Source organism: Pantoea sp. A4 (assembly GCF_000295955.2).
Taxonomy (GTDB): Bacteria; Pseudomonadota; Gammaproteobacteria; order Enterobacterales; family Enterobacteriaceae; genus Pantoea; species Pantoea multigeneris.
The window spans coordinates 57488-115158 of record NZ_ALXE01000026.1 but is presented as its reverse complement, the minus strand read 5'-3'; the positions used below and the strand labels follow the sequence as shown (position 1 = coordinate 115158).

Annotated in this window: 44 protein-coding genes and 1 pseudogene (2 of these 45 running past the window's edge); 30 read left to right on the top strand and 15 right to left on the bottom strand. The window is 53.2% G+C overall.

The window, feature by feature from the left end; genetic code table 11:
- The 11 genes from pbpC to B880_RS0112555 all read left to right on the top strand — a co-directional run.
- A protein-coding gene (pbpC, locus tag B880_RS0112605) for a peptidoglycan glycosyltransferase PbpC (RefSeq protein ID WP_017347780.1) crosses the window boundary here: on the top strand, nucleotides 1-1500 show its 3' portion. 825 nt of this gene lie to the left of the window's left edge; only the last 1500 of its 2325 coding nucleotides appear in the window; its start codon lies beyond the left edge, outside the window; the stop codon is at nucleotides 1498-1500.
- A gap of 169 nt (nucleotides 1501-1669) precedes the next feature.
- Nucleotides 1670-2101, top strand: a complete 432-nt coding sequence (gene ndk, locus B880_RS0112600) for a nucleoside-diphosphate kinase (protein WP_017347779.1) — start codon at nucleotides 1670-1672, stop codon at nucleotides 2099-2101.
- A 168-nt stretch (nucleotides 2102-2269) separates the two neighbouring features.
- Entirely contained in the window at nucleotides 2270-3439 is a 1170-nt protein-coding gene (locus B880_RS0112595) for a bifunctional tRNA (adenosine(37)-C2)-methyltransferase TrmG/ribosomal RNA large subunit methyltransferase RlmN (protein WP_017347778.1), read from the top strand.
- A gap of 83 nt (nucleotides 3440-3522) precedes the next feature.
- Nucleotides 3523-4185, top strand: coding sequence for a type IV pilus biogenesis/stability protein PilW (gene pilW / locus B880_RS25010; protein WP_017347777.1), 663 nt, complete (start codon nucleotides 3523-3525; stop codon nucleotides 4183-4185).
- A gap of 56 nt (nucleotides 4186-4241) precedes the next feature.
- The gene (gene rodZ / locus B880_RS0112585; protein WP_017347776.1) at nucleotides 4242-5225 is read left to right on the top strand and encodes a cytoskeleton protein RodZ; all 984 of its coding nucleotides are present in this window, start codon (nucleotides 4242-4244) and stop codon (nucleotides 5223-5225) included.
- 38 nt (nucleotides 5226-5263) lie between these two features.
- The gene (gene ispG, locus B880_RS0112580) at nucleotides 5264-6385 is read left to right on the top strand and encodes a flavodoxin-dependent (E)-4-hydroxy-3-methylbut-2-enyl-diphosphate synthase (RefSeq protein WP_017347775.1); all 1122 of its coding nucleotides are present in this window, start codon (nucleotides 5264-5266) and stop codon (nucleotides 6383-6385) included.
- A gap of 106 nt (nucleotides 6386-6491) precedes the next feature.
- Entirely contained in the window at nucleotides 6492-7772 is a 1281-nt protein-coding gene (gene hisS / locus B880_RS0112575) for a histidine--tRNA ligase (protein WP_026042616.1), read from the top strand.
- A 33-nt stretch (nucleotides 7773-7805) separates the two neighbouring features.
- Nucleotides 7806-8423 carry a YfgM family protein gene (locus B880_RS0112570; protein WP_017347773.1) on the top strand — a complete coding sequence of 206 codons (618 nt, stop codon included), beginning with the start codon at nucleotides 7806-7808 and terminating at the stop codon, nucleotides 8421-8423.
- 20 nt (nucleotides 8424-8443) lie between these two features.
- Nucleotides 8444-9625, top strand: a complete 1182-nt coding sequence (gene bamB, locus B880_RS0112565) for an outer membrane protein assembly factor BamB (protein ID WP_017347772.1) — start codon at nucleotides 8444-8446, stop codon at nucleotides 9623-9625.
- A 156-nt stretch (nucleotides 9626-9781) separates the two neighbouring features.
- Entirely contained in the window at nucleotides 9782-11269 is a 1488-nt protein-coding gene (der, locus tag B880_RS0112560; protein WP_017347771.1) for a ribosome biogenesis GTPase Der, read from the top strand.
- A 438-nt stretch (nucleotides 11270-11707) separates the two neighbouring features.
- Nucleotides 11708-14152 (top strand): glucose/quinate/shikimate family membrane-bound PQQ-dependent dehydrogenase, encoded by a 2445-nt coding sequence (locus B880_RS0112555; protein ID WP_017347770.1) that lies wholly within the window; start codon nucleotides 11708-11710, stop codon nucleotides 14150-14152.
- A 462-nt stretch (nucleotides 14153-14614) separates the two neighbouring features.
- On the opposite strand, the gene xseA is transcribed toward B880_RS0112555, so the two are convergent.
- Nucleotides 14615-15982: an exodeoxyribonuclease VII large subunit gene (gene xseA, locus B880_RS0112550; protein ID WP_026042615.1), complete on the bottom strand. Its 1368-nt coding sequence runs from the start codon at nucleotides 15980-15982 to the stop codon at nucleotides 14615-14617.
- A gap of 170 nt (nucleotides 15983-16152) precedes the next feature.
- Between xseA and guaB the strand changes: the two genes are divergently transcribed.
- The 3 genes from guaB (at nucleotide 16153) to B880_RS0112535 (ending at nucleotide 20776) form a co-directional block, all read left to right on the top strand.
- The gene (gene guaB, locus B880_RS0112545; protein WP_017347768.1) at nucleotides 16153-17619 is read left to right on the top strand and encodes an IMP dehydrogenase; all 1467 of its coding nucleotides are present in this window, start codon (nucleotides 16153-16155) and stop codon (nucleotides 17617-17619) included.
- 70 nt (nucleotides 17620-17689) lie between these two features.
- The gene (guaA, locus tag B880_RS0112540; protein WP_017347767.1) at nucleotides 17690-19270 is read left to right on the top strand and encodes a glutamine-hydrolyzing GMP synthase; all 1581 of its coding nucleotides are present in this window, start codon (nucleotides 17690-17692) and stop codon (nucleotides 19268-19270) included.
- Nucleotides 19271-19576: 306 nt separating this feature from the next.
- The gene (locus tag B880_RS0112535) at nucleotides 19577-20776 is read left to right on the top strand and encodes a tyrosine-type recombinase/integrase (RefSeq protein WP_026042614.1); all 1200 of its coding nucleotides are present in this window, start codon (nucleotides 19577-19579) and stop codon (nucleotides 20774-20776) included.
- Between the two features lie 22 nt (nucleotides 20777-20798).
- Here B880_RS0112535 and B880_RS0112530 read toward each other — a convergent pair whose 3' ends face one another.
- Nucleotides 20799-21833, bottom strand: a complete 1035-nt coding sequence (locus tag B880_RS0112530) for a LuxR family transcriptional regulator (protein WP_202813420.1) — start codon at nucleotides 21831-21833, stop codon at nucleotides 20799-20801.
- Nucleotides 21834-21925: 92 nt separating this feature from the next.
- Here B880_RS0112530 and B880_RS0112525 point away from each other — a divergent pair, with 92 nt between their 5' ends.
- Nucleotides 21926-22147 carry a helix-turn-helix transcriptional regulator gene (locus B880_RS0112525; RefSeq protein ID WP_017347764.1) on the top strand — a complete coding sequence of 74 codons (222 nt, stop codon included), beginning with the start codon at nucleotides 21926-21928 and terminating at the stop codon, nucleotides 22145-22147.
- Between the two features lie 114 nt (nucleotides 22148-22261).
- Nucleotides 22262-23566, top strand: a complete 1305-nt coding sequence (locus B880_RS0112520) for a hypothetical protein (RefSeq protein ID WP_051005702.1) — start codon at nucleotides 22262-22264, stop codon at nucleotides 23564-23566.
- Nucleotides 23567-23926: 360 nt separating this feature from the next.
- Here the strand turns inward: B880_RS0112520 and B880_RS0112515 are convergent, their stop codons facing one another.
- On the bottom strand, nucleotides 23927-24295 hold the full coding sequence (locus B880_RS0112515; protein ID WP_017347762.1) for a hypothetical protein: 369 nt from the start codon (nucleotides 24293-24295) through the stop codon (nucleotides 23927-23929).
- A 342-nt stretch (nucleotides 24296-24637) separates the two neighbouring features.
- Between B880_RS0112515 and B880_RS0112510 the strand changes: the two genes are divergently transcribed.
- From B880_RS0112510 to B880_RS0112470, 9 genes are all read left to right on the top strand, one after another.
- Nucleotides 24638-25018 carry a plasmid mobilization protein gene (locus B880_RS0112510; protein WP_017347761.1) on the top strand — a complete coding sequence of 127 codons (381 nt, stop codon included), beginning with the start codon at nucleotides 24638-24640 and terminating at the stop codon, nucleotides 25016-25018.
- 368 nt (nucleotides 25019-25386) lie between these two features.
- Nucleotides 25387-25956: a recombinase family protein gene (locus tag B880_RS0112505; RefSeq protein ID WP_017347760.1), complete on the top strand. Its 570-nt coding sequence runs from the start codon at nucleotides 25387-25389 to the stop codon at nucleotides 25954-25956.
- Between the two features lie 9 nt (nucleotides 25957-25965).
- Nucleotides 25966-27435: an Eco57I restriction-modification methylase domain-containing protein gene (locus B880_RS0112500; protein ID WP_017347759.1), complete on the top strand. Its 1470-nt coding sequence runs from the start codon at nucleotides 25966-25968 to the stop codon at nucleotides 27433-27435.
- Complete coding sequence (locus B880_RS0112495; RefSeq protein WP_017347758.1) at nucleotides 27432-28388, top strand: BsuBI/PstI family type II restriction endonuclease; 957 nt, start codon at nucleotides 27432-27434, stop codon at nucleotides 28386-28388. Before B880_RS0112500 ends, B880_RS0112495 begins: the two co-directional genes overlap by 4 nt.
- Before the next feature lie 4 nt (nucleotides 28389-28392).
- Nucleotides 28393-28959, top strand: a complete 567-nt coding sequence (locus B880_RS25005; protein ID WP_017347757.1) for a hypothetical protein — start codon at nucleotides 28393-28395, stop codon at nucleotides 28957-28959.
- 76 nt (nucleotides 28960-29035) lie between these two features.
- A complete protein-coding gene (locus tag B880_RS0112485; protein ID WP_017347756.1) occupies nucleotides 29036-29779 on the top strand; it encodes an abortive infection family protein in 744 nt (247 codons plus the stop codon).
- A gap of 590 nt (nucleotides 29780-30369) precedes the next feature.
- Nucleotides 30370-32448, top strand: coding sequence for an ATP-dependent nuclease (locus B880_RS0112480; protein WP_017347755.1), 2079 nt, complete (start codon nucleotides 30370-30372; stop codon nucleotides 32446-32448).
- Entirely contained in the window at nucleotides 32441-34195 is a 1755-nt protein-coding gene (locus B880_RS0112475; RefSeq protein WP_017347754.1) for a UvrD-helicase domain-containing protein, read from the top strand. Before B880_RS0112480 ends, B880_RS0112475 begins: the two co-directional genes overlap by 8 nt.
- 699 nt (nucleotides 34196-34894) lie before the next feature.
- Nucleotides 34895-37948, top strand: coding sequence for a DEAD/DEAH box helicase (locus B880_RS0112470; RefSeq protein ID WP_017347753.1), 3054 nt, complete (start codon nucleotides 34895-34897; stop codon nucleotides 37946-37948).
- 523 nt (nucleotides 37949-38471) lie between these two features.
- Here B880_RS0112470 and B880_RS0112465 read toward each other — a convergent pair.
- Together B880_RS0112465 and B880_RS0112460 are read right to left on the bottom strand one after the other, a co-directional pair.
- Nucleotides 38472-38867, bottom strand: a complete 396-nt coding sequence (locus tag B880_RS0112465) for a HipA domain-containing protein (protein ID WP_017347752.1) — start codon at nucleotides 38865-38867, stop codon at nucleotides 38472-38474.
- A gap of 65 nt (nucleotides 38868-38932) precedes the next feature.
- Nucleotides 38933-39259 carry a helix-turn-helix domain-containing protein gene (locus B880_RS0112460; RefSeq protein WP_017347751.1) on the bottom strand — a complete coding sequence of 109 codons (327 nt, stop codon included), beginning with the start codon at nucleotides 39257-39259 and terminating at the stop codon, nucleotides 38933-38935.
- A 639-nt stretch (nucleotides 39260-39898) separates the two neighbouring features.
- Between B880_RS0112460 and B880_RS0112455 the strand changes: the two genes are divergently transcribed.
- Nucleotides 39899-42298, top strand: a complete 2400-nt coding sequence (locus B880_RS0112455) for a membrane-bound PQQ-dependent dehydrogenase, glucose/quinate/shikimate family (protein WP_017347750.1) — start codon at nucleotides 39899-39901, stop codon at nucleotides 42296-42298.
- Nucleotides 42299-42349: 51 nt separating this feature from the next.
- Here the strand turns inward: B880_RS0112455 and B880_RS0112450 are convergent, their stop codons facing one another.
- The 5 genes and pseudogenes from B880_RS0112450 to idnD all read right to left on the bottom strand — a co-directional run bounded on the left by B880_RS0112450 (nucleotide 42350) and on the right by idnD (nucleotide 46961).
- Nucleotides 42350-42757, bottom strand: coding sequence for a DUF2000 domain-containing protein (locus B880_RS0112450; RefSeq protein WP_017347749.1), 408 nt, complete (start codon nucleotides 42755-42757; stop codon nucleotides 42350-42352).
- A gap of 33 nt (nucleotides 42758-42790) precedes the next feature.
- Nucleotides 42791-43665: pseudogene (locus tag B880_RS25000) on the bottom strand (helix-turn-helix domain-containing protein).
- A gap of 101 nt (nucleotides 43666-43766) precedes the next feature.
- Nucleotides 43767-45086 carry a gluconate:H+ symporter gene (locus tag B880_RS0112440; RefSeq protein ID WP_017347748.1) on the bottom strand — a complete coding sequence of 440 codons (1320 nt, stop codon included), beginning with the start codon at nucleotides 45084-45086 and terminating at the stop codon, nucleotides 43767-43769.
- Between the two features lie 66 nt (nucleotides 45087-45152).
- Nucleotides 45153-45917, bottom strand: coding sequence for a gluconate 5-dehydrogenase (gene idnO, locus B880_RS0112435; protein WP_017347747.1), 765 nt, complete (start codon nucleotides 45915-45917; stop codon nucleotides 45153-45155).
- A gap of 12 nt (nucleotides 45918-45929) precedes the next feature.
- Nucleotides 45930-46961, bottom strand: a complete 1032-nt coding sequence (gene idnD, locus B880_RS0112430) for an L-idonate 5-dehydrogenase (protein WP_017347746.1) — start codon at nucleotides 46959-46961, stop codon at nucleotides 45930-45932.
- A 309-nt stretch (nucleotides 46962-47270) separates the two neighbouring features.
- Here idnD and B880_RS0112420 point away from each other — a divergent pair, with 309 nt between their 5' ends.
- Nucleotides 47271-47786, top strand: coding sequence for a helix-turn-helix transcriptional regulator (locus tag B880_RS0112420; RefSeq protein WP_017347744.1), 516 nt, complete (start codon nucleotides 47271-47273; stop codon nucleotides 47784-47786).
- A gap of 125 nt (nucleotides 47787-47911) precedes the next feature.
- On the opposite strand, the gene B880_RS27100 is transcribed toward B880_RS0112420, so the two are convergent.
- The 4 genes from B880_RS27100 to ppk1 all read right to left on the bottom strand — a co-directional run bounded on the left by B880_RS27100 (nucleotide 47912) and on the right by ppk1 (nucleotide 52410).
- Nucleotides 47912-48097, bottom strand: a complete 186-nt coding sequence (locus B880_RS27100; RefSeq protein ID WP_017347743.1) for a YfgG family protein — start codon at nucleotides 48095-48097, stop codon at nucleotides 47912-47914.
- A gap of 124 nt (nucleotides 48098-48221) precedes the next feature.
- A complete protein-coding gene (gene tehB / locus B880_RS0112410) occupies nucleotides 48222-48815 on the bottom strand; it encodes a tellurite resistance methyltransferase TehB (protein ID WP_017347742.1) in 594 nt (197 codons plus the stop codon).
- Nucleotides 48812-50344 carry an exopolyphosphatase gene (gene ppx / locus B880_RS0112405; RefSeq protein ID WP_017347741.1) on the bottom strand — a complete coding sequence of 511 codons (1533 nt, stop codon included), beginning with the start codon at nucleotides 50342-50344 and terminating at the stop codon, nucleotides 48812-48814. The genes tehB and ppx overlap by 4 nt, the downstream gene beginning before the upstream one ends.
- A gap of 5 nt (nucleotides 50345-50349) precedes the next feature.
- On the bottom strand, nucleotides 50350-52410 hold the full coding sequence (gene ppk1 / locus B880_RS0112400; protein ID WP_017347740.1) for a polyphosphate kinase 1: 2061 nt from the start codon (nucleotides 52408-52410) through the stop codon (nucleotides 50350-50352).
- Nucleotides 52411-52625: 215 nt separating this feature from the next.
- Here ppk1 and B880_RS0112395 point away from each other — a divergent pair, with 215 nt between their 5' ends.
- Genes B880_RS0112395 through pstB form a run of 3 tightly spaced genes read left to right on the top strand, consistent with a single transcriptional unit; the run spans nucleotide 52626 to nucleotide 57096 of the window.
- A complete protein-coding gene (locus B880_RS0112395; RefSeq protein ID WP_026042609.1) occupies nucleotides 52626-54710 on the top strand; it encodes an ABC transporter permease subunit in 2085 nt (694 codons plus the stop codon).
- A complete protein-coding gene (gene pstA, locus B880_RS0112390; RefSeq protein ID WP_017347738.1) occupies nucleotides 54707-56317 on the top strand; it encodes a phosphate ABC transporter permease PstA in 1611 nt (536 codons plus the stop codon). Before B880_RS0112395 ends, pstA begins: the two co-directional genes overlap by 4 nt.
- A gap of 11 nt (nucleotides 56318-56328) precedes the next feature.
- Nucleotides 56329-57096 (top strand): phosphate ABC transporter ATP-binding protein PstB, encoded by a 768-nt coding sequence (gene pstB, locus B880_RS0112385; protein ID WP_017347737.1) that lies wholly within the window; start codon nucleotides 56329-56331, stop codon nucleotides 57094-57096.
- An 81-nt stretch (nucleotides 57097-57177) separates the two neighbouring features.
- Here pstB and purN read toward each other — a convergent pair whose 3' ends face one another.
- On the bottom strand, nucleotides 57178-57671 hold the 3' portion of the coding sequence (gene purN / locus B880_RS0112380) for a phosphoribosylglycinamide formyltransferase (RefSeq protein WP_017347736.1). It continues 145 nt past the right edge of the window; 494 of the gene's 639 nt are visible here — the last part of the coding sequence; its start codon lies off the right edge, out of view; its stop codon occupies nucleotides 57178-57180.

The window sequence follows — 57671 nt, the reverse complement described above, 5'->3', positions numbered from 1 at the left end:
ATTGATCCCGAGCTTCAGCGCCAGCTAGAAGGCCTGGCCAGCAATCTTAAACCCCAACTTCCGCCACGCACTTCACTGGCGATTCTGGTGGTTGATCACACCACCATGAAAGTGCGTGGCTATGTCGGATCAGTGGATTTCAACGATCAAAGCCGCTTCGGCCAGGTGGATATGATCGCCAGCGTCCGGTCTCCTGGCTCAGTGTTGAAACCTTTTGTTTATGGCATGGCGCTGGATGACGGGCTGATCCATGCGGAATCACTGCTGCAAGATGTGCCGCGCCGCTTTGGTGACTATCGCCCCGGTAACTTCGACACGGGATTCCACGGCCCGGTGAGTGCCAGCGATGCCTTAGTGCGGTCGCTTAACCTGCCTGCGGTACAGGTGCTGGAGGCGGTAGGGCCAAAAAATGTCACGGCGCGCTTGCGTAATGTCGGATTAAACCTGCGTTTCCCGGCGGGCGCTGAGCCTAATCTGTCATTAATTCTTGGGGGCACCGGCGCGCGGATGGATGAGCTGCTGGCCGCCTATAGCGCCTTTGCACGCAACGGTAACGCAGCGCAGTTACGCTGGTTGAGCAATCAGCCATTCGTCGAGCGGCGTCTACTTTCGCCCGGCGCGGCATGGGTAGTGCGCCGTATTCTGGCAGGAGAAGCACAGCCGCCAGCCAGTGGCGAACTGCCGCGCGTCGTGCCGCTGGCGTGGAAAACCGGCACCAGCTACGGCTATCGTGATGCCTGGGCCATGGGGATCAACCCACGTTGGCTGATCGGGATTTGGGTCGGCAGACCGGACGCGACACCCGTCGCGGGGCAATACGGATTTGCCTCGGCGGTGCCGGTTCTCAATCAGGTGAACAGTATCTTAATGCCGCGTCTTGGCAACAATCCGCCCCAGGACCCGCGTCCGGCTTCCGTGACCACTTCGGCGATTTGCTGGCCGGGCGGTCAGCCCCTGCCTGCGGGGGATGATAACTGTCGCCAGCGGCGGTTTGGCTGGGTCATCAATCACACCATTCCCCCGACGCTGCTGGCAGCAGGGCAGGAGAGCCTGACCGGCTTACACCTGCGTTACTGGCAGAATGCGCAGGGCTTGCGGGTGGCAGCGGACTGTCCAGGCGCACTGGCGCAGGAGAAATTACTCTGGCCATTGCCGCTGGAGCCCTGGCTCCCAACGGCTGAACAACGTGCACAGCGTTTGCCTGCGATAGATGAGCAGTGCCCGCCGTTGCAGCAGGGCAATATGCTGCCACTGATTCTGACCGGTTTGATTAACGGCCAGCGCGTGCAACCGCTGCCGGGGCAAAGTAGCCTGACGGTAACGGTCAGCGCGCAAGGTGGGCAAGGCAGCCAGCGCTGGTGGTTCCTTAATGGTGAACCGCTGGAGGGCGAAAATCTGAAAAGTACCCAACAGTTGACGCTGGATAAGCCCGGTGATTATCAACTGGTGGTGATGGATGAGGCCGGGCAACTGGCGTCTGTCAGCTTTACGCGAGGTTAACAACGAGTAACGTACAGGTTAACAACTGTGCGTTTATCGTGAATGTGCCCCGGTTTTTCACTAAATTATGGCTCGGCCGATAGGCAAGGGCAGGATCAGCCCCTATAATCGGCGCCGTTTCCAGACCGGTGCGTACCGGTCTTCACTGGAAGTTCCAACAGAGGTTATCATGGCAATCGAACGTACTTTTTCTATCATCAAGCCAAACGCAGTTGCTAAAAACGTAATTGGCGCAATCTACAACCGTTTTGAAAGCGCTGGCTTCAAAATCGTTGCAGCTAAAATGGTTCACCTGACCAAAGAGCAGGCTGAAGGCTTCTATGCTGAGCACAAAGGTCGTCCATTCTTCGACGGTCTGGTTGAGTTCATGACTTCAGGTCCAGTTGTGGTTTCTGCTCTGGAAGGCGAAAACGCCGTTCAGCGTCACCGTGACCTGATGGGCGCAACCAACCCAGACAACGCTCTGGCTGGTACTCTGCGTGCTGACTACGCTGACAGCTTCACCGAAAACGCAACTCACGGTTCAGATTCTACTGAGTCTGCTGCACGTGAAATCGCGTACTTCTTCGCTGAGAACGAAATCTGCCCACGCACTCGCTAAGCGAGCTGCCCGGAGCGTCGCACTAACAAATTTTTGTTAAGGCATGCGCTTCACCCGGTAGATGTTGTACAATGCTGCGCCCTTGTTGGGGTCTCTCAACAAGGGCGCACTTTTTTCTACTATCCTAAACCAGAGCCATAACGTGTAATAACGAGGCCAGAGAACATTATGTCCGAACAGATTGTGACGTCATCGTCCACTTCACCCGTTGTTGTTTCCCCAAAAAAAGAGAAGATTAACCTGCTGGATCTGAGCCGTCAGCAGATGCGCGAGTTCTTTGTTTCGCTGGGCGAAAAGCCTTTCCGCGCCGATCAGGTCATGAAGTGGATTTACCACTACTGCTGCGATGATTTCGAGCAGATGACGGATATCAACAAAGTACTGCGCAATAAACTGATTGAGCTGACCGAAATCCGCGCCCCGGAAGTCGCCGAAGAGATGCGCTCTTCTGATGGCACCATCAAGTGGGCGATTCGTGTTGGCGATCAGCTGGTGGAAACGGTGTACATCCCAGAGAAAGATCGCGCCACACTGTGTGTCTCTTCCCAGGTGGGCTGCGCGCTGGAGTGTAAATTCTGTTCGACTGCACAGCAGGGCTTTAACCGTAACCTGCGTGTTTCCGAGATTATTGGTCAGGTATGGCGTGCGGCGAAAATTGTCGGTGCGCAGAAAGTGACCGGCCAGCGTCCTATCACCAACGTGGTGATGATGGGCATGGGTGAGCCACTGCTTAACCTGAACAACGTCGTGCCAGCGATGGAAATCATGCTGGATGACTTCGGTTTTGGTCTGTCTAAACGCCGCGTAACGCTGTCTACCTCTGGTGTGGTCCCGGCGTTGGATAAACTGGGTGATATGATTGATGTGGCGCTGGCCATCTCATTACATGCCCCGAACGATGCCCTGCGTGATGACATTGTACCGATCAACAAAAAGTACAACATCGAGACATTCCTGGCGGCGGTGAAACGCTACATCTCTAAGTCCAACGCCAACCAGGGCCGTGTGACCATTGAGTATGTAATGCTGGATCACGTCAATGACAGCACCGATGACGCGCATCAGTTAGCGGAGCTGTTGAAAGACACGCCATGCAAAATCAACCTGATCCCGTGGAACCCGTTCCCTGGCGCGCCGTATGGCCGTAGCTCTAACAGCCGCATCGACCGCTTCTGCAAAGTGTTGATGGATTATGGATTTACGACTATCGTCCGTAAGACGCGTGGTGATGATATTGACGCCGCTTGTGGTCAGTTAGCCGGTGACGTTATTGACCGTACCAAGCGCACCATGAAGAAAAGAATGGCGGGTGAAGCGATCGCTGTGAAGGCGCTCTGAAACCCAGCATAACGGCGTTTCTTCCCTAAAGATGACATGGCAGGCTGCGGCCTGACCATGTGAATCATCAGGGAGATGCGCCAGTGAAACGGTATTTAGCTTTTTGGTTGGGCCTGTTTGTTGTAAGTGGGTGTGTCACGCAGCCCGAGTTATCCGGTGCCGCAGACATCCGTTTACAGCTTGCTTTGCACTATCTTGCCAGTGGTGATGAAACCGCTGCGGCACGCCAGTTACAACGTGCCGTGCAGGCCGCACCCAGTGATTACCGGGTGCACCTGGCGCAGGCGCGTCTGCTGCAACAGCAGCAGCGTCATCTGGCGGCAACCAGGGCGTATCAACAGGCGCAGCGGCTGGCATCGAATAATGGCTATGTCGCTAACAATTACGGTGCGTTTCTCTGCGCTTTAGGGCAGTATGATGAAGCGCATCAACAGTTTAAACGGGCAGCCAGCGCACCGGAATCCGATGCCCGTAGTGACGCGCTGGCACAATCAGGTTACTGTTATTTGCAGGCGAAGAATTTTACTGCCGCAAGTGTTGCTTTATTAAAGGCGTTGGATGCAGATGGCAGCCAGGCCACGCGTTTGCTGGAAGAAGCGCGGGAGCAGTTACTGCGAAAGGATGCTAAAGCAGGATCGCTGTTAGTAGAGATTTACCACCAACGGCTTTCAGCAACCACTGAGAGCCTTGAGCTACAAATACGTTTCGCCGCGCTACAGGGGCACGCTGCTGACGTTATACGTTAAGGCGACCGGTTCGCGACGTTTTCCGCAATCGATACAGTACCAGCGTTATTTAGCTAATGAATACTGAAGCCACTCAAGAAAAATCTGCAGTACATTCCACAGGCGAACGCCTGCGTCTGGCCCGTGAGCAGATGGGACTGACCCAGCAAAACGTCGCAGAACGCCTGTGCCTGAAACTCTCAACGGTGCGGGATATCGAGGAAGATAAAGCCCCCGCTGACTTAGCGTCGACCTTCTTGCGTGGTTACATCCGCTCTTATGCGCGTCTTGTGCGGATTCCTGAAGAGGAATTGTTGCCGATTATGGCGAAACAGACGCCGATTCGCGCTGCCAAAATTGAGCCGATGAAAAACTTTTCGCTGGGCAAAAAACGCAAAAAGCGTGACGGCTGGCTTTGGGTCTTTACCTTTCTTGTTTTGTTCGTCGTCGTCGGTTTGACCGGTGCATGGTGGTGGCAGAATCATAAAGCCTCACAGCAGGATCTGGTCTCGATGGCCAATGATAATGGCAGTACCGCCAGCGGTGATAACAGCCAGTCGATCGCACTGGAAAACGGTGCAGACAACACGACGACACCACTAGATAACACCTCAGCTGCGCCTGTTGCTAGCGATAGCACGCCTGCGCCTGCTGCAACCAGCACCACCACGGATACCAATACCGCAGCAGCGCCAACAGCTCCGAGTGCTGATAACGCAGTGGTTTCGCCTTCACAGGCGCCGGTAAGCCCTGCACCAACCGCAGCGGCAACCATGCCAACAGCGACGGCCGATGTTAACGCACCAGTGACTGATGCCAATGATGTGGTCATGCAGTTCAAAGCAGACTGCTGGCTGGAAGTGGTTGACGCAACCGGTAAAAAACTGTTCAGCGGCGTTCAACACAACGGTGGTAAGCTGAGCCTTACTGGTAAAGCACCTTATCGTCTGAAAATTGGTGCGCCAGCAGCCGTTGAGGTGCAATTTAAGAATCAGCCCGTTGATTTAAGTCGTTTTATCCGTAATAACCAGGTTGCCCGCCTGACGTTAGGTGCGCAATAACGCCGTATCGCGTTCCAGGGCAATTGTGGAGAGAGAGTATGCATAACGAAGCACCCATCATCCGCCGCAAATCAAAACGGATTTACGTCGGTAAGGTGCCAGTCGGCGATGGAGCGCCCATCGCCGTTCAGTCAATGACTAACACCCGCACCACCGATGTTGAAGCTACGGTTAAACAGATCCAGGCGCTGGAACGCGTTGGGGTCGATATTGTTCGTGTCTCGGTTCCGACCATGGACGCAGCCGAAGCTTTCAAACTGATTAAGCAGCAGGTCAACGTACCGCTGGTAGCTGATATCCATTTTGACTACCGCATTGCGCTGAAAGTCGCCGAATATGGCGTTGACTGTTTGCGTATCAACCCAGGTAACATTGGTAATAATGAGCGTATTCGCCAGGTCGTCGATTGCGCTCGTCATTACAACATTCCGATCCGAATTGGTGTTAACGCCGGTTCTCTGGAAAAAGATTTGCAGGAAAAATATGGCGAGCCGACGCCGCAGGCGCTGCTTGAGTCCGCCATGCGTCACGTTGATCATCTGGATCGCCTTAACTTTGATCAGTTCAAAGTTAGCGTAAAAGCATCCGATGTTTTCCTCGCCGTTGAGTCCTATCGTTTGCTGGCAAAAGCTATCGATCAGCCGCTGCACCTCGGGATCACCGAAGCCGGTGGCGCGCGCGCCGGTGCAGTAAAATCAGCGATTGGCTTAGGGTTACTGTTAGCCGAAGGGATTGGTGACACGCTGCGAATTTCGCTGGCGGCCGACCCGGTTGAAGAAGTTAAAGTCGGTTACGACATTCTGAAATCTCTGCGTATTCGCTCTCGTGGCATCAACTTTATTGCCTGCCCGACCTGCTCGCGTCAGGAATTCGATGTCATCGGCACCGTCAATGCGCTGGAAGAACGACTGGAAGATATCATCACGCCAATGGATATTTCGATCATCGGTTGTGTGGTGAACGGCCCAGGCGAAGCCACAGTGTCTACGCTGGGCGTAACCGGTGGTAATAAGAAAAGTGGTTTCTACGAAGATGGCGTGCGTCAACGCGATCGCCTGGATAACAACGACATGATCGATCAGCTGGAAGCGCGCATTCGTGCTAAGGCTTCCATCATCGATCAAAGCCGTCGCATTGATATCCAACAAGTAGAAAAATAACGGCCATGTGCCCCAGCGGCACATGACATTAATGATTGAGCCTGTGCGGTTTCATCCTCATAAGGTATGATGCCGGACAGGTTTTTTTGTATTAAGAGATTCTAACGTGGCGAAGAATATTCAAGCAATTCGCGGGATGAACGACTATCTGCCTGCGGAAACTGCGGTCTGGCAACGCATTGAAGGCATCCTGAAACAGGTGCTGGCAAGTTACGGTTTTAGCGAAATTCGCTTACCGATTGTAGAACAAACGCCGCTGTTTAAACGCGCGATCGGTGAAGTCACCGATGTGGTTGAAAAAGAGATGTATACCTTTGACGACCGCAACGGTGAAAGTCTGACGCTGCGCCCGGAAGGGACTGCGGGTTGCGTGCGCGCCGGTATTGAACACGGCTTACTCTACAATCAGGAGCAGCGCCTGTGGTACATCGGTCCGATGTTCCGCTATGAGCGCCCGCAAAAAGGCCGTTACCGTCAGTTCCATCAGATCGGCGCAGAGGTTTTCGGCCTGCAGGGGCCGGACATTGATGCCGAACTGATCATGATGACCGCGCGCTGGTGGAAAGCGTTAGGGATTGCCGATCACGTCCGTCTGGAACTCAACTCTATCGGTTCACTGGAAGCTCGCGCGAATTACCGCGATGCGCTGGTGGCCTTCCTTGAGCAGCATAAAGATAAGCTGGATGAAGATTGCAAACGCCGCATGTACAGCAACCCGCTGCGCGTGCTGGACAGCAAGAATCCAGATGTTCAGGTGCTGCTGAATGATGCTCCAACGCTGAATGACTATCTGGATGAAGATTCACGCACCCACTTCAACGGGCTGTGCAGCCTGCTGGACGATGCGGGAATTGCCTACACCGTAAACCAGCGTCTGGTGCGTGGCCTCGATTACTACAACCGCACCGTCTTTGAATGGGTCACCAGCAGCCTGGGTTCACAGGGCACCGTGTGTGCCGGTGGCCGCTATGATGGCCTGGTAGAACAGCTGGGTGGGCGTGCTACGCCAGCGGTTGGTTTCGCCATGGGACTGGAGCGTTTGGTGTTACTGGTTCAGGCCGTTAACCCAGAATTTGAACCGACGCGCATTGTTGATGTCTATGTTATCGCTTCAGGCCAGGGCGTACAGTCAGCGGCGATGCAGCTGGCGGAAAAACTGCGTGATGAGGCACCAGAGCTGAAGTTAATGACTAACTTCGGTGGCGGCAACTTCAAGAAGCAGTTTGCCCGGGCGGACAAGTGGGGAGCACAAGTAGCATTGGTGCTGGGCGAAGACGAAGTTAACGCTGGGCAGGTAGTGATTAAAAATCTGCGCACAGGCGATCAGCAAACGCTGGCGCAGACAGAGGCTGTTACCGCTATTCGTGCGCTGTTGCAATCAGCGTAACGCCGTAACAACCTGAGAACAGAGAGGGATTGCGTGGAAATTTACAGCAACGAAAACGAACAGATGGACGCACTGCGCCGCTTTTTTGCCAATAACGGCAAAGCGTTGGCTGTGGGCGTTGTCGTGGGTCTGGTTGCTCTCGGTGGCTGGCGTTACTGGTCTGGCCATCAGGAAACTGTAGACGCGGGTGCATCCGCTGAGTATCAGCAACTGACCACCGCAATGCAGGCAGACAAACCACAAACGTTAGACGCTGTGGCGAAGTTTGCCAGTGAAAACAACAACACCTACGGTGCGTTGGCTTCACTGGACCTGGCAAAACAGTATGTGGAAGCCAGTCAGTTAGACAAAGCGGCAGCGCAGCTGCAAAGCGGTCTGAATGACACCAAAGACGCCAATCTACAGTCGGTCATCAATCTGCGTCTGGCACGCGTCCAGCTTCAGCAGAACCAGGCCGATGCCGCACTGAAAACGCTAGAGGGCGTGAAAGGTGACGGTTGGAGCGCTATTGTTGCTGATATTCGCGGCGAAGCGCTGCTGAGCAAGGGCGACAAGCAGGGTGCACGCGATGCGTGGAGCAAAGGCGTGGCTTCTGATGCCTCACCTGCGCTGAAGCAGATGCTGCAGATGAAAATGAATAACTTAAGCTAAGCCAGTTATAGAGAGCGCACATGGAATTACGTAAATACCTGCTGCCAGCACTGATGTCAGTGACGCTGCTCAGCGGTTGCTCGCTGTTCAGCGGCGAAGAAGATGTAGTGAAAATGGCTCCGCTGCCTAAAGTGGAAAACCAGTTTAATCCACAGGAAGCCTGGAGTACCTCCGTTGGTGATGGCGTGGGTGACTTCTATTCCAATCTGCATCCGGCCTGGCAGGATGGCACCGTTTATGCGGCCGATCGTTTCGGTATCGTGAAAGCGCTGGACGCTAACAACGGTAAAGTGAAGTGGAAAGTTGATCTCTCTGAGAATCCTGGTTTCTTCTCGCATAATATCTCTGCGCTGCTGTCTGGCGGTGTGACCGTTAGCGGCAACTTGCTGTATATCGGCAGTGAACGTGGTCAGGTTTATGCGTTAAATACCGAAGATGGCAAAATCGTCTGGCAGGCGAAAGCCGCAGGTGAAGCGCTTTCTCGCCCGGTAGTGAGCGATGGTCTGGTGCTGATCCACACCAGCAACGGTATGCTGCAAGGCTTTGACCAGGCAACCGGTGCTGCAAAATGGAGCGTCAACCTCGACATGCCAGCACTCTCCCTGCGTGGTGAGTCAGCCCCTGCAACGGCCTTTGGCGGTGCGATTGTTGGTGGTGATAACGGTCGCGTGAGCGCAGTTATCCTCAGCCAGGGCCAGTTGATTTGGCAGCAGCGTATTTCGCAGCCAAGCGGCGCGACAGAAATCGACCGCCTGAGCGATGTAGACACCACGCCAGTAGTTGTTAACGGCGTTGTCTATGCGCTGGCTTACAATGGTAACCTGAGTGCGCTGGATCTGCGCTCCGGCCAGATTTTATGGAAACGTGAAATCGGCGGCGTGAAAGATCTGATCGTAGATGCAGGCCGCATCTTCACCGTTGATCAGGATGACCGTGTCATCGCCCTGAATACCGATGGCGGTGTTGCGATCTGGCGTCAGAGTGAGTTGCTGCACCGCAATCTGACTTCACCAGTGCTGTTCAACGGCTATCTGGTGGTGGGTGATAGCGAAGGCTATGTACACTGGATGAATACTGACGATGGCCGTTTCGTCGCGCAGCAGAAAGTGGACAGCTCTGGCTTCCAGACTGAACCTGTAGTGGCTGGCGATAAACTGCTGATTCAGGCCAAAGGCGGAGAAGTTTACGCCATCACCCGTTAAGCCACTGAGGCGACTGGTGAAAAACGGCTCCTGACCCCAGGGGCCGTTTTGTTTTTCTTCTGGCTGGGTTTTTTATCGCCTTTCGCCTGAATCTGGCGGCCGAAGCCGTTATAATCACGCCATTCAGGCGTTTTTTAGTTAATTGAGGCAAGTGTTATGGTACCTGTGGTCGCGCTAGTTGGCCGTCCCAATGTGGGAAAATCTACGCTGTTTAACCGTTTGACGCGCACCCGTGATGCGCTGGTAGCGGATTTTCCTGGACTGACTCGCGATCGCAAATATGGTCGCGCCGAGGTGGAAGGGCGCGAATTTATTTGCATTGATACCGGCGGTATTGATGGCACCGAAGAGGGTGTTGAAACCCGCATGGCGGAACAGTCGCTGCTGGCGATTGAAGAAGCTGATGTCGTGCTGTTTATGGTGGATGCGCGCGCGGGCCTGATGCCTGCGGATCAGCAGATCGCGCAGCACTTACGTGCCCGTGAGAAGCCAACGTTCCTGGTGGCAAACAAAACCGACGGACTTGATCCTGATTCTGCTACCGTGGAATTCTTCGCGTTGGGCCTGGGTGAGATCCACCCGATTGCGGCCTCACACGGTCGTGGCGTGACCAACCTGTTGGAAACCGCTCTGCTTCCGTGGATGGATGAACAAGATCCGCAAGAGTTGACCGAAGAAGAAGAGAACGAAGCCTACTGGGCTGAGTTAGCCGCAGCAGAAAGCGATGAGATCCCGGAAGACGAAGAAGATGACTTCGACCCGACCACCTTACCGATCAAGCTGGCGATTGTCGGTCGTCCGAACGTGGGCAAATCTACGCTGACCAACCGTATTCTGGGTGAAGACCGCGTTGTGGTGTATGACATGCCAGGCACCACGCGTGACAGCATCTACATTCCGATGGAGCGTGATGAGCGCGACTATGTCCTGATCGATACCGCAGGTGTGCGTAAGCGCGGAAAAGTCACCGATACCGTTGAGAAGTTCTCGGTGATCAAAACCCTGCAGGCGATTGAAGACGCCAACGTCGTGATGCTGGTGATTGATGCTCGTGCGGGCATTTCCGATCAGGACCTGTCACTGCTTGGCTTTATTCTTAACAGCGGCCGTTCACTGGTGATTGTGGTGAACAAATGGGATGGCATGACCCAGGAAGCCAGGGATGAAGTGAAAGAGGCGCTGGACTTCCGTCTGGGCTTTATCGACTTCGCTCGTGTGCACTTTATCTCGGCGCTGCACGGCAGCGGCGTGGGTAACCTGTTCGAGTCAGTGACCGAAGCCTACGATTGCTCAACCCGTCGTGTTAATACGTCAATGCTGACGCGCATTATGAATATGGCCGCCGATGACCACCAGCCACCGTTGGTGCGTGGACGTCGTGTGAAGCTGAAATATGCGCACGCGGGTGGCTACAACCCGCCGATTGTGGTGATTCACGGTAACCAGGTGGCCGATCTGCCGGATTCCTACAAGCGTTACCTGATGAACTATTTCCGCCGTTCACTGAACGTGATGGGAACGCCGATCCGCATTCAGTTTAAAGAGGGTGAGAACCCGTTTGCGGGCAAACGCAACCTGTTAACACCAAATCAACAACGTAAGCGTAAGCGTCTGATTTCGCATCTGAAGAAGAACAAGCGTTAAGTTAATTAGTGACGGAAACTAAAGGCCCTGCGGGGCCTTTTTTTGTTTTTGTGGGTAAAAAATTTGACTAATGTTTAGTCTGCGTTGATCTGGGTCACATTTTTTTACCTCTTTCTTCGCGCTAAGAATTTACTGGCTTTCCGTATAGTTACGTCAACTTCCTCGCGTAATTTGTAGCAAAAATGCTATTGCACAGTGAGTGCGTCGTTATATTTATTCACAACATTACGAACCAAGTGGTACAATCCTGCCGCCTTGTGAAGGGGAGACTTTTCCTAATTGTTAACCTGCTCACATCGCCCGTATTCCGGACGCTGTTCCGTACCAACACGATTTAAAATAAAGCGTAGCCGTTCAAAAAAGGAGCTTCTGCCGTAGCACACTGCATTGTGTTGATGGAGAAGTGGCGCGCATTATTTTTTCTGGAGAGTTTGTCATATGGCTGAAAATTCGGCTCGCCCCTGTAAAGGGTTGAGTATCTGGTCCGTGCTCGTTGGACTGGTGCTACTGGTTACTGGTCTGTTCTTTGCTATTGGAGGCGGTAAGTTAGTCTCCCTTGGCGGCAGCTGGTACTTCTTAATCGCCGGTATTGTGACTGTAATTTCTGCAATTCAGTTCTTCCGTCGTAAATCTTCTGCGGTAACGCTGTTCCTGCTGGTCTTTGTTGGCACCCTGATTTGGGCGCTGGCGGATGCAGGCCTGCAGTTCTGGCCTCTGGTATCACGTCTGATGGTTCCAGCCGGTCTGATGATTCTGGCGTTCGTTACCTGGCCTGCACTGCGTAAGCGTGAAGGTAAATCTTCTCTGGCTAAAGTGTCTTACATCCTGTCTGCCGTTCTGGCAGTGGGTATGGTGGTGACTTTCGTTCAGATGTTCCAGCCGCACGATCCGGTCACTGCTGACGGTAAAGAACTGCCGCTGGTGCCAGTAGATAAAGCACACGAGCAGAAAGACTGGGACCACTACGGTAACACCGCTGGTGGTAACCGTTTTGCCGCTCTGGACCAGATCACCCGTGATAACGTGAAAGACCTGCAGGTTGCATGGACTTTCCACACCGGTGACGTGCCAATCAGCCCTGGCGGTAACGGCGCAGAAGATCAGGAGACCCCGCTGCAGGTGGGCAATACCCTGTATCTGTGTACTCCACACAACAACATCATCGCCGTTGCGGCGGATACCGGTAAGCAGATCTGGAAGCGTGAAATCAACGCCCAGGCGCAGGTGTGGAACCGCTGCCGTGGTCTGGCTTACTTTGACGCCACTAAACCGCTGCAACAGCCAACTATCCCTGGTTCTTCTCCAGTGCCAGCGGCTGACATTGCACCGGGTGCTACCTGCCAGCGTCGTCTGATCATGAACACCATCAATGCTCAGCTGATCGAAGTGAACGCTGACAACGGTGAATTCTGTGAAGATTTCGGTGACCACGGTGTGGTTGACCTGAAACAAGGTCTGGGTAAAGCGCCAGATCCACAGTATCAGCTGACCTCTCCTCCAGCGATTGCGGGTACTACCGTGGTTGTAGGTGGCCGTGTAGCGGATAACGTACAAACTGATATGCCTGGCGGCGTGCTGCGTGGCTTCGACGTTATCACTGGTAAGCAACGTTGGGCATTTGACCCAGGCAATGTTGACCCGAATGCCGTGCTGATGCCTGGCCAGGATTACACCCGTTCTACGCCGAACTCATGGGCTCCAATGTCCTATGATCCGAACATGAACACCGTATTCCTGCCAATGGGTAGCCCGTCTGTTGACCTGTGGGGTGCAAACCGTACTCGTCTGGATCATAAATACGGTGCTTCTGTTCTGGCGCTGGATGCCACTACCGGTAAAGAGAAGTGGGTTTATCAGACCGTGCATAACGATCTGTGGGACTTCGACTTACCAATGCAGCCAAGCCTGGTTGACTTCCCGATGGAAGATGGCACGACCAAACCAGCAGTGGTTATCGGTGCTAAGACCGGTATGATTTGGGTGCTGGACCGTCTGACTGGTAAGCCACTGACGAAAGTCGAAGAGCTGCCAATGCCACAGGGCCACATTCCGAACGAGCAGTACACGCAAACTCAGCCGCACTCTGTAGGCATGCCGCAGATCGGTAACCAGACTCTGACCGAGTCTGACATGTGGGGTGCAACGCCGTTTGACCAGCTGATTTGTCGTATTAGCTTCAAATCAATGCGTTATAATGGTCTGTTCACAGTTCCAGACACTGACACCTCTCTGAGCTTCCCTGGCTCACTGGGTGGTATGAACTGGGGCGGTATCTCCTTCGACCCAACTCACCAGTACATGTTTGTTAACGACATGCGTCTGGGTCTGTGGGTGAAGATGATTCCACAGGATAACTCTAAAGCCGCTACCAGCAATGGTGGTGAGTCGGTTAACACCGGTATGGGTGCAGTTCCGCTGAAAGGTACTCCGTACGGCGTTGTTAAAGACCGCTTCATGTCTCCATTGGGCATTCCGTGCCAGGCTCCGCCGTTCGGTACTATGTCTGCAATTGACATGAAAACCCGTAAGATTGTTTGGCAGGTACCAGTAGGTACTGTGCAGGATACCGGTCCATTTGGTATCAAAATGCACGCACAGATGCCAATCGGTATGCCAACGCTGGGTGGTTCTCTGGCAACTCAGGGTGGCCTGGTGTTCTTCGCCGGTACTCAGGACTACTACCTGCGCGCCTTTGACTCTTCTACTGGTAAAGAAGTGTGGAAAGCACGTCTGCCAGTGGGTAGCCAGGGTGGCCCAATCAGCTACGTTTCTCCGACCACTGGTAAGCAGTACATCCTGATCTCTGCAGGTGGTGCGCGTCAGTCTCCGGACCGTGGTGATTACGTGATTGCCTATGCTCTGCCGGATTCAGTGAAGAAGTAATCGCTGAAGCTGTAGAGTAGTTCGAAAGGGGTCGACGAAAGTCGGCCCTTTTTTTGTTCGGTGAGAAATATACCGCTGTAGGTTGGATGAAAGGTCAGACAATGGGGGCTATGACTGCTCGGAAAGATCGCTCCTGCAGATCTGGCCCGACGTCCATGTCGGGCAAGCACTCGCTATCATAGCCCCCATTATCTTCCCGCAGGCAGCAGCATTGCTGTAAGAAGCCTGTGCGATTATTGAGGGGCGAAGGAGTTGTTTTTAGTTCGGTGAGAAATATCGCTGTGGGTTGGATGAAAGGTCAGATAATGGGGGCTATGACTGCTCGGAAAGATCGCTCCATGCAGATCTGGCCCGACGTCCATGTCGGGCAAGCGCTCGCTTATCATAGCCCCCATTATCTTCCCGCAGACAGCAGCGTTGCTGTAAGAAGGCTGTGCGATTATTGGAGGCGAAGGATGAGCGTTATTTTGCTTTACGCGGGGCGCGCTTTTTTTGCAGCTTAGTGACCTGGCTTTCGACCCAGCCATCATCCAGACGGGTGCGTAACGTGTCACCCGCATGGAGTTGGCTGGTTTTCTTCACCAGCGTCCCTTCCATGGTAGTGGTCACGCTAAAACCGCGTGCCAGCGTTGCCAGTGGGCTTACCCCTTCGAGCTGAGCGGCCAGCGTAGCGAAGCGCTGTTTATTCGCATTCAACTGCTGTTGCATGCTCTGCTGCAGGCGATGCTGCATGTTCGACAGCTGCTGCTGTGCGAGGAAGATTTTTCCCTGCGGTTGCTGTGCGCTCAGACGCTGCATCAGGCGATCTTGCTGGCGCAGGGCGGTACGTAGACGCAGCTCCATGGCTTCGTCCAGACGGCGCTGTAAACGGAACAGTGAAGTCTGCTGGCGAGCCAGCCGCAACTGCGGGTGTTGCTGCTGTAAACGATGCTGTAACTGCGTATAACGGCGCTGCTGGCGCGCCAGATAGTAATCCATCGCCATCTCTAATCGCTGCTGCTGGGCCTGTAGCTGTCGCAGCAACTCCACCTGATTACGGCTTACCAGCTCAGCGGCCGCTGAAGGGGTAGGGGCACGTAAATCGGCAACAAAATCGGCAATGGTGACATCTGTTTCATGGCCTACCGCACTGACAATCGGAATGCGGCTGGCGAAAATGGCACGGGCAACGCGCTCATCGTTAAAGCTCCACAAATCCTCAAGCGAGCCGCCGCCACGCCCGACAATCAGCACATCACACTCCTGGCGCTGATTAGCCAGCTCAATGGCACGCACAATGGCAGCTGGCGCATCAGCTCCCTGCACAGCGGTCGGGTAGATGACCACCGGCAATGAAGGATCGCGGCGATGGAGCACACGCAGGACATCATGCAACGCCGCGCCGGTTGCGGAGGTGATAACCCCAACCTGGCGCGCCGGATCGGGCAGCGGCTGCTTATGTTCAGGCGCAAACAACCCTTCAGCTTCCAGCCGTGCTTTCATCTGAGCAAACTGCTGTTGCAATAATCCCTCACCTGCGGGGTGCATGCTATTGATGACCAACTGATAATCGCCGCGCGGTTCATACAGGGTCAGGGTGGCACGCACCAGAACTTGCTGACCGTGCTGCGGGCGAAAACTGACCTGGCGGTTGCTGTTGCGAAACATGGCACAGCGCACCTGAGCACTTTCGTCTTTGAGCGAAAAGTACCAGTGCCCGGAAGCGGGTTGCGTGAAATTGGAGATCTCAGCACTGAGCCACACCTGGCCCATCTCGTGCTCCAGTAGCTCCCGCACCGTGCTGTTCAGACGGCTGACGCTAAAAATATTGGCATTTGATGGCAGTGACATGTGATGGAGATCAAATTTCAAATCAGAGGGTTAATCAACCGATACTACATGGCTGGTACAAAGGTTCAAGGTTTTTTCTGAAAAAACGCTGGAGGCAAACGGTTTCCACCTGTATAATTCGCTCGCAATATTTTATCTGTTCTCATTCACCCCCAGGTTGAGATATTGCCATGCTAAGAATCGCTAAAGAAGCACTCACATTTGACGACGTATTGCTCGTTCCTGCTCACTCCACCGTTCTGCCGAACACGGCTGAATTAAGCACTCAGCTGACGAAAAACATCCGTCTCAATATTCCAATGGTTTCTGCAGCCATGGACACTGTCACCGAAGCGAACCTTGCTATTGCGCTGGCGCAAGAAGGCGGCATTGGCTTTATCCACAAAAACATGTCGATTGAACGCCAGGCGGAAGAAGTTCGCAAGGTGAAGAAATACGAAAGCGGCGTGGTCACCGATCCTCAGACTGTACTGCCAACCACTACGCTGGCGGCAGTAAAAGAGCTGACTGAGCGCAACGGCTTCGCGGGTTACCCGGTTGTAAACGAAAAGAACGAACTGGTGGGTATCATCACTGGCCGTGACGTGCGTTTCGTTACCGACCTCGAACTGCCAGTTTCAGCAGTAATGACGCCGAAAGAGCGTCTGGTTACTGTGAAAGAAGGCGATGCGCGTGAAGTGGTTCTGCAAAAGATGCACGAAAAGCGCGTAGAAAAAGCACTGGTTGTGGACGACAGCTTCCACCTGCTGGGCATGATCACCGTTAAAGATTTCCAGAAAGCAGAACGTAAACCAAACGCATGTAAAGATGCGCAGGGTCGTCTGCGTGTTGGTGCTGCGGTGGGTGCTGGCGCAGGTAACGAAGAGCGTGTTGCCGCGCTGGTTGCCGCTGGTGTTGACGTTCTGTTGATCGACTCCTCACACGGCCACTCTGAAGGCGTTCTGCAGCGTATCCGCGATACCCGTGCAAAATTCCCAGAGCTGGAAATCATCGGCGGTAACGTTGCTACTGGTGCAGGTGCTCTGGCCCTGGTTGAAGCCGGTGTGAGCGCAGTAAAAGTGGGTATCGGCCCTGGCTCAATCTGTACTACCCGTATCGTTACTGGCGTGGGTGTACCGCAGATCACCGCAGTTTCTGATGCAGTAGAAGCGCTGGAAGGCACTGGCATCCCGGTTATCGCTGATGGCGGTATCCGCTTCTCTGGTGATATCGCAAAAGCTATCGCTGCGGGTGCTTCTGTTGTGATGGTTGGTTCTATGCTGGCAGGAACTGAAGAGTCTCCTGGTGAGATCGAACTGTATCAAGGCCGTGCATTCAAATCATACCGTGGTATGGGTTCACTGGGTGCAATGTCTAAAGGTTCATCTGACCGTTACTTCCAGACTGATAACGCGGCAGACAAGCTGGTGCCGGAAGGTATCGAAGGACGCGTGGCTTATAAAGGCCGTCTGAAAGAGATCGTTCACCAGCAGATGGGCGGCCTGCGCTCCTGCATGGGTCTGACCGGTTGTGCAACCATTGAACTGCTGCGTACTAAAGCAGAGTTCGTTCGCATCAGCGGTGCGGGCATTTCTGAGAGCCACGTTCACGACGTGACCATCACAAAAGAAGCGCCGAACTACCGCATGGGTTCATAATCCCGTAAAATGAGACGCCCGGCACCCGCCGGGCGAATTTATTTTAAAGTCCATCCCTGGAAACGCCTTAATGACAGCTGAAAACATTCATAAACACCGTATTCTGATCCTCGATTTTGGTTCTCAGTACACGCAACTGGTCGCGCGTCGCGTGCGCGAGCTGGGCGTGTACTGCGAACTCTGGGCGTGGGATGTCACCGAAGAACAGATTCGTAGCTTCAATCCAACCGGTATCGTGTTGTCGGGTGGCCCGGAAAGCACCACTGAGCACAACAGCCCACGTGCGCCAGAGTATGTCTTCAACGCAGGCGTACCGGTTCTGGGCGTGTGCTACGGCATGCAGACCATGGCGATGCAGTTAGGCGGTAAAGTTGAAGGTTCAACCGAGCGTGAATTTGGTTATGCGCAGGTTGAAGTGATTACCCCAAGCGCGCTGGTGCGTGATATTGAAGATGCAATCAGCGATGCTGGCAAACCGCTGCTGGACGTCTGGATGAGCCACGGTGACAAAGTCACTGCGATCCCATCAGACTTCGTGACAGTAGCCAGCACCGAATCTTGTCCGTTTGCCATTATGGCGAACGAAGAAAAACGCTTCTACGGTGTGCAGTTCCACCCGGAAGTGACGCATACCCGTCAGGGCCAGCGTATGCTTGAGCGTTTTGTTCTGGATATCTGCGGCTGCGAAGCGCTGTGGACCCCAGCCAAAATCATCGAAGATGCAGTAGAGCGTATTCGTGAGCAGGTGGGTGAAGATAAAGTCATCCTCGGCCTGTCTGGTGGTGTGGATTCATCCGTGACTGCCATGTTGCTGCACCGCGCCATTGGTGACCGTCTGACCTGCGTATTCGTCGATAACGGCCTGCTGCGTCTGAATGAAGCAGAGCAGGTGATGGATATGTTTGGCGACCACTTCGGTCTGAACATCGTTCACGTGGCAGCAGAAGCTCGCTTCCTCGATGCGCTGGCAGGTGAGAACGATCCAGAAGCGAAGCGTAAAATCATCGGTCGCGTATTCGTCGAAGTGTTCGATGAAGAAGCACTGAAGCTGACCGACGTGAAATGGCTGGCACAGGGCACCATCTATCCTGACGTGATCGAGTCTGCGGCTTCTACCACCGGCAAAGCGCACGTGATCAAATCGCACCACAACGTGGGCGGTCTGCCGAAAGAGATGAAGATGGGTCTGGTTGAGCCGCTGAAAGAGCTGTTCAAAGACGAAGTGCGTAAGATTGGTCTGGAGCTGGGCCTGCCGTACGACATGCTGTACCGTCACCCGTTCCCGGGTCCAGGTCTGGGCGTACGTGTTCTGGGCGAAGTGAAGAAAGAGTACTGTGACCTGCTGCGTCGCGCTGATGCTATCTTCATCGAAGAGCTGCACAAAGCTGACCTGTATAACAAAGTCAGCCAGGCCTTCACCGTGTTCCTGCCAGTACGCTCCGTCGGCGTAATGGGCGATGGCCGTAAGTACGACTGGGTTGTTTCCCTGCGTGCCGTAGAGACCATCGACTTCATGACTGCACACTGGGCGCATCTGCCATACGACTTCCTTGGCCGCGTTTCCAACCGCATCATCAACGAAGTGAACGGCATCTCCCGCGTGGTTTATGATATCTCTGGTAAACCACCAGCGACGATTGAGTGGGAATGATTTAGTGTCTGGCATAGTCCGGCACTAACCAGCAAAAAATGCTCTGAAGCCCGCGTAATTGCGGGCTTTTTTGTTTTTGTGTCTGGCAGTATCTGGCAATCTTATGCATTGCCAAGCACCGTTTGTATGTGGCATGGTGCAGGGTATTGATTTAGCATAATGCCATGCTTGGTGCTTGATACCATGCCACTTTAGTAAGTGGTTCCATGGTATTAAATCTCGCGATAACCCCGTATTTACTGGGTTTTTCATGATATATGAGTTGATTTCTAAGCATGGTATTTTTATATGGGATTTATGACTACTATGCTGACTGATACCAAGCTGCGTAACCTTAAGCCGAAAGAAAAGCTCTATAAGGTGAATGACCGAGATGGCCTGTACGTGGCAGTTACCACGGCCGGTTCCATTTCATTTCGCTACAACTATTCAATCAACGGTCGCCAGGAAACTATCACATTCGGGCGTTATGGCGTGGGGGGCATCACACTCGCTGAAGCCAGAGAGCTCTTAGGGGAGGCGAAAAAGATGGTATCAGCAGGTAAGTCACCTGCTAGGGAGAAAGCTCGAACTAAGGCGCGCATTAAAGGGGCAGAGACGTTTGATGCGTGGGCTGTGAAGTGGCTGCGTGGGTACCAAATGGCTGACTCGACCCGAGACATGCGCCGCTCTGTTTACGAACGCGAACTCAAACCACATTTCGGAAATCAGAAACTAGTGGAAATCAATCATGAGGATCTGCGTACGCTGACCGATGCAATCGTGGAACGAGGAGCCCCAGCCACCGCAGTACACTCTCGCGAGATTGTGATGCAGGTGTTTCGGTGGGCTATTGAGCGAGGCCAGAGGGTAGAGAATCCGGCTGAGTTGGTACGTCCCGCCAGCATCGCTAAATTTGAACCACGTGACCGCGCATTAGAGCCTGATGAAATCGCATTGATGTATCAATACCTAGGTCGCATCGGTACTTCCTCATCTGTGAGAGTGGCCGCTAAGCTGTTATTACTGACCATGGTTCGCAAAAGTGAGTTGACCAACGCAACATGGAACGAAATCAATTTCAGTGAGGCACTGTGGACCATACCGAAAGAGCGGATGAAGCGTCGTAATCCCCATTTAGTCTTCTTATCTCAGCAAGCTTTAGATTTCTTCATTGCATTGAAGACATTTTCCGGTGGTTCAGATTACGTCTTTCCCTCCCGATATGATTCAGATTTACCGATGAGCACAGCGACAATCAATCAGGTGCTGACACTTACCTATCGGCTTGCACAGAAAGAGGGGCAGCCGCTGAGCAAGTTCGGGCCACATGACTTGAGGCGTACAGCTAGTACGCTGCTGCATGAAGCGGGGTATAACTCAGACTGGATTGAGAAGTGTCTTGCACATGAGCAAAAGGGAGTACGGGCCGTCTACAACAAAGCTGAATATCGCGATCAACGTCGGGCAATGTTGCAAGATTGGGCAGATATGATTGACGAATGGACGTGCAAGAAAAACGGGTGAATTTTTGTTTTATGAGTCAGATTTAGCTACGTGAGCCTTTATTGATTATGTGTCTTGGCTGACTCAAGAAAAATTTTTCTGGAATTGAGGATATGGCTTTGGATACCGCTTGGCGTTTAATACCTAGTCTCCGTGCAATCTCTGATTGATTGTAACCAAGCCATCGAAGCATGAGCATTTGTTTTTTTCTGTCAGATAATCTTGAATCAACCATAAGTCGCGCCAGGTTCCGTAACTCTGTTTCCTCTCCTAGTGTTAATGTCTGGCCAAGCATGTAGTTGTGTATGTAGCCATCAACTAGTTCGTCACCTGATTTTGCTTTTGGAGTACCACGCGATGCGCATTGTCGACTTATTCTTGCTAATTCAAGATCGAATTGCGCTAAAGAGCGTTTTGCTGTTCTATACACGGGATTCCACGTTTTATCTGACAGCCTTGGACGATGTTCCTGGCAGTACAGGTTACTCATGTGTAATTCTTCATCTACTCCACGTAATTTACTGATTTTTAAATATGCAGGTTTAAGCTGATCTCCCCTTGCTCTCAAGGCTTTGGTGGATTCTGCGGCTTTGGCAAATGAAGCTAATTCCGCAGGCGAGCCACAAAATCTACAAAAATCTCTTATGCGTCGTCCATTCACACCAAGTAGATTTTGCACCACTGATTTCTTGAGCTTGCAAGCCCATATAAGCTCTATCAACGTTTCAAGTGTAGCGACATATCGACTGTCTTTTTCAGACTGCGTATTGTTTGTCATGATAAAAATTCTAAGCAATTGCTGTTGTATGTGAAGCATTGCCTCAAAACCGACTAATCGGATGATTTTACTAAATGCTATATCAATACCTGCTCCAGGTATGTGATCTCGATAATGAGAGGGTAGCTTCGATATATACATAACTACTTTTGGATCAATGACTTTTTCTACCAGTCGTACGATGGGGTAACGTTTCGATGTTGTGGAGTAAGGCTCCCAGCTATCCTGAAACTGCCGAATTGCATCTGCGACCGTTGGGTCGCACTCCTTCCAAATAGTGATGGTTGATCTATTTTTCATGTCAACCATTTTAGCCAATCATATTGTCGAAGCAAGGGGCACGTACGGGCACGATCAGGCACATATCGAATGTGACTGATTGAGGTAAGTATATGCAGGTATCAACAACCAGAACTCTTATCGACAAAAAGACGCTACTAGCTATGATTCCGCTATGTGAGCGAACGATCTACAATTTTGAACTCAAAGGAAAGTTCCCACGTCGCATTGCGATAAGCAGCCGAAAAGTAGTCTGGGATTTGGCTGAGGTTGAAGAATGGATTAATGCATGTAAGGACTCCGGACCTGCTCCCAGGCCCGGAATTGGAGTCTGAACAATGCAGATAGGGCCCGACGAAGGGCCCATGCCCCAGCTACATGTCAGAACGACTTGCGTTCAATACCAATCTTCTCAGCTCGCGCTATTCAGTCCTCAAGATGAGGCGCAGATGTATCATGATAGCAACAGGAACGGTTTCTTTTCGTTGCTGGTTGACGTATATGGGGAAAAACGCCAGTCCTCACACCGATTAGCGGACATGCCAACAATTCTCAATTTGGCAGATAAAACTCGCGATACATGGATGTCTCAGGCCGAGTTCATCCGACCCAATCGGCGGGTCGTGAATCTTGCTCGATTGGGACTATTGTTCACAGATCTTGACACTTACCGTATACCGTTTCTTGCCGGCCGTACGGCTGACCAACTGGCAACGTCGGTGCTGTATTTCTGTACTGAAGCAGGGCTCCCGACACCTTCTGTCCTTATCTACAGTGGCCGCGGTATTCAAGCGAAATGGTTACTCAACGGTACTATCCCGCGTCAGGCATTGCCTCGCTGGAATGCTTGCCAGCGCTACCTAGTGGATCGTCTTGCCCATATTGGGGCTGATCCGATGGCAAAGGACGCAAGCCGCGTTCTGCGAACTATCCAAACAGTCAATAGCAAGAGTGGTGAAGTCTGTCGTGTTGTTCACATTACGAACGATAGCAATGGTCAACCTATTCGCTACAACTTTGAGTATCTGGCCGAGGCCCTGCTACCAACTTCCCGATGGGCAATAGAGCAGCAGCGGCAGGAACAGTCAGATAGGAGAAAACGCAAGTATCAGGCTTTTCTTCTAGTACCTGGTGGTAAAGCTGACAATCTCCGTGGATTTTCTGGCCGCCAGCTTGCATGGGATCGTCTTGAAGACCTGCGTAAACTTGCTGAGCTACGCGGTGGAGTCAACGAAGGCTGCCGGATGCAACACCTGTTTTGGCGATTGAACTTCCTTTTGTTATCCGGGGCGACGAACAGTAGGCAGATGTATCATGAAGCCACGGTACTGGCCCGTGAGCTAGATCCACAGTGGAATTGTCGTTCTCAAGAGCTGATGACTCTCTTCAGCAAGGCCAAAGCCTACGAGTCGGGGGAGCGGGTCAGCTTCGGAGGTCGAGAGTATGCACCTCTCTACACGCCAAAGAATGACACACTGATAAATTTGTTCAGAATCACTGCTGATGAGCAGCGACAGCTAAAGACTATCGTTAGCCATGTCGAAGCAGCAGAGCGTCATAGGGCGCGCGAGGAGGGGCGTAGACGTGCAGCTGGCGCAGTAGACCGTCAGACCTATGAGAGTACATCCTTGAGCCGTCAAAAACCTTGGGAGGCGCTTGGGATGAGTCGCCGGAGTTGGTATCGAGCAGGTAAACCAGCCGAGTCTGAAGCACATCCATGCCCACCGTCGACAAAGAAGTCTATAAACCGTTAATCAGAGCTTGATCATGACCTTCCGTTGAAATGGCGTAAATTTGTTGAAAGGTAGTTACTCATAGTTGGCACAAGTCCGTGCGTATTACTAATGGCGAAGCCTAACTAGGGTTAAGGCTTCTCTTTGAGATTAATCTAAAGGGTATTGAGGTAGGACAATAGAGCAATGAAATAGGTTAATAGTACGTATTATTGCTAGTAGTGAAGTATTAGTCGTAGCTACCTCATGGCGAGAACCAATTTGTAGTGGATGTTTGTAAAAACATCCACTATAAAATACACCGAATATTAGCAGCTACTTGTAGTACGTTTTTCCACGGATAAAAGATATGCAGCTATAAAGTCTTAACTCTTAGAAGCGCTATATGAGATCATCACGGTCGTTTCCACCGTTTGGATTATGTTGAAATACAGGCCGTGACTTAAAGATAGGAGTTTGTGTAGTTGAGGTGCCGCCGGACTGAATTTTTCCTGAAGCTGGTGCTACCTGAATTTCTATTTTTTCAGGAATTGTGGGCTGCTGGATTCTGCGATTAGCCGTTTTGCGGATGTATTTCCCGACGTAACGAGTGAACTGGCTGTAGCTCAGGCCAGTATTATCTCCACCATGGTACTCATAAACGACCGTTATCGGCCAACCGGCTTCAATTAGAACACGGAATTCATTGAGGCGCGCTAAAAATGCTACCCTTCCCGCACCTGGAAGCTTTTCTTTTGGTGTTCCCATCATCACAACCTCTTTTCAAGCATAGTTAAGCAAGTATACGCATGATATTGATAATGTTATATGCGTAACTTAGATTATTTATGCGCAAATATGCGTAGGCAATCTGTATATAACCTATTGCAAAGATATGCATTTTTTAGCTCCCAATTTGATGGCAAGATGTGTGTTGTAGGCCTACGCTGCTACGCAGCTAGGACCTCCACCACCGTACCTTACTCGCTTAAGGCTCGACGGCATATTGCTCTGCGAGGCTGACAGTCGCTGCCGCGACCTAAATAATTATGCGAAGAGCCTACCTATGACGAAGCGCAAAAGTGAAGTGATCAAAATTGAGGATTTGGATGAATGACTGAAAGCTATACACCAAAAAAAGAAGGTTGCCGCCCACGTCGTGAAGTGCCGCCGATAAAAGTTTGGGTGACTGACAAAGAGAAAGCGGAGATTGTTAATCGTGCAGCACAAGCAGGTTTGTCGCTTTCGGCGTATATGCTTGCCGCTGGTCTGCACCATCCAATCCGGTCACGGGTTGACCTTACTGCTGTGAGAGATCTAGCTAAGGTAAACGGCGACCTTGGCCGTGTCGCTGGTCTATTAAAGTTGTGGCTTGCGGAAAAACGTGGGCAAGGTGTCCAACCGATTGACGTTGAAACTATGATGGAACAATTCAGAGACCTGCAACGTCAGACCTTGGAGATTATGGGGCAGATTGTACATGAGAGAAAATAAAGTTTTTTCTAGTCAAGAACCATTGATGTCAATTCATCATGACTTCTATTCGGTAACATTCTTGCTGGCATAATAACTATTATTCTGGGGGCTATTTTCAGCTTATTTCCTTAAGCGAACCGGCTTTGAGGGGGAGCTAGCGCAAAAGATAACTACGCTTTCTGTCGTTTGTTTATAAATGTTGTCTTTCTTGACTTGCAAAATTTAAAACACTTCGCCGAAAAAATTGCGTTATCCGTTAGTCACCGACGAATATGTTCATAAAACGGTGGTTTTCTTGACAGTCTGCCGGGCTTAGCGCTTTTGTGGCTGGATACATCCTAATGGTGTTAAGATATCCGTAAATTTTTCAATGTTCGGTATTGTCAATGAATCAACGCATTGGATACGCCCGCGTTTCGACGGACGACCAGCACCTAGACCTGCAGCGCGACGCACTTATGCAGGCTGGGTGCTGCGCGATCTACGAGGAAGCGGCGAGCGGCAAAAACGCCGCACGTCAGGAGCTTGAGCAGTGCCGCAAGGCGCTAAGGGCAGGGGATACCCTCGTGGTGTGGCGGCTGGATAGACTCGGACGCAGCCTCCCCGATCTGGTGCAGATTGTGGCAGACCTTGAACAGCGCGGCATTGGCTTTGAAAGCTTGACGGAGAAGATCGAGACGGGCAGCGCAGCGGGCAAGCTGGTTTTCCATGTGTTTGCGGCGTTGGCCGAGTTCGAGCGCGGCTTGATCCGGGAGCGGACGCAGGCCGGGCTGGCAGCAGCCCGCGCACGTGGCCGGGCCGGTGGCCGTAAACCGAAGCTAGACGACCAGCAGGTGCGCGAGATCAAGGCCCTGTTGCGCGATCCAGATATTCAGGTGGCTGAGGTAGCCCGCCGTTATGGCGTGTCTCGAACCACCCTTTACAAGCACGTCGGCATCATCACGCCACGTCAATGAGGAGTTTGGATGAACCAACAGTTAGACACCGCAGACAGCGTGCGCCGTGAGGTGGCATCCCGTACAGCGCAGAAACACAAAGCCGAATTCGGCCAGTTTATGACGCCTTCGAGCGTGGCCCGCTTCATGGCGTCTCTGTTCCCATCAAGTACCATGCAGACCTGCCGTCTGCTGGATGCAGGCGCGGGTGTTGGCGCACTATCCTGTGCCTTTCTCGACCGCTGGGTAACTGGAGGCTTTGGCTTTGAGAACGTCGAGGCGACCGCCTACGAGATAGACGATAACCTGCGCGGCCACCTTGCGCAGCACCTGGGCGGGTACAGCCGCGTGACACCCCGGATCATCGCAGGCGATTACATCGAATTAGCGACCGCCGAAGGTCTGGATGATCGAGGCTATACCCATGCAATCCTCAATCCGCCTTATAAGAAGATCAATAGCCAATCAGCCCACCGACTGGCCCTGCGCAGTGTCGGTATCGAGACGGTGAACTTGTATTCCGCCTTTCTCGCGCTGGCCGTAGGCGAGGCAGCGCCGGGCGGGCAGATCGTGGCCATCATCCCGCGCAGCTTCTGCAACGGGCCGTATTACCGCCCGTTTCGTGATTTCATCCTTGCGCGGGCAGCGATCCGCCACATGCATCTGTTTGAGTCGCGCAGTAAGGCTTTCAAGGATGACGAGGTTCTGCAGGAGAACATCATCATCCGCTTGGAGCGTGGTGGCCAGCAGGGAGTTGTCACGGTTTCGACCTCTACCGATGACAGCTTTGCAGATCTCAACACCCACGAACATCCATTCGACCGGATCGTGTTCCCGGATGATCCGGAGCGGTTCATTCATGTGCCGACCACGACCGAGAAAACCGCCATTGAGCTATCGCCCGCCGTGCGCTATTCGCTGGCCGATATAGGCGTGAAGGTATCGACGGGGCCGGTAGTCGATTTCCGCCTGAGGGAGCATCTGCGCGATATGCCCGAGCAGGGCTCCGTCCCCCTGATTTACCCCGGGCACTTGAGCACGACCGGCACGGTCTGGCCTGTGCCGGGGTTGAAGAAGCCAAATGCGATCATGCGCAACGACGAGACGGAAAAGTGGCTTTACCCGAATGGGTTTTATTGCGTGGTGCGCCGCTTCTCATCGAAGGAGGAAAAGCGCCGCGTGGTGGCAAGTATCGTTGATCCTGCCGCCTTTGGCGATCATTCGATGTTGGGCTTCGAGAACCACATGAACCTGTTTCACGAGAACAAGCACGGTTTGCCCGAAGCACTAGCCCGTGGGCTGGTCTTGTTCCTGAACACAACAGCAGTAGATGAGCATTTCCGGCGCTTCAACGGCCACACACAGGTCAATGCAACCGATCTCAAGTTGATGAAGTATCCAAGCCGGGAAACCCTGATCCAACTTGGTAAGTGGGCCATGCAGCAACGAACGCTTACTCAAGACCTGATCGACACCAAGCTGGGGACCTTGACCGAATGAAAGATAAGAACGATTACATTGAGGCCGCGCAACAAGTCATTATTTCCTTGGGGCTACCGAAGGCGCAGCATAACGAGCGCTCGGCTCTATGCCTTTTGGCCCTGTTGGATCTCATGCCAGGTAAGTCATGGACCGACGCGGAAAACCCGTTGATCGGCATAACTCCCATAATGGATTGGGCGCGCGATCACTTCGACAAGGCTTATAAGCCGAACACCCGTGAATCGGTACGCCGACAGACCATGCACCAGTTCTGCGACGCAGGGTTGGCTCTCTACAATCCTGACAAGCCCGACCGTCCTGTGAATAGCCCGAAGGCGGTTTATCAAATCGAACCCGCCGCACTGGTCCTGCTTCGTACCTTCGGAACCCCTGCATGGCATGACAGCCTCGTTGCTTATCTGGCCGAGCGTGAAACGCTTGTTGCCCGCTACGCTAAACAGCGCGAGCAGAACCGTATTCCGGTTGAGATCGTACCGGGCCAGCAAATCACCCTCAGCCCCGGAGAGCACAGCGAGCTGATTCGGGCCATCATCGAGGACTTTGCTCCGCGTTTTGCACCGGGTAGCGTGCTGCTCTATGCCGGCGACACGGGCGACAAGTGGGGTTACTTTGATGCACCCTTGCTGGCCGGATTGGGTGTCGATGTGGATTCACATGGGAAGATGCCAGATGTGGTGTTGCACTTCACGGAGAAAAACTGGCTGCTACTGGTCGAGTCCGTCACCAGTCACGGTCCAGTCGATGGCAAGCGCCATACCGAGCTGGCGAAGCTGTTCGCCGGATCGACCGCTGGACTGGTCTATGTGACCGCCTTCCCAAACCGGGCCATCATGGGCCGCTACTTAGGCGAAATCGCTTGGGAAACCGAAGTGTGGGTGGCAGATGCACCGTCACACCTGATCCACTTTAACGGCGTACGCTTCCTCGGGCCGTATCCGGCCGAGGGCTGAGGCGATGACAAACAGCCTAGTCCATCCGCAGGGGTGGATTTCTCTTTTTATAGCACCGAAACATGAAGAGCGGGCCAAGCAGATGCGGGCCGAGCGTGACCGCCAGTATGGAAACATCTACACCGAGTCTGCCACTGATGAGCGTTGGGTGGGCGACCTCGGCGAGATGGTTTTCAACTCGTGGCTTAAGCACGAAGGCGTTCAAGGTTTTAAGTGGGTGCTGGACGATGCAGCCGGTCAGCCTGATTTCGTGACGGCTCTGAACTTCCGCATTGGAGTCAAGACGGTGAAGCGCAAGGTGCCGCCCCGCGAGGACTACACCGCCCAGATCACCGCCCGCCATGCGGGGGAACCCATCGACCAATTCTTCTTTTTGACCTACGAAATCGCAAAGCGCCGCATGTGGCTATTGGGTGGTATCAACCGCGAGTGCTTTCTGCAGGAAGCTCGCTATTACGGTGCTGGTGAATCGGTACATGCCAACTACAAGATTCGACAAGGGCATGAGATTTATAACATTGAGCTCGCTAAGCTAATTCCGCCAAAGGTGTGGATTAAGATGGTGGCGTAGGGGGATATATGGCCGACCTGACTGCCTTTGAGCGTCGTAAGCTCGAAAAGCTGTTTGGGATGGGGGGGGTTATGTTTTGAATTTTTCAGACCGCACCTATTCCGAATTCTTCATTGATTACCGTGTGGAAATCGATGCAGCCCAGTACAGAACAAGTGGGGACTCCAAGGCCAAGCGGATGCGCACGTTCTGGGATGTTGCTCCCAATCATACAGCTGGCCGTGTAATTGATGGTTTGATTGTTGTTGGTATTCAAGAGGACTGCCTTGGGGACAGCAATCATCTGCTGATCGAGGATTGCCGGAAGATCGCCCAGCGCCTTCTCAGTAAGCAGCCAGTGGCTGAGCTGGATGCGTTGACCGCTATTGCTGATGAGCGAGATTTTGAAGTGGTAGCGGAGCACGTCCGCGAGGCAATCCAGAAGAATCAACCCGAGGGTGGGCTGGATCGGCTGCATACTTTCGTCAACAAATTCATCCGCGTGACGTGTGAACCGCACGGTATCACTATCACTCGTGATAAGCCGCTGCATAGCGTTTTCGGAGAGTACGTCAAGGCGCTGCGGGAAGGTGGCCATCTTGAGTCGGCCATGACCGAGCGCATTCTAAAGTCCAGTATTTCAGTGCTGGAAGCCTTTAATGACGTGCGCAACAACAAGAGTCTTGCACACGATAACCCGATACTAAATTATGAGGAAAGCTTGTTGATCTTTAATCACGTTGCGGCCTCAGTTCGTTTTATCAAGTCCCTGGAGGCGAAGATAAAAGCTAAAGTGATACAGGCAAAACACGGTGATTGGGACGAAAGTATCCCTTTCTAGTAGTGCTACCATCGCGCGGAACTTGCCATCAAACCAAACATTTTGAAAGGAGGACCGCACCAATGAAAGACAGATCGCATGATACGGCGATGGCTGAGCACATCCGCGCCGATCCGACCTATGAGGCTTAATTGCTCGCCGAAGTCCGCCGCAATGGTGATCCAGCCGAGCTGGCCATTCTGTTGCGGCAGATGGCCACGGCATTGGCAAGTAACGCGAAGCCGGATGACGCCGATACAGGGCGCACTCTACCTCGCTGATTTGAACGTGGTATTGTTAATGGTCTTTCGCATGGCTAGAAAAGGCTAAGTCATAAGATCTATCTCGTTACCATGCTTGGTGGAGCGTTCTAGGCATGGTATCGGAGCCAGCTAAGTTCCAGGCAGGAGATTGTGCTGGGGTTAATGGTCGACTACAGCCTTTGGTAGCTGGCAGCTAACGGCCAATTCCTGCTATTAGTGAAGGGCTTCTCACCATCCAAACCTGCCGGTCGCATACAGCGGGTACTTTTAGGGGGAATTGTCCCTGTATTGACTACTTCAATTTAGCCATCTAATGTGATGGCCATACGATTTCACGGTAGGGACATCATGCGGATCGAGCGCGTCGAGATTCAAAATTTCAGACTGCTTCAGAACGTCAGGCTTGGCCTAGAAGACGGCACAACACTGATCGTCGGGCGCAACAATTGCGGCAAAACCTCCATAGCTGAGGTGTTCCGTCGGCTCCTTTCAGACAGGACTCCCTCTTTCAGGCTTGAGGATTTCTCCCTGGGGAGTCACGAAGAGTTTTGGACGGCATTCAATGCGTTTCACGGCGGAATAGCTCGCTCCGACGTTGCTGCCATGCTTCCCGTAGTCAGGGTCACATTGGACATCTCCTATGATGTGGATGCCCCAGACCTAGGTCAGCTCAGCGAATGCATAGTTGATTTAGATCCAGATTGCTCTTGCGCGCGTATCGTCCTGACGTATGGACCCCGGGCGACAGCCCTTGAGTCGCTTTTCGCAGAAACGAATGCCCCCGACACTGTGCCGGAGGATCAACGCCCTGGCTTCTTCAGCCTGATAAAGAAGCGTTTGGTAGGGGCCTACGAGCCCCGTTTGGAAGCGGTTGACCCCAATGATTCAACGAACCGCAAGGACCTCGACCTAAAATCACTCACCACGTTGATCCGCGGCGGATTCATCAATGCGCAACGGGGCCTGGATGACGATACACACCGAGAGCGCGATGTTCTTGGGAAGGTAGTAGAGGTGCTGTTCCAATCGGCATTGACTGACCCTGCAGATCCAGAGAAACGAACTACGGCGGAGCAGCTCCATGTAGCGGTGGACAAAATTCAAAAGGAGCTGCATGACGGTTTCAACGCCGGACTGACTTCGCTGCTCCCTACGTTCGAGCTTTTCGGCTACCCAGGGCTAGAAGACCCCGGCCTCACCACTGTGACGACCTTCGATGTCGAGCGCCTGCTTAAAGACCATACGCAGGTCAGATACAGGGGGGTAAACGGCCTGACACTCCCGGAAAGCTACAATGGACTCGGCGTCCGTAACCTAGTGTACATCCTTCTGCAATTACTGAAATTCTTCAGAGAGTTCCAAGCTACGCCGGCAGCCGCAAGCGTACACCTCATCTTCATTGAAGAGCCTGAAGCCCATTTGCATCCGCAAATGCAGGAGGTCTTCATCCGACAATTGCACATGATCAAGGGTGCATTCGAGCAACAGCTGAATGGTAGCCGTCCGTGGCCAGTGCAGTTTGTAATTTCCACCCACTCTCCACACATGGCCAACGAAGCGCGCTTCGAAACTATGCGTTACTTTCTCTCTGTGAGCGGTGAAAACGGGTTCCGTCAGTCCAAGATCAAAGACCTGAGGCAGGGCATGGGCCAGGCTCCAGCACCGGACAGAGATTTTCTCTATCAGTACCTGACGCTTACTCGATGCGACCTGTTCTTTGCAGATAAAGCCATCTTGATCGAGGGGACTTCAGAGCGATTGCTGCTACCAACCATGATAACCAAAACTGACGCGGCTGCGGTGGGTGAACCTCAGTTGGCTAGTCAGTACTTGACGGTTATGGAGGTTGGCGGCGCGTATGCACACCGGTTTCATGATCTACTCACCTTCTTGGAACTGCGTACGCTGATCGTTACCGACATCGACTCCGTCAAACCGAATGCAGAAAGAAAGCGGAAAGCTTGTCTCGTTTCAGAGGGTCTGTTTACGAGCAATGCGTGCCTTAAAGACTGGTTTGGGGCCGAAGTCACTCCCGCCCAACTGCTGGCGAAAACGCCAGCAGAGAAGACCATAGGGTTGAGGCGCATCGCTTACCAAATTCCGGAGGGGAACGAACCCGGACCTTCAGGCAGAAGCTTTGAGGATGCGTTCATCCTGGCGAACCGTGATCGATTTCAGCTGGGGCAGGGCGATGTCGCATCCCTAGCTTACGAGTATGCGGCGGACCAGAAAAAATCGGCTTTTGCGTTGAAATACGCGATCGATGATACGAACTGGAACGTGCCTAGATATATTGCTGAAGGATTGCGTTGGCTAGCAATTGGGGCGCAGGTCGCTGATGCCCAAATGCCTGCTCGGGCCATGGCCGCAGTTGTAGAGGTTGTTGGTGAGGCAGCAACCGCTGAAGGAGAGCAAGGCGATGCCTGACAATCACGAAAGTCCCGCGGACAGAGCAGGGCAAGAAGCACTTGAACGCATGTTCGCTTGTTTGGATGAAGGTTTAAGCTTTCGCCTGGAAGCAGGTGCTGGGGCTGGTAAGACCTATTCGCTGGAGAAGGCGCTCAGTCGATTGATTGAACACCGAGGTCCTGCGTTGATCCGGGAGCGTCAGCAAGTCGCATGTATCACTTACACCAATGTGGCGAAAGACGAGATCATCTCTCGCTTCCAAGCGCATTCTGCAATCCGAGCCGAGACCGTCCATGGCTTTTGCTGGTCATTGCTCAGAGATTTTCAAACATCACTGAGAGGATTTCTTGGCACTGACGCTTTTTGGCGAGAGCGTTTTGAGCCGGTGGGTGGCGTAGGTAACAGGCGCATCCATTACGAAATGGGTATTCCACGCGTATCGGAGGACGAGGTCTCTATTCGGCACGAAGATGTCTTGACATTAATGATTCAGGCGCTTACGTCTCCGAAGTTCAGGGCCGTATTGACTTCCCGATACCCGATCCTGTTTATCGACGAATATCAGGACACGGATGAACATTTTGTCGGTGCACTGAAGTCGTGGTTTCTAGATCGCGGTGAGGGACCGATGATTGGCCTGTTTGGTGATCATTGGCAAAAAATCTACGACGAGGGCTGCGGCCTAATCGTGCATGATGCCCTTCAGCCGATCGAAAAAAACGCGAATTTCCGTTCAGCATCGCGGATTGTCGATGTGCTGAATGAGATGCGGCCAGGCCTACACCAGGAAGTGAGCGATCCTGACTTGATCGGTGAAGCCCGAGTATTCCACACAAACCTCTGGCCTGGAGAGCGACGGACAGGAAGCGGGGGAGGACATTGGACTGGCGACACCAGTCCTGAGGCTGCTAGTGCCTACTTCGAATACTTGAAAGCTCAGCTCAGAGTGGAAGGATGGGATTTCTCTCCGAAAACGACAAAAATTCTTATCCTGAATCACAAAGGTATTGCTCGTGAGCAGGGGTATTCCTCGATCCGTGAAATTTATGGGCAATACAATGCTCCGTGGTTGAAGAAGGAGGATCCTCACATCAAGTATTTGGCAGATCAGCTTGAGCCAGCGTGTGTTGCATACCAACAGCGCCGATACGGTGCAATGTTCGGGCAGCTAGCAAGCGATCGGCCAACGATTCGAAGGCACAGCGATAAAGTCGCTTGGGCTGAGGCAATGGATGCACTTCTCGAACTGAGATTGACTGGTACCATCGGCGAGGTGATTGACTACATCATAGCCGTACCGCAGATGCAGCTCCCCAATGCTGTGCTACGGAATGAGCAAGGGTTACAGGCTGCCGGTGTTGAACCAAGTGAGGACGAGCCACGCAGGATTACCCAGCTTCGAAAGCTCAGGGCAGTATCTTACACAGAGCTGATCGCGCTAGACCAATTCATAGATGGGCATACGCCGTTTGCCACAAAACACGGGGTCAAGGGAGCCGAATTCGAAAACGTGATCGTTGTGTTGGGACGCGGCTGGAACCAATATAATTTCGCTGAAATGCTCGAGTGGTTTCAGGAGGGGCCACCGGCGGACAGGCGTGAAAAATTCGAAAGCAATCGGAATCTCTTCTACGTTGCGTGCTCTCGACCCAAGGTCCGTTTGGCTCTGCTTTTCACTCAACTGCTGAGCCAGGCAGCGCTTGATCAGATCACCGCGTGGTTCGGCGCTGAGCATGTATTCGAGTTGCCTGCTAACCCTGGTTGAGAATTCTTGTACAGTGCTCATTGTGTAGGTTAGTCGGCGCATGTCACATCCGACTAGCTGACTAGGCAGGTGGATAAACCGCGATGGTTGCTAAACGCCTCAGGACTAACACTGAATCGCTTCTGGTCTCCTAGGCATTTTCCAAGCGGGACAGGTTCTCAAAGTTGATTTTGATCCTCTATGGTATTTCTCATGGTATTAAAGTTTTTCGTTCCTTTTTGACTTCGTATTTACTGGTCTATTAGGGGGTTATTGATAATTGTGTGGGAGTAAGAGGTTTTTATAGACATTTGATTTAAAACAATATTCAATGTGCCATTGATAATGCATATTGCGTTGTCAATGGCATTTTTTATGGCATTGAGTCAGGTATCACAAGTTGGGTGGTACTGATACCAAGGACACATCTAGCGACTGGCATGGTATATGTCCGATGTCTGTAAGTTGGGGTGATTTTCGCTGCGTCCTGCGGCTCTGTAAATGGAAGGCACTGACTGTTCTGCAGCGATCTCAGTCGTTCAACACCTGTGTGTGAATAGACGCTGTACGATGAGTTCCGGTCGCCACGATCAACGGCACTAGTAGCGTCGGTTGGGCAGAAAAACTATTCTGCTCCTCATTATTTGAGGATGCCCCAGTGCAGTTGACGAGCACTGCGCCTGATAGACTTACGTGAATAAAAAAGCATGGGAGGCACCGATGTTTAGCGATATTCCTCAGGGCATTAGCCTTTGGGATCACCAACGCAGAGGGCTTTCATTCGTCATTGAGCGTATGCGAGCCAATAGTACTGCTTGCCTAGTTCGGATGCCTACCGGTACAGGAAAGACTGGCGTCATCGCCTGTCTGTCCGTGATCAGTGCGTCAGGTCGTGTCCTGGTACTTACTCCTTGGAAGAATTTACGAGACCAGATGGTCAGCGCGCTCCAGCACGGATTCTGGGCAAGCGTCAGATACCCAGCGCCAAATGAAAAAACTATTGTCGGTTTTGTGCCCTCATCCATAAAAGACGTATTAAGTAACACCGATGCCAAGGTGCTTGTCTGCACGTTCACCACACTGACTGAACTCCAAAGATCCTCGCCTCAGGAGTACGCCGCGCTCGCCGCATCCGTCGATGCCGTTGTCGTTGATGAGTGCCACTACGAACCGGCACTACGCTGGGGGAAGGCGGTGAAATCGCTTAACAAGCCCATGATCCTCATGACTGCGACACCGTATCGCAATGACCTAAAGCTGTTCCGCATCGAGAACCCAAAAGAATCCGTTTTTCATTTTTCACACCACGATGCCGAAGCGGCAAAGATTATTCGTCCCCTTAAGACGCTATCCCTGCCTGATGCGATGGACGTTCCGAAACTGGCTCAGGAATTCTCTGCTGCTTGGAAGGCCGCGGTACAGTCGAATAGTCTGATCAGCAGCACACCTCGGGCCATCATATGCTGCACCAGTGCTGCTGACATCAAGGCAGCAGTGGCAGTGATTCGCGACGCGGGTCTTGACGCCATTGGCATACATGACACTTTTACAGGGAATGCTGGCTCGCATTTGTTGAAGGAAGTCCCTGAGAGGCACAGCGCGGTGATCTGGATTCATCAGCACAAACTAACCGAAGGACTGGACGACCACCGATTCTGCTGTGTCGCCTTCTTCGGGCCCGTTGGCAATGACCGCAAGCTCATTCAGCAAATCGGACGGGTTCTGCGAAGGGGACGTTCGGATCGAGAGGACTGTGCGGCTCTACTCTACGCGCCGAACTACTTAAATCTGGGTGATCGTTGGCTGGCGTACCGAGAGTTCGAAAAAAGCGTAGAACTCCTGACAGCGCAGCACTATCGCAATGTTGTCGAGCGTATGTTGGAGAGTCAGCCTTCCGTGGAGTACTTCGATGGTCGCTTCCGGCGAAGGTTTCGTCAGGATGTGCTTGCAGACAATCCTCAGGTTGTTATTGCGCCAAGCGTGCTCGTGCGCAGGCTAAAGAGCAGCTTTTCTCTGGAAGAATATATCGAAGACTGCACCGACAGTCTTAACCTTACAGACGCAATCATTCTTGGTGAGCCGAATGCGCCGTGCCAGCGAGCGACAGACTTCGCACTATGGGTCTACGCATCGATAGCAAATTCCCGTCTTCTGGAAGAGACATCACTGTATGAAGTCAGACTCGAAGTGCACTGCGTAGTCGTTGCTGGCGACTACCTTCTGGTTTCGGACACCACAGGTACTTATCCTGAAGCGCTTATCGATGTGTCGACCACAGCTCTTGGGGCAGCCGAGCTATCTCAGTTACTTGATGCGTCGTACAGCATCACCAATGTTTCCACGAGCAGCGCTATTCCATTTGACACTGTGATCAGGGCGTCAGTTCATCGCGGTCACGATCTGAAGCTGATCCCTGCCTCGCTGACTGACCGGGTTCAGATCTGCAAAGCGGCCCGTGGAGCGTCGGCAAAGGGGCGACGCTACGTTGGTATGCATCGCGGTCGGGTTCGTCAGGATATTCCCGAGCAGCAAAGACGACGCCACTCTGTATCTTTGTTTAAAGAATGGGCAACGTCAATCGCCTCGGCGCTGGCCTCGACGCATGTTGACAATATCGTCTTGCAAAGATACATGCAGACCTGCAAGCCACCTCTAAAACCGCTTCCGGTGACAATGTCGATCGATTTGTCGCAGTCGAAGATCCGCATCTCTTCCGCCGAAGGCGAAGAACTTCGCATCGTAGCTTCTTCCGTTGAGGTCACGTCGCCAAAGAGCGGGCCATCCGGCACAAGCACCAATATGCACGAGTGTACATACATATTCGAAGATCTCGCGGACCCGCCGGTAAGCGTTGAGCTGGAATTGCTCTTGGAGTACCAGCAAGATAAGGGGCGCTTCTGGTTCAAGGGAAAGGGCGTTCGAGGTGGGTTTGGCGTTCAAGTCCTCGAGGACGACACTGGGAGCAGCGCCAAGTCGTTCACGGACTACCTGAACCAGAATCAGGAGTTGGTTCTGATCGGTCTTCAGGATGGGGCCATGGTTTACCAGGGCCGCAACTTCTACAAGGTTGACTATGCTCACGCCGAGGAATCCCTTTTGCAGCACTTCAGTCGCCCACGCATCGCTGCCTGCGCTAACGAAAAGGGCTCGACCGATGAGTTAGATGCAGCCAAGAAGCAAGGTACGAAGGCCACTGCCTTTATCCCAGGCTCTCTCTTCAAAGCAATCGCCGATGGTGACGTATCGCCCGGATTCTCGCCTGAGTTGGTCATCTGTGACGACTTGGGTTCGGAGTGCGCCGACTTTGTGCTGGCCAACTTCACGAATCGTCAAATCGCACTAGTTCACGCAAAGGCTGGAAAGGGTACGTCGATCTCGGCCTCGGCCTTTCACGATGTCGTCGCGCAAGCCATGAAGAACTTAGTTTACCTAGCGCGTGGATCGGAGACGCCTGACGGGGCAAAGAGTTGGACGAAATCCACCTTTTGGAACAACACGAAGATTCCACGGCTATATAAGGCACCCGCGAAATCTCCAACGGGCATCGCGCTGTGGAGGAAGCTACGGAGCGACATCATCGAGCGGGCTGACGCGCAGTTGCATGTGGTTTTAGTGACCGCTGGCTGCTGCGACCTTGATGCACTTCAGAAGGTGCTCAAGGATCCCTCCAAGAGAACCGCAGAAACCGCGCAGCTATTTCACCTGTTTGATGGTCTGGTTGGTTACGCTAGACAATTGGGTGTGCGAGTGACCGTGCTGGACGTTCCTCACTAAGCCCTATAGGCAATGCCAACAACAGCTGGATCAATGCAGACGTTCAGTGAATCGCCATAGGTTCCGTAGACAGCACCGAGCTTCAACGATTCACATACGTCAGGTGTTCGCCTCACGCAATCACAGATATTTGAATTCGTTAGGTTGCAGTTACAGATTTGGGGGTGCAGAACAGACTTCTGTAGACTCCTTCAACAACTGTAGTCATTGATCTTTCTGAATTGAGCGACTGCAACCAGCCTAGTCTGGACATTCGGGCCTTGAAGCGAGTTCCCGTCATTGGTGAAATTGTGAGGCTAGGCTCTACAAGGCGGTTGACGAGGTCCGTTAAGAGGCTCACATTTGCTTCTTCTCTGTATGGTATTTTTAATGGTATTGGATAGTATGTTGGTTGAAAATCATTGTTGTATAAGAATTATTTTTTCTCATTTATGACTGAGTGGGAATAATACTTTCCTGCTAATGCGTTAAACAAAAAGCCCGCTGAATAGCGGGCTTTTTTACAGCTAAACACCAACCTGCATCAGCGCAGGTTTTGTATATTCTGTGAAATTCTACTCTGAATAAATTTCAGTGTTCCATCGGTAATGGCATCAGGGTAAGCCTCTTTTGCAATGTCAAAAAATCTTGTTCCGACATTGCAAATGTCATTAATGATTTCATCGGCTTCTGAGGATGAAACTTCGGCTTCCTCAGCCAGTTTGAGTATATGTTTTCGTTCGATATTTAACGCTTCTCCCATCACATCCATCTGATGGTAGCCGCCAGGGCCTTCACAAAACGTGACATCATATGCCGGTGCGAGCTTCCATTTCCCGGTTGATGACATGAAATAAGAGAAGTTTTTTGGGTGATCGTCTCGGTTGTTGAAAACGACATTAAATACTGCACGTTCGAAGGCGAGCCGCTTTTCCTGCATGTCATTGGTGAAAATCTAAGTCACGTGGATAAAATTACCGTTCCCAAAGCCACTTGCCCGATCTCTCATCGTAAATAATCATCCTCAGGCCCCTTTCTGATGCGTTTACGGGCAGCCCCTTTCTCATAGCGCATGATATCACTCAGGCTATCAATCTGAGGGAGGAACAGGTTTTCGAGTTCTTTGGCGCGGCCCAGTACCATGGCGACACGAACGACGTTTTCAAACCCAACATTGCGACCGGCTTCGAGATTCGAAACGGTATTGGTGCTCACCCCGGCGCGGCTGGCAACCTCAGCCTGGGTCATTTGCTGCGCTAGCCGCTCTTTACGCAAGCGCTCGCAGAGCAGGTTCACAATTTCACTGGGTTTGCTCAAGCTGAGGTCTAACATGGATCTCACCGATGCGTAAAAGTGTTGAAGACTGTCATTATAGGTTTCGGTTCGCTAAGGCTCAATTATAAACCCAGTATTTTGTGTCTTAAGTTAAAAAAATGGACTTAAGACATAAAGTAAGAGAATTAAGTGTGCCGTTGCTGGAGAGAGAAGGAGTAAGAGGAACGGTGAAGAAAGCGCCGAACCCATAGGCTGATCATTCACTATCTATACAATCCTAATCGCATCATCTGTTTAGGGCCTCACTAAGTATTGCCACTGTTTAAGAGCGACAGCTCCCTAATATCAATAACCAATGTTTATAATATTATTATTTAAATGAATCTATTCATTCCCGGTTCTCTAAATTATTTACGACACCTGCTCGCTAAAACGAAATAAACCCCACCACATGGCATACCTCATCAGCGACATCCCTGCTGTGAATGACGTTATAAATTCCCACCGGTGAGTAATCTATCCAAAACCCACCCAAAAAAGATGGTTTTATTTAACGTGCATGTAACTAAGTCGCAATGTATATTTACAAAGCTCTACAAAACTGCCTCTAAGGGCCTGATCTTGCATGGTGTCGGGATTTTGGCCAGGAAGAACTAACCGAATAACAACTCAACAATGAGAGAAGGAGTTCCTCACATGTCATCTATTGATGATTCCGGGAAATGTATTCATAAATACTTTTCATTACTACTGAAAATAATATTCAGCCTTTTAACGGCTGTGACAGGGATATATTTTATCATCGGCGGGGTAAAACTCGCCTCTCTGGGTGGGTCTTATTATTACGCTATCGCCGGGCTGGCCTATCTGGTCTTGCTGGCGTCACTGTGGATGAAAAAACGCCGCGGCCTGCACTTGTCGGTGGTGATTTTTATTGCCACGGCGATCTGGTCGTTGATTGAAGTTGGCGGTCTTTCCTACTGGCCGCTGACCGCCCGTTTAGTGGTGCCTGCCATCATTCTGATGCTCAGCTTTTGGGTATTCCCGGCAGTAGCTGGTGCGAACAGCCAGCGTAACCGCCTGAGCTTCGCCGGTGGCTGGGGCGTGTTTGTCGGCTTACTCGCTGTGCTGGCTGGTGCATTCTTCCCGCACGGCAAAATCTATAATCCGTCGGCGGCCGCTGAGCATCCTGAAGCCTACGCCAGCCCGAATAAAGCCGAGGCCGATCAAAACTGGGACCATCTCTCCCGCAATGCCAGCGGAACCCGCTTTGCCGTTGTGGATCAGATAACACCTGAGAATGTCAGTAAGCTGCAAGTGGCGTGGACCTATCACACCGGGCGTCGACTGGCTGGCAAAGAGGCGGGCGTTGACGAAAATACACCGCTGCAAATTGGCAACGTGTTGTACTCCTGTACGCCGCAAAACGTGATCGCCGCGATTGATGCCGATACCGGTAAATCCATCTGGCGGGTGGACCCGAAAGCCACTGCGGTCTCGCATGTCACCTGTCGTAGCGTGGGCTACTACGATATCGATAAAGATAGCTCCTTGTCTCAAGAGGAGAAAGCCGTCGCGCCAGCCGAGTGTCGTCAACGGATTATTACCACTACGGTTGATGCACGTATGCTGGCACTGGATGCGAAAACCGGCCAGGCGTGCTCTGACTTCGGCACCAACGGCACCGTAGATTTACATGAAGGCATGAAGCCAGCCGAAAAAGGCGCGGCCTATCACCCAAGTGGCACTCCGGTGATCATGGGGCACTTAACGGTCTTCGGCACCTGGATTTTTGACCATTCAGATAAAGATGCCTCAGGTGTGGTTCGCGCTTATGACGTACGTAACGGTAAACTGGCCTGGTCATGGAACGCCGAGGAAGATGCGCCGGATGCGGTGAATCACACCGGCGGAACGCCAAACGTCTGGGCACCTGCCACCTACGATCAGGAACTTAACACCGTATATCTGCCAACCGGTATGGGGCCACCTGACTACTGGGGCGGTGAGCGTATGCCTTCATCCGAAAAGTTTGCTTCAGCGGTGGTGGCGGTGGATGCGTCTACCGGGAAAACCAAATGGGTCTTCCAGACGGTGCATCATGATATCTGGGATTATGACCTCCCATCCCAGCCCGTGATGTATGAGATGAAAAATGAGCAGGGAGAACGTGTTCCGGTTCTGATTCAAACCACCAAGACCGGGCAGATCTTCGTGATCGACCGCCGCACCGGCAAACCGGCGAGCAAAGTGGAAGAACGTCCGGTGGTGACCACGCCGTCAGGACAAAATGATCATCTGTCGCCGACGCAGCCATTCTCTGTAGATATGCCGGCTTTAGGCCTGACTAAACTGAAAGAGTCGGATATGTGGGGGATCACGCCATTCGACCAGCTTGAGTGCCGTATCGCGTTTAAATCTTCCCGTTATAACGGTATTTTCACGCCTACGGCAGAATCCAACTACATTCAGTTCCCAAGCACATTGGGCGGGATGAACTGGGGCGGTATCTCCATCGATGAGCGCGATAACATCATGTATGTTAACGACATTCGCATGGGTAAAATCATGGCGCTGAAAACGGCCGAAGAAGCCAAAGCCTATAAAGGCAAATATCCTATCCGCACGATGTTTGCGGGTCCGTATGTCGGCCTGAAGTCAGACTTCTTTATGTCTTCGCTGGGTGTACCGTGCCAAAACCCACCGTTTGGTACGCTCAGTGCTATCGATCTGAATACCAAAAAACTGGTCTGGCAAGTGCCGGTGGGTACCGTTGAAGACTCTGGTCCTCTGGGCGTGAAAACGCATATGGCGATGCCGATCGGTATGCCAACGCTGGGTGGCCCAACGGCGACAGCCGGTGGCATCGTGTTCTTTGCGGGAACGCAGGATAACTACCTGAGGGCGTTTAACAGCAAAACCGGTGAGGAGATCTGGAAATACCGTTTACCGGTAGGCGCAACTGCCTCACCGCTGGTTTACAAATCACCGAAGACCGGCAAGCCGTATGTGGTGATCTCCGCGGGCGGAGCAGCACATTCACCGGATCAGGGTGATTATCTGATCGCCTTCTCGCTGCCAGATACCGGGCAGTAACTGCATTAACCTGCCGTACTAAAGCGGGCTGCTCAGGCAGCCCGCTTTCCACTAGCCGTGCAGCGCCAGACCTTTAATCACCTTATCCACCATCTTCTTTGGGCCGCGCAGGCCGAGCCCCACCAGATTCATATTCTCAGCGTCTTCCGCTAAAAACACTTCCCGGTTGGCTTCGTCATGACCGGTGGAGAACATCGCGTGTACGTAGGGAATCATTGTGAGTTCACGTTCGAAGCCTTTGCGTTGCACGGTTTGTAGCCCGGCGACATCTGCTTCGAAAATCAGCATTGGCTGACCAGACATATTACCGTACTGTCGGCCCAGTGCGTCCACGTAAGGCGCGCCCATAATTTCCGGGGCAGAGGCGGCGATGCCGGTGGCAAGAAAAGCAACAACGTTTAAGCGCTGCCAGATGGGCAGATCGTTACGGACAATATAGGCAATTTTGGTATCAAACATCTTTACGGCTCTCTGATGATCGCGAAAGGGCCATCATCCGCTGATCAGCGGTCGGTCATCTAGAACGTTTGTGCAGCGCGTTGATAGCTGGCAGGGGAGAGGCGATAAGCGCGCTGGAACCAGCGCCCCATATGGCTTTGGTCCGCAAAGCCGACATCGCAGGCGACCTGTGCGGGCTCGTTACCCATGGCTAACAGAACGCGTGCGGTACGTAGCCGTAAGCGCACCAGGTAGGCGTGGGGAGTCTGGCCGAACGCCTGTTTAAACTGGCGGCTGAGGCGAAAGCGATCAATACCGGCATGGCGTGCCAGCTCATCGAGACCAACATCCAGATGCATACGGTCATGCAGATAGTCTCGCAGTTGGTACATCTGCATCAGGGAGTGATTCGCGGTGGAGAGGGGCTTTGTCGCAATATGACGTGAAAGCAGTGATATCAGGTGGTCTAGCGTCTGATCGCGCGCCAGGCGGCCTTCCTGATGGTGTACGGCAAAAAATGCCTGCTGGATTGCCATGATCAGTTGGGCATCATCGGTCAACGTGTGCTGGAAAGCGGCTTCCATCGCAGAAGCATCGCCCAGTCCGCGCCGTTGCATTATCTCAGTCACCCAGTGCTGAGGCAGATACAACATGGCATAGGTAAAACCTTCGGCATCTGGTGCATGTCCATCATGCACCGCCCCTGGTTCAATCAAAATGGCGCGCCCAGGTGTGCTGGTATGTAATGTTCGGTGGCAGTTAAAGCGTTGCAAACCCTGCTGAGTGACGCCCACCAGGATTTCATCGTGGTCGTGCGGGTCGTAGGCGTGACCGCGAAAATGCGCATTGATACTCTCAATGCCCGTCTCGTCGTCACGATGAAAATCTACCCAGTCATGCCTGGTGTTGGGGTGGTCCGGCGTCTTCATATTCCATTGGGAGTCAGCAACAAGACAGGGGAATCTATCCTGCCATGCCCGTTGGGCATTTAACACCGCTTTTAAATCCACTTCCCTGTGGATTTCATCAATCAGTGCAGCACGGCATTCAGAATTAACACGCCCGCTAAGCCGAGAACTGAGATCAGGGTTTCCATCACCGTCCAGGTTTTCAGCGTCTCCACCACACTCAGGTTAAAGTACCCTTTGAACAGCCAGAAGCCGGGGTCATTGACGTGTGAAGCGATAACGCTGCCGGAACCAACGGCTAACACCATCAATGCCGGATCGGTGTGTGTTACAGCAATAATTGGCGTAACAATCCCGGCGGTGGTGATGGCTGCGACGGTCGCTGAACCCAGGGCCACGCGCAGCATGGCGGCAACGGTCCAGCACATCAGCAGGGGTGAAAGTGAAGAACCTTTCATCATATTGGCAATATAATCACCCACGCCGCTGTCTACCAGGACCTGCTTAAAGGCACCGCCGCCCGCGATGATAAACACAATCATCGCGATGGCCGCAATCGAGCTGCCGCACATCTCCATGACGTCGCCGATAGAACGGCCATTACGTAATCCCAGGGTGAAAACACCTAACACGACGGAGATAAACAACGCGACAGCGGGATTACCGACAAACTCGAAGAACTGCCTGATGCCACTCTCTTTCGGCATCGTCAGTTCACACACCGCAGCCAGAGCCATCAGCACTACAGGGATGATCGCCGCAAAAATACTGGTGCCGAAGCCTGGCATCTCCTCTTCAGTGAAAATTTTCGGGTTATACAGGCCTTCTGGCGGTGATTTTTCGAAATTTTTCAGGAAGCGAGAGAACAGTGGACCCGCGACGATCACGGTAGGGATGGTGATGATCAGTCCGTACAGCAGCGTCGTGCCTAAATTAGCACCAAAGATCGTGGCGATCGCCGTTGGACCTGGGTGCGGCGGCAGGAAGCAGTGGGTGACCGAAAGCGCGGCAACCATCGGCACACCGACATACAGCAGCGGTAAGCCAGAAGCCGCGACGATGGTAAACACCAGCGGCAGCAGCAAAACAAAGCCCACTTCATAGAACATCGCCAGGCCGACAATCAGGCCGGTAATCATCAGTGCCCACTGCAAACGCTGTTTGCCAAAAGCGTTAATCAGGGTGCTGGCGATGCGCTGTGCGGCTCCGGTATCGGACACCAGTCGCCCGAGCATGGCACCGAAAGCCAGAATCATCGCCAGCCCGCCGAGGGTCGAACCGATCCCCTTTTGGATAGAGGCGACAGCCGCCAGTGGCGTCATACCTTCTGCGATACCCACAACGGCGGCAACAAACACCAGAGCAATGAAGCCGTTGACCTTAAAGACGATCATCAACAGCAGTAACAGCAGGACGCCAAAAACGATAATCGTTATAGGCATGGAATTTTCCTTATCATTATTATCAGAGGCAGAGAAAAACCTGGCGCGGCAACCCGCGCTCAGGGGTTAGACGGCGACGCGCATACCGCCATCTACAAAGAGTAAGTGACCATTGACGAAGTCGGAGGCGCGGGAGGAGAGAAAAACTGCGGCCCCGATCAACTCTTCAGGTTTTCCCCAACGCGCGGCAGGGGTGCGCTTGGTTAACCAGGCGGTAAAGGCCTGGTCATCGGCCAGCGGTTGCGTCATTTCGGTGACGAAATAGCCAGGGGCGATGGCATTGATTTGAATGTTGTGGCGCGCCAGTTCAACGCACATACCACGGGTCAGCATGGTTACGGCACCTTTAGAGGCGGCGTATGGCGTAATGGTGTCGCGGCCCAGCTCACTCTGCATTGAACCGATGTTAATGATTTTACCCTGCTGGCGAGTAGCCATGCGTTTGGCAACGGCCTGAGACACAAAGAACACCGCCGTCTGGTTCACGGCGATCACGTCGTGCCAGTCTTGTTCCGGGAACTCAAGGAACGGGCGACGACGTTGAATGCCGGCGTTATTAATCAGAATGTCAATCTGACCAATGTCTCGCTCAATGTGTTCAATTGCGGCTTCTACAGCTGCGGCATCGGTGACATCAAACGCGCAGGCGTGGGCAGTAAAACCCTGTTCACTCAACTGTGCCGCCGCTTTTTCCGCGCCTGCGGCCGTGGTGGCGTTGATGATCACTTCCGCCCCGGCTTCAGCCAGACCGGTAGCCAGTAACAGACCGATGCCGCGAGCAGAACCGGTAATCAGGGCGCGTTTGCCCGCTAAAGAGAAAAGTGTACTCATGGCGATGCTCCGTTAAAAAGTCAGCTGAACTTTGGCTGCACGGGTTTTGTCCCCGGCGAATTGCAGTGCGGCATCCACTTCCTGCCAGTCATAAGCGCCACTGAACAGCGGACGCGGATCGATGACACCTTCAGCCAACCAGGTGACGGCGGTGTTAAATTCATGGGTAAAACGGAACGAACCCACCAGCTGCACCTCTTTTGCAATCAGCTGCATGATCGGGAAGTTTGGCACGGCTCCGCCCATTCCCACCTGCACCAGGGTGCCTTTGGCACACACCACATCAAGGCAGCGCTGAATGGAAGAGGGGTGTCCGGAAGCTTCAAAGACCACATCAAAGTAGCCTTTGTCTGCGGTGTAAGCACTGAAGTCGCCTTCTGCCGCGTGCAGCGTGTGAGTTGCCCCCATCTGTTTTGCCATACCCAGTGAGCGCTCGCTTACATCGCTACAGACGATTTCAGCGGCTCCACGCGCTTTTGCCGCGGCGGCAATCAAGCAGCCAATCGGGCCAACACCGGAAATGAAGACGCGCTTGCCGCTCATCTCACCACCTTGCTGTGTAGCATGGATGCAGACGGCTAAAGGTTCGGCGAAGACCATCACTTCATCGGGGGCATCATTCGGATAGGGAACGCACTGCGCGCTATCGACCACTTTAAATTGGGTGAAGCCGCCATCAACGTGCGGGGTGTACATGGCACTGCCGAAAAAGCGCATTGCGACGCACTGGTTTTCCTGATCGCGCTCGCAGTACTTGCACTTGCCGCACGGTTTGGAAGGGTTGATCGCCACTTTCTGCTGCGGAGCCAGCTGTGGATTATCACTTTCCACCACGTAACCGATCACTTCATGACCAAGAATCATCGGCATTTTGACGGTGTAATCGCCGACTTTGCCGTGTTGATAGTAGTGCAAATCAGAACCACAAATACCGCCGCGCGTAATACGCACCAGCGTACCCTGGCCGTGATATTCCACCTGTTGCTTAATGACTTCGACCTGCTCTTTGCCCTGAATAACGCAGGATTCTGTTTCGAGTTGCATAAATCTACCCTGTAACGGTGCTGACAAAAGTCTTATTTCAGGGCTTACGCGAGATTAAAACTGTGAGCTAACTCACTGAAAAAGATGTTACGGCAGGGATGTTACGCATAACGTGACCGGGACATCACTCAGTCATCAGACCAGACGCGCTGCGCTTGAGAATGTTTGCGCGCGGCTTTCCAGTTCTGTGCTTTCACACTGTATTGGCCGCTGATTTTGGGCAAAATAACCGCAAAATTAAGCATGGTTGTCAATTGACACCCGAAGTCTAACCCGATAAGGTGATGCATTAATAAAAGGAGTGAAGTTATGCAGGAGTACTGTTTTACGCTGACTTTTCAGTTGCCGTCGGCTGCACATAATGTCGATCAACTGATTGAGCAGTTAGCCGCAGCGGGCTGTGATGACGCGTTAGTAGGCTCAGGCGTTGCCGGTAAGCTGGCACTTGAATTTACCCGCAGCGCCGCAACGGCCCGGCAAGCCCTGTTCAGCGCCTTACGAGACGTAAATACCGCAATCCCCGGTGTGCGGTTGACAGAAGCTGCCCCGGATTTTGTCGGTTTAACCGATGTTGCTGAAATCATCGGTGTCTCACGACAGAACATGCGCAAACTGATGCTGGCGCATAGCCCGGCATTTCCGCTGCCAGTTCACGAGGGGAAGGCCAGTATCTGGCATCTGGCTGATGTACTGGCGTGGCTAAACGGCCGTGGTCATTACCGCGTGCCCGAGGCCGTGCAGGAAGTGGCGCAGGTAACTCTACGTCTCAATTTGCAGCAGGCAGTGGCACATTACGGCATCAGCAGCAGTGACACTCTGGAATAGGCACGAGCCAATACAGCAGGCAGATAAAATCAGCCGAGTGGTTACAGCAGCATAAAATGACCGGGCGAGAGGCACAGCTGGGCAGCTACCGGTAGACAGCAGCAAAAAATGCCGTGCGTATTACGTTACCGCGTATCGCTCAGTACAGTGCTGGTTGCCGGGGGCGCAGAGTTTTTTTGCTGATGGTGCTCGAAAGCAGCGGGCAGAATAAAGATCAAACGACTGAAGAGAATAAGAAAACTAATCAGCAACACAATGCGGGTCATACTGCCGGCATTCTTACGTCGTCGAGATGAAATGGCGCTGTTCACGCGAAGTTCCTGTTGAGACCCATAACGGGCGATAGCAACATTTAGACATAACTCACAGGTGAAAGCAAACATTGATGAAAAAACATTCAATTTTGCAGGCCGCGGCTGCGACCTGCAAGGCGGGTTAATAGCTGGCTTTCTGCGCTAAAAGGGTGGCAAAGCGACAGCGGATGCGATTGCCCTCTGCATCGGTTTTATGCAGCTCACCGGGGTGCTCGTTGTACTTCACAATGTGCCAGTTACGGTAGTAATTGCTTAACTCGCCTGAGCGGAAGGTAAACGGAAAATCCACCGGGCAGGGGAAATCATCCGTGCTCATCGCGGCAATGATCAGGTTATAGCCATATTTCACCGTACTGGCCTGCATATCGGCAATCAGCTGGGGAATGGTCTCCGGCTGCAAAAACATCATCACCACGCTGGAAAGGACCAGTTCATAAGCACCATTAAAACGCGTCTGGTTGAGATCGCGCAGTTCAGTGCTGATGCCCTGCAAACCTTCCTGCGCGATAATCTCATTCAACCGCGCCAGGCTCTGCGGGTTCTGGTCCCAGGCCGTCACGTCAAAGCCGTGCTGATTAAGGAACAGGCTATTACGTCCCTGCCCACAGCCCAGATCGAGTGCTTTACCCACAGGTAGCAGCGGCAATGCTTCCAGCACTTCCGAATGCGGGGCGGTCAGGCCCCAGGTTTCGGCAAAGTAGCTATCCGCTTTCATGGGGCATCGGCCTCTTCCAGCAACAGTTTCCAGCCGGTGACATCATTCCAGTAGCTCTGCTCACGCTCCAGATCGAGCTGCACCAAATTATTCTGGCTGAAGTAACCCTGTGGGAACACCAGCGTCCAGTGGCCGTCATCTGTTTTCAGGATCAGAGACTCTGGGCGCGTGGTGGCCTGGCGTTGATTGTTCAGCAACGTACCGAGGCGCAGCAGGAAAATCAGCGGCAGGAACTGCTTTTTGCGGAACAAGGTGACGCGCGGCAGATCGTCGACTTTGATCGCCTTACGGTGGAAGCGCACCAGTGCCGCCAGCAGTAGCTGTTGATCCTGATTGAAGCCTGGCATATTGCTGTTTTGCAGAATATACGCCGAGTGGCGCTGCATCCCGCTGTGGTTAATGGTCAGCCCAACTTCATGCAGCATGGCGGCCCAACGCAGTAGTGCGGCAAGCTGCGGGTTGCCCAGCTTTTCGTTCTGCTCCAGCCACTGTTGATACAGGCTGTCGGTGGTTTCCAGTACGCGTTTTGCCTGGTCATTATCAATAGCATATTGATTGCCAAGGCTTTGCGCGGTGCGGCTGCGAATATCACGATGGCGGAAACGGCCTTCCATCTCATACAGCACGCCTTCACGCAGCGCGCCATCTGAGTAGTTCAGTTCGCGAATCGCCAGCGCATCAAATACGCCGCGTAAAATGGCCAGCCCGGGCACAAAGACGGACTTACGATCTTCTGACAGGCCCGGCAGGCTGAGTGCATCAAATGATTTATGCTTCAGCACTTCGTCACTCAGCTTGTCCAACAGCTCGGGGGTAATGACTTTCTCTTTCTCACCCATCGCCAGCAGAACTTCAAAGGCAGCTTTGATGGTGCCAGAGGCCCCCAGAGCATATTGCCAGCCGTGCAGGCGATATTGCCATGCCAGGGTTTCCAGCTTCTGCGCCGCCGCCAGACGTGCGCGACGGAAGTTATCTGCGGAGATTTCACCTTTTTGGAAATAGAGCTGGGCAAAGCTGACACAGCCCATACGGCGACTTTCTACCAGCTGCGGTTCGAAATCCTCGCCGATCACCATTTCTGTGGAACCGCCGCCGATATCAATGACCAGCTTACGGCCTTTCTGTGGCTGGGTGTGTTCCACGCCCATAAAGATCAGACGCGCCTCTTCGTTGCCGGAGATCACTTCAATAGGAAAAGGGATCACCTCTTCGGCACGTTTAAGGAAGGTATCGGCATTCACCGCCTGACGCAGGGTATGGGTACCCACAATGGTCACGTTGCTGGCGCTAAAACCCTGTAAACGTTCGGCAAACAGGGCGAGGCAGCTCAGACCACGCTCCATGGCTTCGTCGCTGAGGCGATTGTTAGCATCAAGGCCATCAGCCAGATGAACGCGCTGCTTCAGGCGTCCCAGCACCTGAATTGCACCGTCCACGACGCGTGCAATCACCATGTGAAAACTGTTTGAACCCAGGTCGATAGCGGCAAATTCCTGCGGCTTCGGCGTTGTGTTGTTTGAGATGGGCATAGGCGTCATTCTGGCTGTTCGAGTTGCTTAATATAATCATAAATAGCTAACTGCGAGCGAACTTTACGGCGGTTGCCGCGCGGTACGTAGCTGTTGGCCAGTTCTTTGTCCACGATACGTGCTTTGACCGTGTCGCCAAGCTGGAGCGCAATGATATCGAGAATGCGCTGTTTGAGGCGTGGATCAAGGATCGATACTGCCACTTCGATACGGTAATCAATGTTGCGCGTCATCCAGTCTGCCGAAGAGAGGAAGACTTTTTTATCGCCGGCATTATCAAAAATATAGACGCGGTCGTGTTCCAGGTAACGGTCAAGAATGCTGGTAACGCGAATATTTTCACTGATACCCGGTAAGTCAGGGATCAATGAGCACATGCCGCGCACTAACAGATTGATTTTCACCCCGGCACCGGAAGCGGCATACAGACGATCAACCAGGCCGTTATCCACCAGGTTATTAATCTTCAGTGTGATGCCCGCCTGCAACCCTTGCTGGGCGTTGGCGATCTCGGCATCAATCAACTGGTACAGCATTTGGCGCGAGTTCTGCGGTGACACCATCAGATGCTCGAAGTTGACCGGGCGGTACGGGTTTTCGATGAAGTTAAACACGCGGCGCACTTCGTTGGTAATGCGTGCATCGGCGGTTAACAGGGAATAGTCAGTATACAGGCGCGCGGTTTTTTCGTTGAAGTTACCGGTGCCGATATGGGCATAACGGACGATCTCTTCACCTTCGCGACGAGAAATCAGGAACAGCTTGGCATGAATCTTCAGGCCCGGCGCAGAGAAGATAACGTGTACACCGGCTTCCGTCAGGCGTTTAGCCCAGAGAATGTTGGCTTCTTCATCGAAGCGCGCCTGGAGCTCAACCACCACCGTCACTTTTTTACCGTTGTAGGCGGCGTGGATCATCGCATCCATGATGCGGGAGTTTTTCGCCACGCGATAAATATTGATCTTTATCGCCAGCACGCTCGGGTCAAATGACGCCTGGCGCAGCAACTCCAACACGTGCTCAAAGGTGTGATACGGGTAGTAGAGCAGCACATCACGATTACGGATAGCATCGAAGCCATTGCGGAAACCATCAAAACCAATATGGCGGATCGGCGGCATCGGGCGATTCACCAGGTTGCTTTTACCCACGTTCGGGAAGCCGATGAAGTCTTTGAAGTTGTGGTAGCGGCCACCTGGCACCACGGAGTCAAAGGTGGAGATGCTGAACTTACCGCGCAGCATTTCAACCATGGCATCGGGCATATCGCGCTGATAAACAAAGCGGACCGGTTCGGCCGTGAGACGCTGCTTGAGGCTGGAGGACATCAGTTCCAGCAGGCTGGATTCCATCTCGGTCACCAGGTCATATTCGGCATCGCGCGTCATCTTCATCGAATAGGCGTTTAACGCATCGTAGTCGAAGAAGCCTTTAAAGATTTCATCCAGGCAATAACGCAGGATGTTATCCAACAGAATCATTGGCTTGCGGCGGCGCGGGGATTCAGCCGGCAGGTTCACGAAACGGGGAACCTTATCGGAAGGGATCTCCAGCAGCGCGTAGCGAATGCTGTCGCCACGGATGATCTCTACCGCGAGGTAGGTGTAGTCATCTTTGAGGAATTCCGTCAGGTCGGTATCGTGGTTCACCAGAATCGGTGTGATGTGCTGACGCAGTTCATGCTTGAAGTAGTGACGCAGCCACACCTGCTGATTAGGCGAGAGCTGGCGTTCGTTAATCAGGAAGATCTGATTACGTGCCATCTCCAGCAGCAGTTCATTGTAGAGGGCATCGAATTCATGCTCGGATTTCATGACGCGCTGCTGAATTTTTTTAAGTAGATGGCGCAGCGGGCCGGGCGTGCCTTGCTCTTCACCGATTAAGATGCGGCGTTTGAGATCGGCAAAGCGGACTTTGTAAAACTCATCGAGGTTGTTGGAATAGATCCCGAGAAAACGCATCCTTTCAATAAGTGGATTTGATTTATCGGCCGCTTCCTGTAAGACGCGTTCGTTAAAAGACAACCAGCTTAATTCTTTTTCTATATACAGCTTTTCCTGACCCATTCTCACTCCATATTGCGGTTGCAGGATGAGGCGTAGTCCCGCTTTCTTGTTGATGCTGTAGGGATCAGCACCCGCCTCACTCACTTTCTCAGTACCGGAGCTTACTATCCACGTCCATTATGGCGAGAGTATGGCAGCGTTGTCCAACGTCAATGGTTGTCTTATCAATCGGCTACGGGCAACATAGCGTTTTATTTTCCGCTTCACTGGTATGCATGAGCCTTAATCACATTCCTGTTCACTATAGTGACCGCCGCAGACGCTGGCTGGACAGCTTTGCCCGACGACTGATCAGCAGTTGTGGCATGGCCATTTTGCTATTGATGATGCTGCTGTTTTTCTGGCTGATTTGGGTGGTGCTGCCGCTGTTTTCGTCGCCCTCTCTGCATCAAGGGCAGGCGCAACCGCTGCAAGATAAATCTCCGCTGGTGGCTCTGGGCAACAGTGGCAGTGTGGGCTGGCGTATTGGTGCCAGCGGCAATGCAGCACTGATCCCCCTGGACAAGCCGTCTACCGGCTCGATACTGCCGCTGAATGCGCCCATACAAAGTGCGACGGTAGCGGCGGATCAGCAATCTATGCTGCTGCGTACTGCCCAGGGTGTGCTGCTACTCCAGGTAGATACCACATCCGCTCAGGCGCAGTGGCGTTTTCCTCTCGGCGATAAACCCCTGAGCGCGTTGGGCAACGCCGGACAACCCCTGGCGTTGGCGAAATGCGGGCCAAACTGCTGGCGGATGGCACAAGCGAATGCACAGGGTATTCAGGTAATCACCTACCGCGACAGCGACATCCCGGAAATACTTAATATTCCACAACGCCATGCGGATAAGCTCCTGCTATCACCACGCGGTACGCTGCTTTATACCCTCGACGGTCAGCTACTGCGGGTCTGGAGTTTCCCAGGCACGGTGCCTCATCTGCGTGAAATACACTCGCTGCCGCGCATCCCGCAAAGTCTCCATCTGCTGTCTGGCGGTGAGTCACTGCTCATTCAGGATGCTACCGGTATCAGCCAGTGGTTTGCCATTAGCGGTGAACAGGGCCCACGCCTGCGGGAGGTCCATCGCTATGCCGAAAGCAGCGGCGAAGCGCTGTTGTTTACCGAGATTAACCGCCGGGTCTTTGCCACCTTAACTGCTGAAGGGGAGTTTAAACTCTTCGCCAGCAAGCAAGATGTCCCGATTATGCAGCGCAAACTCGATGTGGGTATCGCAGGAGCCGCCTTTTCACCTAACGGGGATGCGCTTTTGCTGGAACGTGCGGGAAGCTGGCAGCGCGATAAGCTGGATGATCCCTGGCCGGACGTCAACTGGCGCAACTTCTGGCAGAAAATCTGGTATGAGAACTACCCCAAACCTGACTGGGTCTGGCAGTCCACCGCCGCAGGGGACAGCTATCAGGCTAAATTCAGCCTGGTACCGATGGTCACTGGCACCTTGAAAGCCGCGGGCCTCGCACTGCTGTTTGCCACGCCGCTGGCACTGGCCGCCGCCATGTATACCGCATGGTTTATGTCACCGGGTATGCGCCGTTGGATAAAACCGGCGATTGAAATGATGGGCGCGCTGCCCAGCGTGGTGGTAGGGCTGATTGCCGGGCTGTGGATGGCCCCGCACATTGGTGATGCCCTGCCTGGTGTGCTGTTGCTGCCTGTGACACTTACCATCACATTGCTGTTGTGCGGACGTTTTGGTAAACGCTGGCAGCGTGCTGGCCGCGAACTGCTTGTGCTGCTGCCGATTTTATTGGCTGTCGCTCTGTTAACGCTGTGGCTGCCAGGCCGTTTTCTGCCGGATGTCAGCATCTGGCTACCGCATTACGCCCAGCGCAATCTGCTGGTCGCGTCATTGGCGATGGGCTTTGCATTGATCCCACTGATCTTTACCCTGGCCGAAGATGCGCTGTTTAGCGTACCGGCTTCGCTGGGGCAGGGGTCGCTGGCGCTGGGGGCGACACCGTGGCAAACCCTGACACGCGTGGTATTGCCCGGTGCTTCTGCCGGCATTTTTGCCGCGATGATGATTGGCTTTGGTCGCGCCATTGGAGAAACCATGATTTTGCTGATGGCCAGCGGCAACACGCCACAAACCAGCGGCGGGCTGTTTAGCGGCCTGCGCGCGCTCTCAGCCAATATCGCCATCGAAATGCCAGAGGCGGCATCAGGCAGCGCGCATTATCGCATTCTGTTCCTGAGTGCCCTGGTATTGCTGGTATTTACGCTGGTGATTAATACGTTGGCGGAATTGATTCGCCAGCGGCTGCGTCAACGTTATAGCCAGCATGAGGGGCAGGGATGAAAGCGATGAGACAAAACGACCGCTGGCGCTGGCTAACAGCGGGTGCGGTTACCGTCTGCCTGCTGGCTTTTACCTTACTGATCGGGTTACTGGGCTGGCAGGGCATTCGTGCTTTCTGGCCTCAGTCGCTGGCGCTGTATAGCTTACAACAGCCAGAAGCGGGAATGACGCGTCTGTTAGGTGAAACGGTGAGCTATCATGACCACTACGCCGCCCCTGAGCTGGCGAGCGGTTTTGTGCATCGCTATGTGGTTAAAACCGGCAACCGGGATTGGGCCGCGCCGGATTTCCGCGTGCTTTACAGTCAAGCCGCCTTAGCCGTGACATACCCTGCGGATGCGATGGTGGTACAGCGTCGTATGGGCGGCAGTGCTTATGGCTGGTTTGATGGCCTGCGTGAGGGCACCGAGATGCTGACCGCGCGCAATCCGAATGCGTTGCTGGCGCAGCGACTGCGTCAGGTACACCAGATTCAGCATCAAATCAGTCATTTACGCCGGGTCGAAATGGCGCGAATTAATCGCCAACTGGAAACTCTGGTGCACCAGGCCAGCGATGAGAAATTAAGTCAGCGGGATTTGTCACAAAATCAGGCCAATCAAGCGGCGCTACAGCGTCAGCTGAGCCTGCTCGGGCAGCGGCTATCGGCCCTGCAGCTGGAAAGCCAGCGTGACTATCTGCTACTGCGTGATGTGCAAGGCGAGCAACATGCTATCCCGCTAACCCAGGTGGTGGCTGCCTGGTATCCCAACGCGCTGAGCAGCAGCGATAAAATCCAGCATACGCTGCAACAGATGTGGCATTTTGTCAGTGATTCACCGGCCGATGGCGGCAGTGAGGGCAGCGTGTTCCCGGCCATTTTTGGCACGGTGCTGATGGTGCTGTTGATGTCGGTGATTGTGATGCCATTAGGGGTGATTGCGGCCGTGTGGTTGCATGAGTATGCCGGGCGCAACGCGCTGACGCGCATGGTGCGCATTGCGGTGGTGAATCTGGCGGGCGTACCGTCGATTGTCTATGGCGTGTTTGGCCTCGGATTCTTTATCTGGCTGGTGGGCGGCACGATTGACCAACTGTTCTATGCGCAGGCGCTACCCGGCCCGACCTTTGGGACACCTGGTTTGCTCTGGGCTTCGTTGACGCTGGCATTATTAACCCTGCCGGTGGTGATTGTCGCCACAGAAGAGGGGTTGTCACGTATTCCTGAAACCTTGCGTCAGGGCTCGCTGGCGTTGGGCGCAACGCAGTGGGAAACCTTGTGGCGCGTGGTATTGCCGCTGGCGGTGCCTGCGATGTTGACCGGTTTGATTCTGGCGGTGGCACGCGCAGCGGGAGAAACCGCGCCGCTGATGCTGGTTGGCGTGGTGAAGATGGCCCCCGAGCTACCGGTGGATGCGGTATTCCCCTATCTGCATCTCGATCGCAAGTTTATGCATCTCGGTTTCCAGATTTACGATCTGGCGTTCCAGAGCCCGAACGTTGAGGCCGATCGTCCGCTGGTGTATGCCACGGCTCTGCTGCTGGTGATGATTATTTTATCGCTTAACCTGTTGGCAATGGCATTACGCCATCGTCTGCGTGAGCGCTACCGTTTACTGGTTCATTAACAGGCCTGCTTATGACGCCCGATTTTGATGTTGCTTTGACCGTTGATCAATTATCGCTGTGGTATGGCGAACGGCAGGCGCTACATAATATTAATCTGCACATTCCCCGGCAGCAGATCACCGCGCTGATTGGCCCTTCGGGCTGCGGCAAATCTACGCTGCTGCGCTGTTTTAACCGCATGAATGACGTGATCGATAACTGCCGTATCAGCGGTGAGATTTTGCTGGAGCAGGAGTCTGTGTTGCATGGACAGCAGGATCTTTCCGCCTTGCGCCGTCGTGTGGGGATGGTGTTCCAGCGTCCTAACCCGTTTCCGAAATCAATCTATGAGAATGTGATTTATGGTCTGCGGTTGCAGGGCGTACGCGACAGGCGAGTGTTAAACGAAGCCTGTGAGCGCGCGTTACGCGCGGCAGCGTTATGGGGAGAGGTGAAGGATCACCTCGGACAGAATGCCCTGACGCTCTCCAGCGGGCAGCAGCAGCGCTTAGTGATTGCCCGCGCGATCGCCATTGAGCCAGAAGTGCTGTTGTTGGATGAACCAACCTCGGCGCTGGACCCGATCTCTACGCTGGTGATCGAAGAGCTGATGCACTCGCTGAAGCAGCATTTCACCCTGGTGCTGGTGACGCACAACATGCAGCAGGCGTCGCGTGTTTCTGATTACACGGCGTTTATGCACAATGGCGCGCTGGTGGAGTTTGGCGAGACCGATCGTATTTTCACTTCGCCTAAAGTACGACGTACGGAAGACTATATTACCGGGCGCTATGGCTGATTGGCAGGGATAAACAGGAAAATGTCTGAACTGTCATCAGGCTATGGCTCGATGACAGCCAGAACAACATCAAACGGGCAGCTACTCGTGTGCGTGGCCTTGTGCAGGAAGCTGAGCCCCATCAAGCCAGGCTTGCTGGTTCTGCATACTGAGGCGACCGGTGGTAAACCAGTTAACCGCCAGCGGATAGATGGCATGCTCCTGATGTAACACACGCGCAATCAGCTCTTCCTCGCTATCTTCAGCAAACACCGGGACGCGGGCTTGTATCACAACCGGCCCGCCATCCAGCTCCTCGGTGACAAAATGCACGGTCGTGCCATGCTCCGCATCACCATTCTCAATGGCCTGGCGATGGGTATGTAATCCGGGATACTTAGGCAGCAGGGAGGGGTGGATGTTTAACATCCGGCCCAGATAGTGCTGAACAAACGTGGGGCTGAGAATACGCATGTAACCGGCCAGCACGATCAGATCGGGTTGGTACTGGTCGATCTGATCCATCAGCGCGTAATCAAACGCATCACGATCGGCAAACGCTTTCGGGCTGAGGGCGTGGGCGGGAATATTCGCCG

What these genes read in the sequence shown, in the direction of transcription:
- pstA (WP_017347738.1), top strand. Translation starts at nt 54,707, where the DNA reads ATGAAAGCGATGAGACAAAACGACCGCTGGCGCTGGCTAACAGCGGGT.
- B880_RS25005 (WP_017347757.1), top strand. Translation starts at nt 28,393, where the DNA reads ATGACAAACAGCCTAGTCCATCCGCAGGGGTGGATTTCTCTTTTTATA.
- B880_RS0112520 (WP_051005702.1), top strand. Translation starts at nt 22,262, where the DNA reads ATGTATCATGATAGCAACAGGAACGGTTTCTTTTCGTTGCTGGTTGAC.
- idnD (WP_017347746.1), bottom strand. Translation starts at nt 46,961, where the DNA reads ATGCAACTCGAAACAGAATCCTGCGTTATTCAGGGCAAAGAGCAGGTC.
- der (WP_017347771.1), top strand. Translation starts at nt 9,782, where the DNA reads ATGGTACCTGTGGTCGCGCTAGTTGGCCGTCCCAATGTGGGAAAATCT.
- guaA (WP_017347767.1), top strand. Translation starts at nt 17,690, where the DNA reads ATGACAGCTGAAAACATTCATAAACACCGTATTCTGATCCTCGATTTT.
- B880_RS0112395 (WP_026042609.1), top strand. Translation starts at nt 52,626, where the DNA reads ATGAGCCTTAATCACATTCCTGTTCACTATAGTGACCGCCGCAGACGC.
- B880_RS0112535 (WP_026042614.1), top strand. Translation starts at nt 19,577, where the DNA reads ATGCTGACTGATACCAAGCTGCGTAACCTTAAGCCGAAAGAAAAGCTC.
- rodZ (WP_017347776.1), top strand. Translation starts at nt 4,242, where the DNA reads ATGAATACTGAAGCCACTCAAGAAAAATCTGCAGTACATTCCACAGGC.
- B880_RS0112475 (WP_017347754.1), top strand. Translation starts at nt 32,441, where the DNA reads ATGCCTGACAATCACGAAAGTCCCGCGGACAGAGCAGGGCAAGAAGCA.
- tehB (WP_017347742.1), bottom strand. Translation starts at nt 48,815, where the DNA reads ATGAAAGCGGATAGCTACTTTGCCGAAACCTGGGGCCTGACCGCCCCG.
- B880_RS0112495 (WP_017347758.1), top strand. Translation starts at nt 27,432, where the DNA reads ATGAAAGATAAGAACGATTACATTGAGGCCGCGCAACAAGTCATTATT.
- ndk (WP_017347779.1), top strand. Translation starts at nt 1,670, where the DNA reads ATGGCAATCGAACGTACTTTTTCTATCATCAAGCCAAACGCAGTTGCT.
- ispG (WP_017347775.1), top strand. Translation starts at nt 5,264, where the DNA reads ATGCATAACGAAGCACCCATCATCCGCCGCAAATCAAAACGGATTTAC.
- B880_RS0112525 (WP_017347764.1), top strand. Translation starts at nt 21,926, where the DNA reads ATGCAGGTATCAACAACCAGAACTCTTATCGACAAAAAGACGCTACTA.
- pstB (WP_017347737.1), top strand. Translation starts at nt 56,329, where the DNA reads ATGACGCCCGATTTTGATGTTGCTTTGACCGTTGATCAATTATCGCTG.
- B880_RS0112450 (WP_017347749.1), bottom strand. Translation starts at nt 42,757, where the DNA reads ATGTTTGATACCAAAATTGCCTATATTGTCCGTAACGATCTGCCCATC.
- guaB (WP_017347768.1), top strand. Translation starts at nt 16,153, where the DNA reads ATGCTAAGAATCGCTAAAGAAGCACTCACATTTGACGACGTATTGCTC.
- B880_RS0112530 (WP_202813420.1), bottom strand. Translation starts at nt 21,833, where the DNA reads ATGAAAAATAGATCAACCATCACTATTTGGAAGGAGTGCGACCCAACG.
- B880_RS0112555 (WP_017347770.1), top strand. Translation starts at nt 11,708, where the DNA reads ATGGCTGAAAATTCGGCTCGCCCCTGTAAAGGGTTGAGTATCTGGTCC.
- B880_RS0112510 (WP_017347761.1), top strand. Translation starts at nt 24,638, where the DNA reads ATGACTGAAAGCTATACACCAAAAAAAGAAGGTTGCCGCCCACGTCGT.
- idnO (WP_017347747.1), bottom strand. Translation starts at nt 45,917, where the DNA reads ATGAGTACACTTTTCTCTTTAGCGGGCAAACGCGCCCTGATTACCGGT.
- B880_RS0112470 (WP_017347753.1), top strand. Translation starts at nt 34,895, where the DNA reads ATGTTTAGCGATATTCCTCAGGGCATTAGCCTTTGGGATCACCAACGC.
- B880_RS0112595 (WP_017347778.1), top strand. Translation starts at nt 2,270, where the DNA reads ATGTCCGAACAGATTGTGACGTCATCGTCCACTTCACCCGTTGTTGTT.
- ppk1 (WP_017347740.1), bottom strand. Translation starts at nt 52,410, where the DNA reads ATGGGTCAGGAAAAGCTGTATATAGAAAAAGAATTAAGCTGGTTGTCT.
- B880_RS0112515 (WP_017347762.1), bottom strand. Translation starts at nt 24,295, where the DNA reads ATGATGGGAACACCAAAAGAAAAGCTTCCAGGTGCGGGAAGGGTAGCA.
- ppx (WP_017347741.1), bottom strand. Translation starts at nt 50,344, where the DNA reads ATGCCCATCTCAAACAACACAACGCCGAAGCCGCAGGAATTTGCCGCT.
- bamB (WP_017347772.1), top strand. Translation starts at nt 8,444, where the DNA reads ATGGAATTACGTAAATACCTGCTGCCAGCACTGATGTCAGTGACGCTG.
- B880_RS0112440 (WP_017347748.1), bottom strand. Translation starts at nt 45,086, where the DNA reads ATGCCTATAACGATTATCGTTTTTGGCGTCCTGCTGTTACTGCTGTTG.
- B880_RS0112455 (WP_017347750.1), top strand. Translation starts at nt 39,899, where the DNA reads ATGTCATCTATTGATGATTCCGGGAAATGTATTCATAAATACTTTTCA.
- B880_RS0112460 (WP_017347751.1), bottom strand. Translation starts at nt 39,259, where the DNA reads ATGTTAGACCTCAGCTTGAGCAAACCCAGTGAAATTGTGAACCTGCTC.
- B880_RS0112480 (WP_017347755.1), top strand. Translation starts at nt 30,370, where the DNA reads ATGCGGATCGAGCGCGTCGAGATTCAAAATTTCAGACTGCTTCAGAAC.
- B880_RS0112505 (WP_017347760.1), top strand. Translation starts at nt 25,387, where the DNA reads ATGAATCAACGCATTGGATACGCCCGCGTTTCGACGGACGACCAGCAC.
- B880_RS0112465 (WP_017347752.1), bottom strand. Translation starts at nt 38,867, where the DNA reads ATGCAGGAAAAGCGGCTCGCCTTCGAACGTGCAGTATTTAATGTCGTT.
- xseA (WP_026042615.1), bottom strand. Translation starts at nt 15,982, where the DNA reads ATGTCACTGCCATCAAATGCCAATATTTTTAGCGTCAGCCGTCTGAAC.
- B880_RS0112420 (WP_017347744.1), top strand. Translation starts at nt 47,271, where the DNA reads ATGCAGGAGTACTGTTTTACGCTGACTTTTCAGTTGCCGTCGGCTGCA.
- B880_RS0112500 (WP_017347759.1), top strand. Translation starts at nt 25,966, where the DNA reads ATGAACCAACAGTTAGACACCGCAGACAGCGTGCGCCGTGAGGTGGCA.